Genomic DNA, 53,737 nt, shown 5'->3' with positions numbered 1-53,737 from the left:
TTCTTCCGTGACCGGCAGCCAGACGCGTCCCCAGGCGCCGAGCTGCGCCAGGATCGGCACCAGCGTGATCGCCATCTCGGTCAGGCTGTAGATCGCCTTCTGCTTGTGGCTGGGGTCGTCGGCCTTGGTCAGCAGGCCAAGCTCCATCAGCCGTTTCAGCCGGTCGGCCAGGATGTTGGAGGCGATGCCTTCCAGCGAGCCGTTGAGCAACTCGCGAAAATGGCGCCGGCCGCCAAAGATCATGTCGCGCAGGATGATCAGGCTCCAGCGGTCGCCAAAGACTTCGAGCGACAGATTGATCGGGCAGCCGGACCGACGGTCGATGCTCATGGCACTCTCCAGAAAAACCAGTTGCATTATGATATCGGTTTGATTATCGTGCAACTGATTGCAAATTGCAATCGGATAGGAGGAGCAGATGACCAACGCGGCGCAGCTTCCCGACATCATTTCGGAAAGCTTCGGCAGTCCGAAAAATCCGCCGATCCTTTTGATCATGGGCGCCATGGCTTCGATGCTGTGGTGGCCGGAAGCCTTCTGCCGGCAACTTGCCGAGCGCGGCCGCTTCGTCATCCGCTACGACAACCGCGACACGGGCCTATCGACCAAATTTCCGCCGGGCGCGCCGTCCTACACGTTCGAGGACATGGTGGACGACGCCATGCGCGTGCTCGACGACCATGGCGTCACCAGAGCGCATGTCGCCGGCATGTCGATGGGCGGCATGCTCGCGCAAAGCGTGGCGCTGAAATATCCCGAACGCGTCAGCGCGCTCACCGTGATCTCCTGTTCGCCGCTCGGCGTCGATACATCCGGCCTGCCCGGAACGACCGAAGCCTACAAGCAGCACTCGGCCGAAGGCGGCAATATCGACTGGTCAAAGCGGGAGCAGGTGATCGACTTGATGGTCAAGGACGCCTGTGCGATTGCCAGCACTCGCCATCCGTTCGATGAGGGGCGGACGCGCAAGATGATCGAGGAGGATTACGACCGCTCCGGCGGTCTGGCCAGCGCGACCAACCATTTCCTGCTCAAAGGCGGCGGCTCGCAGCGGACGGTGCGGGATCTTCGCGTGCCGTTGCTCGTCATCCACGGCACCGCCGATCCGCTCTTCCCGATCGAGCATGGCCAAGCTTTGGCCGAAGCCGTTCCTGGCGCGAGGCTGGTCAAGGTCGAAGGCGGTGGCCACGAACTGCATCGCAACGACTGGCCACAGATCGTCGAAGCCATCGCCGCACACCGCTAGCGCCGGCAAGACGCCGGCTTGACTCGAGCCGTCCGCGACAATAGTGAAGTAGTTACTTCAGTATCGATTATCCGAATGCGAAAGAGAGCCGGAATGTCCCTGACGCTGCATTTCCACCCGCTGGCCTCGTTCTGCTGGAAGCCGCTAATCGCGCTTTACGAGAACGACACGCCATTCGAGCCGGTCATTGTCGACCTCGGCGACGAGGCTTCCCGCGCCGCATTCCTGAAAGTGTCGCCGACCGGCAAGATGCCGGCGCTGCGTGACGATGCGCGGGACCGCACGATGCTGGAATCGACCATCGTCGTCGAATATCTCGCCGCGCATTACCCCGGGCCGGTCGAGCTCATTCCCGCCGATATCGATCTCGCCCTGCAGGTTCGCCAGGCAGACCGCTTCTACGATTTCTACGTGCAGCATCCGATGCAGAAGATCGTCGGCGACAGGCTGCGGCCGACGGACAAAACCGATCCGTTCGGGGTCGAGGAGGCCCGCGCGCAGCTGCGCAACTCCTACGCCATTGTCGACGAGGAGATGGCGGCAAGGACCTGGGCCGTAGGCGAAAGCTTCACCATGGCCGACTGCGCCGCCTCGCCGGCGCTGTTCTACGCCAACAAGGTCGAGCCCTTCGGCGAAAAATTCCCGGCCTTGAAACGCTACCACGACCGGCTGCTCGCGCGCCCGTCCTTCGCCCGGGTGATCGAGGAAGCGGGACCTTACTTCAAGCTCTTTCCGTACAATAACGGCTAGAGCGAGTGCTCCACGATCCCGCCCAGCTCGACCTGATGTTCCAGGCGCTCGCCGACCCGGCGCGGCGGCAGATGGTGGACCGTCTGTCGCGCGGGCCGGCTTCGGTCAGCCAGCTTGCTGAACCGTTAGCGATGTCGTTGTCGGCCGTCGTCCAGCATCTCAACGTGCTTGAGGCAAGCGGCCTGGTGCGGACCGAAAAGCTTGGCCGGGTGCGGACCTGCCGGATCGAGCCGCAGGCGCTTCGGGCCGCCGAGCACTGGATCAACGAGCGACGGCTTGCCTGGGAGCGTCGGCTCGACCGCCTCGGCGATTTCCTCGCTGAAACGAAAGATGAAACCTGAAGGGTCCCGTCATGAGCGAACGATCCGTCGTCCATTCCACCTTCGTCATCGAGCGCGTCTATCCGGCGGCGCCGGAGAAGGTCTATTTCGCGCTGAGCGATCCGACGGCGAAGAAGCGCTGGTTCTTTGACCCCGACAACCCCATGCCCAGCCGGCATGAGATGGATTTTCGGGTCGGCGGCAAGGAAGTGAATGCCGGCTGTCCCAGCGACGGACAGATGCATTTCTACAACGCGATCTATCACGATATCGTGCCCAACCGGCGCATCGTCTACAGCTATGAGCTTCTGTTCGGCGAAACCCGAGTCTCCGTGTCGCTTGCGACGATCGAGCTCATCGCCGAAGGCAAGGGAACGCGGCTCATCCTGACGGAACAGGGCGCCTTTTTCGACGGCATCGACTCACCGGCCACCCGCGAGCACGGCACCGGCGAATTGCTCGACGCGCTCGGGACGGCACTGGGAGCTGAGGACTCCGGCCAAAGCGCATCGCGCTTTGGGTCTTGACGCCTGTCGTTGTCTCAGAACCGCTGCACGCTTCTGAGCGACATGCATCAAACGCCAAAGACTATTCCCCAGGCGCCGTTTCCCAGAATTGGTCGAGCCAGATATTGAGCCTGAGGAAGCCGGCGCTGCTGACGGTATAGACGCGCCTCGTGCCTTCGGGCTTGGCGTTGACCAGGCCGGCGTCGAGCAGGACCTTCAGATGCTGGGAAACCGCCGGGCGTGAGACGGGCAGTCCGGCGGCCAATTCGTTCACCGTCTTTGGGCCGCGCCGGAGTTCTTCCAAGAGATAGCGCCGGTTGGGATCGGCTATCGCCATAAAGGCGTCAGAAAACATCATGCCTTTATTTGTGAGGCAAAGTCTCGCGAATCTCAACTATCGGTTTCAACCTTTCTGCGCGGATCGAGCCGCGTGGCCTCGGGCGTGACGGCGCGGTCCGCGGGCTGCGTCTTGAAGGCATCGCGGTCTTCGATCGGCACCGGCGCGCGGGCGCGGATGCGCAGCAGCGTGTAGCCGGCGAGGCTGAGATGCGCGAGCGCGGTTGCCAGGAAAAGCCCCTCCGGACGCACCGAGCCCATCAAGGCCGCGGCCAAAAGCGGGCCGATCATCGTGCCAAAGCCGTAGAGCAAGAGCAGACCGCCCGAAACCTTGACGAAGTCCTCGGAGCGGGCGTGGTCGTTGGCATGAGCGACGGCGATCGAATAGAGTGTATAAGCGAAGGCGCCGTAGGCGGCGGTCATCACGATGATGAAAACGCCCGAACGCGGCGCGATCAGGAAGATCAGCATCGCGACCAGGGCTGCGCCGAAGGCTGCGCCGGCCAGCACGAAGCGCCGGTCGGTTGTATCCGACAGCCGCCCGGCCGGTAGCTGCATGGCGGCACCGGAAATGACCACCAGGCTCATCATCAGCGCGATCTCGGCGGTCGATATGCCGACGCGCGCGCCATAGACGGCGCCCAGCGTGCCCCAGGCACCGTTGGCGATGCCGATCAGGAGGCAGGCCACCGCCGACACCGGCGAGTTGGCGTAAAGGCCTTTGACGTCGAGCTTGACGTCCTGCAGGGGCTTGGGATGCGACTGCGTCGACACGGCCGTCGGAATGAGCGACAGGCAAAACAGGATGCCGGTGATCATGAACAGCGAGGCCGACCGAACATCGCCGCCGGCGACGATCATCTGGCCGCCCATGATCGAGGCATAGGTGACCATCATATAGAGGCCGAAGACGGTGCCGCGGTTCTCGTTGGTGGCCTTCTCGTTCAGCCAGCTCTCGATCACCATGAAGGCCCCGGCCATGGTGAAGCCGGTGAAGGCGCGCAAAAGGATCCAGAAATATTCGTCGATGATGAGGCCGGTGAGCAGCGCGATGATCGCGCCCGACGCGGCGAAGGCGCCGAAAGCCCTGACATGGCCGGCGCGGCGCACGAGACGCGGCGCGAAGAAGCAGCCGGCGACGAAGCCGCCGGCCCAGGCCGTGCCCATCAGGCCGAGCGATGCGGTCGAAAAGCCTTCCACCTGGCCGCGCAGCGGCAGGAGCAGCCCGTGCAGGCCGGATGCGGCGAGCAGGAACGCGGTGCCGCGCAGCAGCGAGAGGATCGGTCTGTAGGTTGCAAACATCGCTTGATCCGGGTTCGAGACGCAGGGCCTGAAGACAGATGTATTCGGGCTTTTCGGCGGCGAGAGAGCACGCCGAACAATTTATCCGCGGCGGAACAGCGACTCGGCGGCGGATTTGGTGGCGCCCTTGGCGGTGCGCTCGGCTTCCAGCCTGGCGATCTCATCGCGCAGCAATGCGATGCGCTCGGACAATTCGTCGACGGACAACAAAGACAGGTCCTGGCCGATCTCGTGCGGGCGCTGCTTTTTCCTGGGTTCGTCGTCGAAGATCGCCATCCGTCGCTCCTCTCTTACTCGGCCATTTGCCTGATTTGGCAATCGGCATACATAGAGCAATTCCGGGAAAAATGCGTAGCGGTTTTCCGCCCGGAATAGCGTAGGAACAAAGAGTTGGAGCAAGTTGGCGCTTCTTCAAGCGCCGAACTGCTCCAGGCGGGGGCGCCGATGCAAACGGGCGGCGATAGACCGGGATACAGGGAGGACACGATATCATGGCAAACGGACAGAAGATTCCGGCGAAGATGACGGCCATCGCGATCTCGCAACCGGGTGGGCCAAAGGTGCTCAAGCCGGAAACGCGCGACGTGCCGGTGCCCGGCCCCGGCGAAGTGCTGATCCGGGTGCACGCGGCCGGCGTCAACCGGCCGGACGTCCAGCAGCGCAAGGGCGCCTATCCGCCGCCGCCCGGTGCATCCGACTTGCCGGGCCTCGAAGCGTCGGGCGAAATCGCGGCGCTCGGCGACGAGATATCGCGCTGGCGCATCGGCGACCGGGTCTGCGCGCTGACGCCGGGCGGCGGCTATGCCGAATATGTCAAGGTTCATACCGGCAGCGTGCTGCCGCTGCCGGCGGGTTTCACGCATTCGGAAGCCGCCGCGGTTCCGGAAAACTACTTCACCGTCTGGCACAATGTATTCGAGCGCGGCGGCCTCAAGAAAGGCGAGACGCTGCTTGTCCATGGCGGTTCGTCCGGCATTGGCACCACCGCCATCCAGCTCGCCTCGGCCTTCGGCGCCACTGTGATCACCACCGCCGGCAGCAAGGAGAAATGCGACGCCTGCCTGAAGCTCGGCGCCGACCGGGCAGTCAACTATCGCGAGGAGGATTTCGTCGCCGCCGTGAAGGATGCGACTGATGGCAAGGGCGCCGACGTCATCCTCGACATGGTCGGCGGCGATTATGTCGGGCGCAATTACGATGCCGCGGCCGTCGAAGGGCGCATCGTACAGATCGCGGTGCAGGCCGGGGCCGTGGCCAGCGCCGACTTCTCCAAGGTCATGGTGAAGCGGCTGACCCATACCGGCTCGACGCTTCGCCCGCGTACCGTCGAGTTCAAGGCGGCGATCGCAGCCGCGCTCGAGGCCCAGGTGTGGCCACTGCTCGGCACGCGCAAGGTGGCTCCTGTGATGGACATGATCTTTCCGCTGACCGAAGCCTGGCGGGCGCACGAGCGGATGGAAGAGGGCGAGCATATCGGCAAGATCGTCCTCGACGTGGAGTAGGATGGGTCGTTATTCAGGTGAGGCCGGCCTGCCAATGCCGGGCTTCTGCGCTTCCGGTGCTCACGTACTAAAGTACGCTCCGCTCCGGTTCTCGAAGTCCACCATTTTCGACTCCGCCCGACCTGAATCTCGACCCATCCTGGCGTCGGCGCGTGTCCGGTTCCAAGCTGAACGAAACCTTAATGCTGCATTGCACAAAACGCATTGCGGCCATGCAAAAGCGTCCGTTCAATTTGTGGGCAGGAGTGCCTATTTACGCGGCATCAAACGATTTGACCAAACGACTGGAGAACCATCATGAACCCGATCAGTGCTTTCCGTAAGTGGCGCATGTACAACGAGACCGTGCGCGAATTGAACAAGCTCAATGCCCGCCAGCTGAGCGACCTCGGCATCAACCGGGCCGACATCGAGCGTATCGCCCGCCAGGCGGTGTAATCAGACGCAGCCCGGCCTCGCGGTCGGGCTGCGACATGCAAGCCAGAGCCGTCGAGACGCTTGCTTTGTTTCCGGTTCCAAGCCCGCTGGACCTCGTCCAGCGGGTTTTGTCTTTTTAGGGCCTTGAATCGGCCCTTCCCAAAAACATTGCGAAAATTGGAGGGAGCGTTTATACAGGCCGCGAATTTCCCATTTTGGTGGCTCTAAAACCACCGCCCGCGCGGGAACGCGGGCGAACGAGAAGGATTTTTGACATGGCCAATTCGCTGCTGATGCCCAAGGCGACCGCCGTCTGGCTGGTCGACAACACCGCGCTTTCCTTCGAGCAGATCGCGCAGTTCTGCGGGCTGCATCCGCTCGAGGTCAAGGCGATCGCCGACGGCGAGTCGGCCCAGGGCATCAAGGGCATGGACCCGATCATCACCGGCCAGTTGACGCGCGACGAGATCGCGCGCGGCGAGAAGGACATCAACTACCGGCTGAAGCTGTCGGAGCCGAAGGTGCGGGTGCCGGAATCGAAGCGCAAAGGCCCGCGCTACACGCCGCTGTCGAAGCGCCAGGACCGGCCGAACGCCATCTTGTGGCTGGTGCGCAACCATCCCGAGCTCAAGGATGCGCAGATTGCTCGTCTCGTAGGCACCACCAAGTCGACGATCGAGCAGATCCGCGAACGCAAGCACTGGAACTCGGCCAATCTGCAGCCGATGGATCCGGTGACGCTCGGCCTCACCTCGCAGATCGACTTGGACCTCGAAGTCAACCGCGCCTCGCGCGGCCGCGAGCCGGCGCAGCCGGTCGGCGATACGCTGCTGCCCGCCGCGCTCACCGAACGGCTGGTGCCGGCGCCGGAGAAGCCGAAGGATGAGGACCAGGAGCTCGATGCCAACGCCGTCTTCGCCAAGCTTTCGGCGCTCAAGTCGAAGAACAAGGACGAAGACGAGGAATGAGCGCTCTTACCTTCTCCCCTTGTGGGAGAAGGTGGATCGGCGCGATAGCGCCGAGACGGATGAGGGGTGTTCCAGCGGAGTGAGACGTCGGCGTTCCCTGGAACACCCCTCATCCGGCCGCTTCGCGGCCACCTTCTCCCACAAGGGGAGAAGGAGAAAAGCGCAAGTCACGTCCGCGCGGCGCGGTCGGGGGCCATGCCGTAATCCTCTGAGCGCTCGACGGCGCGGTAGAAATCGGCGAGCTGCTTGCCCCGCTCCGGCTTGAAGATGCGGCCGGCAATGACGACCGAGGCGATGCGATCGATGCGGAAGGCGCGGAAATCGTCGCGCATCTCGCACCAGGCGACCAGTGTCCAGACCTTGCCCCAGAACCACAGCCCCAACGGCCTGATGTCGCGCGCGGTGCCGCGGCCGGCTTCGTCGGAATAGTCGATGGTCAGCACCTGGCGCTTCTCGATGGCGCGCTCGATCAGGTCGATCGCTTCCCGCGCGGCGTCGCTCACTACCCACATCGGCGTGTGGATCTCGGTGCGGGCGATGCGGTCCTTTTCGGTGTCGGGCAGCACGGCGCCGATCTTGACCAGCGCCTCGTCGGCGGCCCTCGCCATCGTAGCGCCGCCGAAGGCGCGCACCATGCGGGCGCCGGCAACCAGCGCCACGATTTCGTCACGTGTGAACATCAGCGGGGGAAGGTCGAATCCCTCCCGCATCATGTAGCCGACGCCCGCTTCGCCATCGATCGGCACGCCGGTCGACTGCAGGTCGGCTATGTCGCGGTAAATGGTGCGCTCGGAAACCTCGAGCCACGTGCCGAGTTTCTGCGCGGTGACCAGCCGGCCGCCCCGCAAATGCTGCACGATCTGGAAAAGCCTGTCGGCGCGGCGCATCGATTTCTCCCCCCGGGTTTATGGCTTCAGCCCTTCGCGCTTGCGCTGCGCGGCAACGAATTTCGTTCCGAAGGACAGTCGCGGCGACGGCTTGATGTGGTTGACGCCCGGTGCGTTCAGCTTGTCGTTCCAGCTTCTCACCATTGCGGATTACTCCGGATAGTCGAACCATGTTCGTTTTTGTCAGGATCGAAGCTGCTCCAATTACCGCATGCCTCCTGACAACATACTGTCAGGAGGCTGCGGCGAAGCTACCGGCAAACAAAGGCTTCTTTCCCTGAACTCAACATCGCTGGCCGCCATTACATCTGGGCGCGCTGCCGCCACAATCCAAGTCGCGGCAGCAAAATTTCAGTTTTCGCGCACGCGGCCCTGGTAAAGGTCCGGCCAGCCGATGTCCTTGCGGATGTCCGCCGGCAAGGTGTTCAGGAAACGCTGGGTGCGAATCTCGTTGCGCACGGTCCGGATTCTGCCGACATAATGCTGCACACTACGCAGAATTGTAAAACCGTTCATGACCTCACTCCTCTCTTTTTGATGAGAAGAGTATCTCACACCTCTCCTGACAGCAGTCTGTCAGGAGGTTGGCAGGGTGCGGAGCAAGACGGTGCGGTGCCGCCTCGCAGCGTTCGAATAGGCCCTATTTCTGTCAGGAATGCTCCCCCCGAGGGTGCGCTCGAGAACAGCTTTGACAGTCGCCATCGATGCTGATCAAAGGCGGCATGACGAAACTGCTCGCCCTTGTCATCTGCGGCATCATGCTGATCCAGGTCATCAAGCCGCTGGGCTGGCCGGGGCTGAAGCGGCGCGGCGATTTTTGGAAGCTGGCGCTGCTTGCGATGGCCGCTATCTCGCTGGCGGCGGTGCTTGGGCACTGGGCGTAGGCCTGTCCATGTTCGGGGGAGGACAGCTCGCGAGTGGTGCGTCCTGCCGTTCACGCGCAGCAGTCCGACCGGTCCTTGTCTTTGTCCCGATATTCGTCATGCAGGCGCACCCAGTCCATCAGGTTGTGATAGGGACCCGTCTCGCCGCGGCCCTTCGGCGTCATGTCGAGATAATGATAGGTGCCGATGAGCGCGTCGCCGCCGCGGGCGCGCGACATGAAGGTGAGAAAGATGTCGCCGCACTCGTTGCGATAGAAGATGCTGGTGCCGGGCAGGTCTTTCGAGCGCAACGGGCGCTTCTCGAAATTGTAGGTGGTTTCGCCCGCCGCGATCTGCCTGTCGGTGAAGGAGACCTGCAGGTCGAAGTTGAAATCGGACGCATAGGACGACACCCAGTCGAACTTCCAGCCCATGCGCTGCTTGTAAGGCAGGATTTCGGCCAGCGGCGCACGCGAGACGACGACCAGCGAGACGTCATGATGCTTCAGATGCTGGTCGGCGCCGTCGATATGGTCGGCGAGGAACGAGCAGCCCTCGCAGCGGTGGTCGGAACCCGGGGCCATCATGAAATGATAGACGATGAGCTGGCTCTTGCCGGCGAACAGTTCGGCAAGATGCTTCGGCCCCGCTTCGCTCTCGAAAACATAATCCTTGCGCAGTTTGAACCAGGGCAACTGCCGCCGCTCCGCGGCGATAAGCTCGCGGAATTTTGTCAGCTCCTTCTCGCGCTCGAGATGCTTGCGATGCGCTTCGAACCAGTCTTCGCGCGAAACCACGGCATTGCGATGCATGACCATCTCCTGTCCTCTCCTGCCAAGGACGTTCGACATCGGCGCGATCCGACATGGTCGATAGCGGTCGGCGCCTGACAAGTGGGAACGCGGCTCGCAAAAAGCAAAAACCCGGGCTGCCGGCCCGGGTTTTATGCACTGCTCAGAGATGGCGTCAGGCGGCCTTTTCCAGCGCCGGCTGCCATTTTCCGAGCGCCGCCAGATGGTTCATATGGGCCCGGTGAGTGAAGGCAGCCTGGCCGGCGGCAACATTCGAGGCCTTGCCACTCCACGCCTTCTGCGGCGCGGCCTGCAGCGCGCGGCCATAGGAGAAGGTCAGTTTCCAAGGGTGCGGGCCGATGGCGTTGATGGCATTGAGGTTGGCGGTCGCCTCCTCGTCCTCCTGGCCGCCGGAGAGGAAGGCAATGCCGGGCACTGCCGACGGCACCACTTCGCGGAACAGCTTTATCGTCTTTTCGGCGATTTCCTCCGGGCTGTCGGTCTTGCCGGACTTCTTGCCGGAGATGACCATGTTCGGCTTCAGGATCGACCCTTCCAGAATGACGCGCGCCGCGTAGAGCTCGTCATAGAGCTTGATCAGCGTCGCCTTGGAGACGTCGTAGCAGGTGTCGATCGAATGCGCCCCGTCCATCAGCACTTCCGGCTCGACGATCGGCACGATGCCGGCTTCCTGGCAGAGCGCGGCATAGCGGGCCAGCGCGTGGGTGTTCGAGGCGATCGAATTGGCCGAGGGTACGCCTTTGCCGGTGTCGATGTCGATCACGGCGCGCCATTTGGCGAAACGGGCGCCAAGCTTGTAGTAGTCGGCGAGCCGCTCGCGCAGCCCATCCAGGCCCTCGGTGATGGTGTCGCCGGGAAAGCCGGCGAGAGGCTTGGCGCCGAGATCGACTTTGATGCCGGGAATGGCGCCGGACGCCTTGATGATGTCGACCAGCGGTGTGCCGTCGGCGGCCTTCTGGCGAATGGTCTCATCGTAGAGAATGACGCCGGAGATGTATTTTGACATCGCCTCCTTGGACCGGAACATCATCTCGCGATAGTCGCGCCGGTTATCGGCCGTGGATTCGACGCCGATGACGTCAAAACGCTTCTTGATGGTGCCGGAGCTCTCATCGGCGGCCAACAGGCCCTTGCCGCCGCTCACCATCGCGGCGGCGATATCTTCGAGACGTTCGCTCATGGGTGCTCTCCTACGCTGCGTTTATTCCGCGCTAGCAGAACACTACCGCCAAAGGAATGACGCCGGAAAGCTAGAATCGATTGAAAGCCGCGCGGGCTTTGCCTGGTCTCGGACTGTTTACCGCTTCAGCACCTCGACGCCGGGCAGCGGCTTGCCTTCCATCCATTCGAGGAACGCGCCGCCGGCGGTCGAGACATAGGTGAAGTCGTCGGCGACGCCAGCATGGTTGAGCGCGGCCACCGTGTCGCCGCCGCCGGCTACCGAGACCAGCTTGCCTTCCTTGGTGCGTGCGGCGGCATGCTTTGCCGCGGCCACCGTGGCGCGGTCGAAGGGCTCGATCTCGAAGGCGCCGAGCGGCCCGTTCCAGACCAGCGTCGCGGCGCGGTCAATCCAGTCGTTGACGCTCTGCACGGTCTTTGCACCGACATCGAGGATCATGCCGTCGGACGGCACGTCCGAGATGGCGACGGTCTCGCTGGCGGCGCCCGCCTTGAATTCCTTAGCGACCACGCCGTCGGCGGGCAGGATGATGGCGCAGCCGGCTTCCGCCGCCTCGATCATGATCTGCTTGGCGGTGCCGGCGAGGTCATGCTCGCAGAGCGATTTGCCGACATCGGTGCCGCGCGCGGCAAGGAAGGTATTGGCCATGCCGCCGCCGATCACCAGCGCATCGACCTTCTTCACCAGGTTCATCAACAGGTCGATCTTGGTCGAGACCTTGGCGCCGCCGACGATGGCCACCACCGGCCGTACCGGATCGCCGAGGCCCTTTTCCAGCGCGTCGAGCTCGGCCTGCATGGTGCGGCCGGCATAGGCCGGCAAATGATGCGCCAGACCCTCGGTCGAAGCATGCGCGCGGTGCGCGGCCGAAAAGGCGTCGTTGACATAGATGTCGCCATTGGCGGCGAGCTGTTCGGTGAAGGCCGGTTCGTTCTTCTCCTCCGCCTTGTGGAAGCGAGTGTTCTCGAGCAGCAGGACGTCGCCGTCCTTCATCGCCGCGACGGCTTCGGCGGCCTTGGCGCCGATGCAGTCGGCGGCGAAACCGACCGGGCGGCCGAGAACGTCAGCCGTGGCCCTGGCGATCGGCTCCAGCGAGAATTCGTCCGACGGGCCGTCTTTGGGGCGGCCGAAATGCGCAAGCAGGATGACCTTGGCGCCCTTTTTCGAGAGCTCGGCGATGGTCGGCGCGATGCGCTCGATGCGAGTGGCGTCGGTCACCTTGCCGTCGGCGACGGGAACGTTGAGGTCAACGCGCACCAGGACGCGCTTGCCGCTGACGGCGCCGATATCATCGAGTGTCTTAAAGCCGGCCATGGTCGTTCCTTCCTGGTGCCTTGACGCAATCCGGACGGAAAACCGCCCACACTTTTCGTGAAATTGCTCTAGCGAAAACGCGGCGACCTTACTCGGCGCGAAGGACGATGCAAGGGCCGCGTCAATGGCGCGCGCGCAAAAATGATGTCGCCGTGAGACATCAGCCTTCGCCGGTTGCCTTCTGCCCGTCCGCTGCCGGCGCCACGGTGTCGACCGGCACGTCGTCGGCTGCCTGCTTCTCCGCCGGCCTGCGCCAGCTGCGGATCAGCGCCGCGATGCGGTCGCCGATCTCGCCGGCGCTCATGAACACCGGCACGCGCGCGACCGGCGCGGTCGGCTCGAAGGACAGGCCGAGGCCGGTGATTCTGCCTTTCTCATCGACATCGCGCACGATCAGTTCGATCGGTCCGATCATCACACGGTCGGCATATTCGGCACGGCCGCCAAGCCGCTCGGTAACGAGCGCTGCAACGGTGAGCTTCTGCTCGGCCTCGGACAGGCCGGGGGCATAGGCGGCTTCCAGCTCCGCGGCCGAGCGGGCCGGATCGACGGCAAAGGCGCCGAAGAAGTCGGCATCCTCCGGATCGACCACCGCGCGGCTGGCGAAGAGCTTGTCGAGCAGGCGCGGGTAGCGGTCCGGTACGAAGATGTAGACCTGATCGCCGGCCGCCAGCCGGCCCATGTCCTGGAAGCGCATCGAGCGGCCGTCGCGCAGCACCAGCGAGGGCCTCGCCCAGCGCGGGATGCGCTCGCCGCGCGCCACCGGACTGCCGGCTGCTACGCGATAGGCGAGCAGCTCATGATGTGCCGAGCCCGGCAATTCGAGCTCCACCTTGTCCAGCGGCCCAAGACGGGCCGGCACGATCAGGCCGAGGCGGCGCGCCAGCGGACCGACCGTCCAGCCCTGCACCACCAGCGACACCAGCACGATGATGAAGGCGGCGTTGAAGATCAGCCGGCCGTGCTCGAGCCCGCCGAGCAGCGGCGTGATGGCGAGCAGGATCGAGACCGCGCCGCGCAGGCCGACCCAGGAGACGAAGGCGACCTCGGGACGCGGCAGCCGGAACGGGACCAGGCAGAGCCAGACCGCGACCGGGCGGGCGACGAAGATCAGGAACAGGCCGAGCAGGATCGCCGGCACGAGGATCTCAGGGAACTGTGAGGGCGTGGCGAACAGCCCGAGGATCAGGAACATGATGATCTGCGCCAGCCACGACATGCCGTCCTGGAAGCGCTTCAGGATGGTGACGGCGCGTATGTCGGAATTGCCGGCGATCAGTCCGGCAAGATAGACGGCGAGGAAACCCGAGCCGCCGACGGCGCCGGCTGCCGCGAACACCATCAGCGACAGCGTCAGCACGAAGATGGGCAGCAGGCCGTGATCGAGATTCAACCGCTCGACCAGACGCACGATGGCAAAGCCGCCGAGCACGCCGATGATGGCGCCGAGCCCCATATTGGCGAGGAAGTCGAGCAAAAGGTTGGTGGCCAGCACATTGGCTTCCGGGTTGGCATGCGCGGCGATGATCTCGACCAGGGTGATGGTGAGGAAGATGGCGATCGGGTCGTTGGTGCCGGATTCCACTTCGAGCGTCGCGCGCACGCGCTCGCGCAGGTGGATCTCGCCGGCGCGCAGCAGGAAGAAGACGGCGGCCGCGTCGGTGGAGGCGACGGCAGCGCCAAGCAGGGAGGATTCCAGCCAGCTGAGCTTGAGAACATAGGAAGCGGCGGCGCTGAAGATGGCTGTGGTCAGGATAACGCCGATCGTGGCCAGCGACAGCGCCGGCCCGGCTGCTTGCCTGAGCGCGTTGAGCGGCGTGCCGAAACCGGAATCGAACAGGATCACGGCCAAAGCCAGTGAGCCGGCAAAATAAGCCAGCCGCGCATTGTCGAATTCGATGCCGAGGCCGTCGACGCCGGTGGCAAGCCCGATGCAGAGGAAGAGCAGCAGCAACGGAGCGCCGAAGCGGAAGGCGATCAGGCTCGAAAACGCGGCGGCGACAATGAGCGCCGTGCCGACCAGCGTCACGAGATAGATCGCATGCTCCATCCGCTGTTGCCCCTCCAAATCCCTCTGCTTGTGGCTTTACGGGAGAGTGGGGCGAAGACATGACCAGTGCAAGGCAACAGGATGTTTTTTGGGTGCAATGCTTCCAAACTTCGTCATTCCAGGGCGAAGCAGGAGCGAAGCTCAGCCGCGGATTCTGGAATGACGACGCGATTGGTGTTCCGGCTAGTCACCATGGTGCGCTGATCCGCCGAGACTTAAACGAAAACGCCCGGCCGAAGCCGGGCGTTTTGAACTGTAAATTGACGAGCGATCAGCCGATGGTCTTGCCGAAGGCGACGGCGGTGTCGCCCATGCGGTTCGAGAAGCCCCATTCGTTGTCGTACCAGGACAGCACCGAGACGAAGTTGCCGTCCATCACCTTGGTCTGGTCGAGTGCCACGATCGAGGAATGCGGGTCGTGGTTGAAGTCGATCGACACGTTCGGGTGATGGGTGACCGACAGAACGCCCTTCAGCTTGCCATTGGACGCGGCGATGACCGCTTCGTTGATCTCCTGCGCGGAGGTCGAGCGCCTGGCGATGAACTTGAAGTCGACAACCGAGACGTTCGGGGTCGGCACGCGGATCGAAATGCCGTCGAGCTTGCCCTTGAGCTCGGGCAGGACAAGGCCGATCGCCTTGGCGGCGCCCGTCGAGGTCGGGATCTGCGACAGCGCCGCGGCGCGGGCGCGGTAAAGATCCTTGTGCATGGTGTCCAGCGTCGGCTGGTCGCCAGTGTAGGAATGGATCGTCGTCATCATGCCCTTCTCGATGCCGACGGTCTCGTGCAGCACGGCCGCCAGCGGCGCCAGGCAGTTGGTGGTGCAGGACGCGTTCGAGATGACGATGTGGTCCTTGGTCAGCTTGTCGTGGTTGATGCCGTATACGACGGTGAGGTCGGCGCCTTCGGCCGGGGCCGAGACGAGCACGCGCTTGGCGCCGGCGGTGAGATGCGCGGCGGCCTTGTCGCGGGCGGTGAAGATGCCGGTACATTCGAGCGCGATGTCGACACCGAGCTCCTTCCAGGGCAGTTGGGTCGGATCCTTGATCGCGGTGACCTTGAACTTCTCCTTGCCGACCGAGATCTGGTCGCCGTCCACGGTCACTTCATGCGGGAAGCGGCCATGCACGCTATCATAGCGCAACAGGTGCGCGTTGGTCTCGACCGGGCCGAGGTCGTTGACGGCGACCACGTCGATGTCCTTGCGGCCGGATTCATGGATGGCGCGCAGGATGTTGCGGCCGATGCGGCCAAATCCGTTGATGGCAACTCTGACGGTCATTGTTCTCTCCCTTGGGGCGGATGGGTCCGCAGTGTCATAACGGCGGAAAGCGCAAGAATCCAGCCGCAGAAGGTCGCATTTAAATCGATTAGGTTGGTCCAGTCCGGCAAAACCGTTAATCGGCCTGCCGGGCCCGAGGCAATTCTCCTACTCGCCGTGTAGCCGGGCTTCGACCGCCTTGGCGGCAGCTTCGGCGGTGATGCCGAAATGCGGATAGAGCTGCTCGATCGAGCCGGAGGCGCCAAAACCGTGCATGCCGACGAAAATGCCGTCGGTGCCGATCAGGTGATCCCAGCCCTGGCGGATGCCGGCTTCGATCGCGACCTTCACCTTGGCGTTGCCGATAGTCTTCTTGCGGTAATCCTCGCTCTGCTGGTCGAACAGCTCGAAGCAGGGCACAGAGACGACGCGGGTCGGATGGCCGTGCTTTTCCAGCAGGTCGCGCGCGCCAAGCGCGATCTCGACCTCGGAGCCGGTGGCGAAGATCGTCACCACGGCCTCGCCGCCGGCGGCGGCCAGCTCATAGGCGCCCCGGCTGGAGAGGTTCGTCGCCGAGTGCTCCGTGCGCACGGTCGGCAGGTTCTGGCGGGTCAGCGCCAGCGTCGAGGGCGTCTTTTCGGATTCCAGCGCAATCTGCCAGCATTCGGCGGTTTCGACCGCGTCGGCCGGGCGGAAGACATTGTGGTTGGGAATGGCGCGAAGTGCGGCCAGATGCTCGACCGGCTGGTGGGTCGGGCCGTCCTCGCCGAGACCGATAGAATCATGCGTCATGACGAAGATCGAGCGGATGCCCATCAGCGAGGCAAGGCGCATCGACGGGCGGGCGTAGTCGGAGAAGCACAGGAAGGTGCCGCCATAGGCGATCAGGCCGCCATGCAAGGTCAGGCCGTTGATCGCCGCCGCCATGCCGTGCTCGCGAATGCCGTAGTGGACATAGCGCTGGCCGTAGTCGTCGGGGGTGATGTTCTTGGTCTGGCTGGTCTTGGTATTGTTGGAGCCGGTGAGGTCGGCCGAGCCGCCGATCGTTTCCGGCACCGCGCCGTTGATGACTTCCAGCGCCATCTCCGACGACTTGCGGGTGGCGACCTTCGGCTTGTCGGCCGACAGCTTCTTCTTGTAGTCGGCGATGACGGCGTCGAAGTTGGAGGGCAGCTTGCCGGCGAGGCGGCGCTCGAACTCGGCCTTTAGCTTCGGCTCGGCCTTCGCCAGGCGGCCTTCCCAATCGGCGCGGGCCTTGGCGCCACCCGTGCCGACGGCGCGCCATGCGTCGAGGATGTCGGCCGGAATCTCGAAGGGCGGCGAGTCCCAGTTGAAGAATTTGCGCGCGCCGGCGATTTCCTCGGCGCCCAGCGGCGAGCCATGCGCCTTGTTGGTGCCGGCCTTGGTCGGGGCGCCGAAGCCGATGGTGGTCTTGCAGGCGATCATCGTCGGCTTGTCGGAATGGCGCGCCGCCTCTATGGCATAGGCGATCGCTTCCGGATCGGTGCCGTCGATGTGGCTGGCGTTCCAACCGCTGGCCTGGAAGCGGGCGACCTGGTCGGTGTTGTCGGCGAGCGAGACCGGACCGTCGATCGAGATGTTGTTGTTGTCCCAGAAGACGATCAGCTTGTTGAGCTTCAGATGCCCGGCCAGCGCGATGGCTTCCTGGGAGACGCCTTCCATCAGGCAGCCGTCCCCGGCCAGCACATAGGTATAATGGTTGACGAGGTCGTTGCCGAAGGCGGCGTTCATGATGCGCTCGCCGAGCGCGAAGCCGACCGAATTGGCGAGGCCCTGGCCGAGCGGGCCGGTGGTGGTCTCGATGCCGGCGGCATGGCCGTATTCGGGATGGCCGGCGGTCTTGGAGCCGAGCTGGCGGAAATTCTTGATCTGTTCGATCGTCATGTCCTCATAGCCGGTGAGGTACAGCAGCGAGTAGAGCAGCATCGAGCCGTGGCCGGCCGACAGAATGAAGCGGTCGCGGTCGGCCCAGTGCGGTGCCTTGGCGTCGAATTTCAGGAAACGGCTGAACAGCACCGTGGCGATGTCGGCGCAGCCCATGGGCAGGCCTGGGTGACCGGAGTTCGCCTTCTCGACGGCGTCCATGGAAAGGAAACGGATCGCGTTGGCCATCCGATCATGTTGTTCACGCGAGGTCATGCTTCCTCCGGAAGTGAGTTGGAGCCTGGGGAGAACCCTTGGAAAAGGATGCCGCGACACATAGCAGGCGCGGTCTTTTAGTCAACAAATCGGGATGGATTTTGCCGGGCTTGTGATGGCACCCGGCGCCTACATTAGCGATAGCGGGGGACAGTCGCGAGAGCTTTGTTGACGTGCCCTTCACCCGGCGCCTAATCTTTCCTAGGTAACGCGTTCTGAACACGTGCGATTCGGTGATGGGCAGGGCATAGGACGAGGCCATGACCGGGGAAACGACCCTCAAGGAAGTCATCGCCAGGCTGGGCAAGGCCATGGAAGGGCTGGAAAACGCCGTGGCGGCGAAGCTCGAGCATGAGCGCGATTATTCGGAAGCCGAGGCCGAGGTGCAGCGCATGAACGCCGACCGCTCGCGCCTGGCGCAGGAGCTCGACAATTCGGAAGCGCGCGCCGAACGGCTGGAGGACGCCAACAAGGAAGTGTCGCGGCGGCTGGTGACCGCCATGGAAACCATCCGCGCGGTCCTGGACAGGTAAGGCAATGGCACAGGTCACGGTTTCCATCGACGGCAAACAGTATCGCATGGCCTGCGACGAAGGCCAGGAAGAGCATCTGATCGACCTTGCCGAGCGCTTCGACCGCTATGTCTCGCACCTGAAGGATTCCTTCGGCGAGATCGGCGATCAGCGGCTCACCGTCATGGCCGGCATCATGGTGATGGACGAGCTCTCGGAGCTCACCAAGCGTGTCAAAGGCATGGAGAGCGAAGTGCTGACCTTGCGCAAGACGCGCGACGAGGCGCTGACCAAGGCCGACAAGAGCGACAGCGTGCTCACGACCGCGCTCGGCGCGCTCGCGCAGCGCATGGAAGACCTCACGGCGACGCTCGCGATAAGGAAAGCCTGAGCGGCCCACCCTCTCGCAAAAGCGGAAAAATCCTGCCGAACGTCGCCGTGCTCGCCAAAAAAATATTTGGCTGCAGCGGGCTAGGTTACGGCTCCTGGCGTTTGACCGATGCCGCGATGGTGGTAGCTTAGAATGCTTGCCGGCCGCGCCGGCCATCGTTTCACAAAAGGGTAGGGATAGGTCATGAGTCTTCGTATCAACGATGTCGCGCCGGATTTCACGGCCGAAACCACGCAGGGCACCATCAAATTCCACGACTGGATCGGCGACGGCTGGGCGGTGCTGTTCAGCCATCCGAAGAATTTCACGCCGGTCTGCACCACCGAGCTCGGCACCATGGCCGGCCTCGAAGGCGAGTTCAAAAAGCGCAACGTCAAGATCATCGGCATCTCGGTCGATCCGGTATCGAGTCACGAGAAGTGGCAGGCCGACATCAAGACCGCCACCGGCCAGACGGTGAACTATCCGCTGATCGGCGATAAGGATCTCAAGGTCGCCAAGCTTTATGAAATGTTGCCGGCAGGCGCCGGCGAGACCTCCGAGGGCCGCACGCCGGCCGACAACGCCACCGTGCGCTCGGTCTATGTCATCGGCCCGGACAAGAAGATCAAGCTGGCGCTGACCTATCCGATGACCACGGGCCGCAACTTCGACGAGATCCTGCGCGTCATCGATTCCATCCAGCTGACGGCCAAGCACCAGGTGGCGACGCCGGCCAACTGGAAGCAGGGCGACGACGTCATCATCACCGCCGCCGTCTCCAACGAGGACGCGATCAAGCGTTTCGGCGCGTATGAGACGGTGCTGCCGTACCTCAGGAAGACCAAGCAGCCGACGGCCTGAGCCTTTCCTTCTCCCCGTTCACGGGGAGAAGGTGCCCGAAGGGCGGATGAGGGGCGGCGCCGCGGTCGAGGATCAGCGCGCCGGCCCTTTGAAGCGATTGTTGCCCTGAACGATAACCTCGCAGCGTCGGCGCTGCCCCTCATTGTCCTACCGGTCCCCGTATAGTGACGGGGAAAAAGGGGCGCGCGACCGCTTTCGCTAAAAAAACGGCGGCGCCAGAATCTGGCGTCGCCGTTTTGTTGTTGCTCGGTGCGCGGGTAGCTTTACGCCGCCGGCTGCGCCTCGATGGTCCGCAGCGCCTGGGTCTGGCGCTTGGCGGCGGCCTTGACCGCGTCCTGCACCTTCTCGAAGGCACGCACCTCGATCTGGCGCACGCGCTCGCGGCTGATGTCGAACTCGGCCGAGAGTTCTTCCAGCGTCAGCGGCTCTTCGGCCAGGCGACGCGCCTCGAAGATGCGCCGCTCGCGGTCGTTGAGCACCGACAGGGCGCCCGACAGCATGGTGCGCCGGTTTTCCAGCTCGTCCTGCTCGATGAGCATTTCTTCCTGGCTCTCGTGATCGTCGACCAGCCAGTCCTGCCATTCGCCGGACTCGCCTTCGCTCGCCCGGATCGGAGCGTTGAGCGAAGCGTCGCCCGAAAGGCGGCGGTTCATCGACACCACTTCGGCCTCGGAAACGTTGAGGCGAGTGGCGATCTCGGCGATCTGCTCGGGCTTCAAGTCGCCATCGTCGAGCGCCTGGATCTTGCCCTTCACCTTGCGCAGGTTGAAGAACAGACGCTTCTGATTGGCGGTGGTGCCCATCTTGACCAGGCTCCACGAGCGCAGGATGTATTCCTGGATCGAGGCCTTGATCCACCACATGGCATAGGTGGCGAGCCGGAAACCACGCTCCGGTTCGAATTTCTTCACGGCCTGCATGAGGCCGACATTGCCTTCCGAGATCACCTCGCCGATCGGCAGGCCGTAGCCGCGATAGCCCATGGCGATCTTGGCGACGAGCCGCAAATGGCTGGTGACGAGCTTGTGCGCAGCCGTGGTGTCCTGATGCTCGGCATAACGCTTTGCGAGCATGTACTCTTCCTGCGGCTGAAGCATCGGAAAGCGGCGGATTTCTTCCAGGTAACGGGCGAGACCGCCTTCACCGGAAACGATACTGGGTAATGATTGGGCCATGATAGCGCCCCTCTCTCTTTGGAGTGGATGCCCCCGAAACGCGGCGGGCGTTCGTCACGGATGCCAAAGGCTCATCCGCGACAACCTGTGTATATAGGAACAAAACCAGAAAAGACAGGCATTTGTTCAACGCTAAACAGTCTGTCACGCTAAAGTGAACAACGCCGGTCAGGTTTTTTGATGGCTGGTTTGCAGCTTGTTCGTGGCGGGTCGGTTCAGAGTTTTCGGAAGTCGCCGACGAGTTCCTCCATGTCTCCCGGTATCGGCGCTTCGAACCTCATCGTTAGATGGGTGGTCGGATGCCGGAATTCAAGGAGCCACGCGTGCAGGGCCTGCCGGGGAAAGGCTTTGACCTTGGCCTTCAAGGGTCCGGGCAGCCGGTTGGCCTTGGTGCGGAAAGCCTGCCCGTAATCCGGATCGCCGATCACGGGGTGCCCGATATGGGCCATGTGGACGCGGATCTGGTGGGTCCGGCCGGTCTCCAGCCGGCATTCGACCAGGCTTGCCGTGGCGAAAGCCTGCTGTCCTTCGCCGAAACGTTCGACAATGCTGAAATGGGTGACGGCATGGCGGGCGTCGTCGCGACTTTCCGACACCACCGCGCGGCGGACGCGGTCGGCGGCGCGACCCAAGGCAGCCTCGATGGTGCCGGTCGGCCGTTGCGGGATGCCCCAGACCAGCGCCAGATAGGCGCGCTCGAGGTCGCCGGTGCGGCCATGATCGGCAAAGGCTTCCGACAGCGCCTTGTGGGCGCGATCGGTCTTGGCCACGACCATAACGCCGCTGGTTTCCTTGTCGAGGCGATGGACGATGCCAGGACGCCTGACGCCGCCAATGCCGGACAGGCTGTCGCCGCAGTGATGGATCAGCGCGTTGACCAGCGTGCCGGTCCAGTTGCCGGCGCCGGGGTGGACGACCAGTCCCGCCGGCTTGTTGATGACGATCAGCTCGTCGTCCTCGTAAAGAATGTCGAGGGGAATGTCCTCGCCCTGCGGCTCTGCCAGCTCCGGAGCGGGCACCAGGATCTCGATCGTCTCACCGACCGTCAGCTTGCGCTTGGCTTCCAGCACCTTCCTGCCGGCGATGGAGACCGCGCCTTGCTTGATTAGCGCCTGCACGCGGCTGCGCGAGAGCTCCGGACCGAGCTTGGCGGCAAGCCACTGGTCGAGGCGCTGGCCGGCGGCATCGGCGCCGGCTTCCAGCACGGTGGCTTCGCCTGCGGCCAACTCATCGTCCGTCGGTTCCTCCCCTATCAATGTCGAACTCTCTTCGTTATGAGCGCTCATCGAAACCCGTTGCGGATTGTTTAGCCATGGCCCGGCCGATCGCCGAAGAAGATGAGGAAAAGCCGCTCGACCCCGCGGCCGAGAATGTGCGCCGCAAGCTCGTCCGCTTCATGATCGTCAATCTCGGCCTTCTGTTCCTCGCCCTTATGGTGGTGATCGGGGCGCTTGTCTACAAAGCCCGCAACGCGCCGGTGGCCGGATCGGCGCCCGCCGGCGATGTTCAGGCTCCGGCCGGTGCGCCGCTCTCGGGCGACATCGTGTTGCCCGTCGGCGCCAAGGTGATCAGCCAGTCGCTCTCCGGCAACCGCCTGTCGATCGACGCCGAGCTTGCCGATGGCGGCCGTTCGATCTTCGTCTACGACATCTCCGAGCGCCGCATCATCGGCCAATTCGCGGTTCGCAACAAATGAGCGGCTTTGCCGAGCAGCGCAGCATTGCGACCGTCGCGCTCGTCGTCGGCAATTACGACGAGGCGATCGCCTGGTATGTCGAGCGGCTCGGTTTCGTGCTGAGCCAGGATGTCGATCTCGGCGGCGGCAAGCGCTGGGTCACCGTCGCGCCGGCGAAGGGCAAGGGGGCGAGGCTGCTCCTGGCGGAAGCATCCGGCGAAGAGCAGGCAAGCCGCATCGGCAACCAGACCGGCGGCCGCGTCTTCCTGTTTCTCGAAACCGACGATTTTTCCCGCGATCACCAGGCGATGCTCGCCAAGGGCGTCGAGTTCCGCGAAGCGCCGCGCCACGAAGCCTATGGCACGGTGGCCGTTTTCGCCGATCTCTACGGCAATCTCTGGGACCTGATCGAGCCGAAACGGCAGCGCTGACCAGCAGCTTTGGGCAAAGCACGCAAAGTGCCGGAAACCCCAGTTGCTTTTTCCCAGCCGCCAGCCTATGTAGCCGGTTCTTGAGCGCGCCCATCGTCTAGCGGTCAGGACACCGCCCTCTCACGGCGGGAACAGGGGTTCGATTCCCCTTGGGCGTACCAAGCAACTCTCCTGTAGACCGAAAGACCAATCCCTGCTGGGTCCAATCTGGCGTTCGCGCGTTCGTCCGTTCTGGCGCAGCGCTTGCAGTTGCTTTAGCATTCTCTGCACAAAGCCTGCCGCAAGTGCGGGCGGGAGGAGTCCAATGCGGAAGCTGCAGTCGCAAGGCGTTCATCACATCACGCTGGTCGGCGCCGGGCGCCAGACCTCGATCGACTTCTGGGAGGGCGTGCTCGGCATGCCTTTCATCTTCGAGCAGCCCAATCTCGACAAGGCGAGCGAAAGCCACCTCTACTTCGATCCGGGCGACGGGCGGCTGATCACCGTCTTCACCGACGAAACCCGGGTCCCGGTCAAGCGGCGGACACCGACCGATATAGGCTGCGTCCATCACATCGCGTTCTCGGTATCGCGGGTCACCTTCCTGCAGGCAGTCGCGCGGCTCGACGAGCGCGGCATCAAGCACAGCGGCGTCAAGGATCGCGGCTTCATGGATTCGATCTATTTCGAAGATCCGCTCGGGCTGTTGATCGAGCTCGCGTCCTACCGCTTCGACCCGCCGGCCGGCTTCACCCATGCCGACGTGCTGATGGAGGCGCACAAGATCCGCGTGGCGCGCGGCGACTACAATATCGCCGAATTGCACCTTGCCGACGCCATCCAGGCGCTGGTCGAGCGGTCACGCGAAACCCTGTCGGAAAACAGGGTGCCGAAGAATCCGTACTGAGCAAGCAAGGGAGGGACATGAAATGGCAAAAGCCGCAACAAAGAGCGCGAAGAAACCCGCTGCCAAGGCCGCGCCGAAAGCCGCGGTAAAAGCCGCCGCGAAATCGGGCGCCAAGGCATCGGCGAAGGCGGCGGCCAAAACGGCCGCGACCTCGAAAGTGCCGAAGCCAGCTAAGAAGCCGGGCATAAAACTCAGCATGCTGAGGCCGAGCGTCAACAACATGACGGTGCGGGTGTTCGCGCGCGCGGCCGGGCTCGATCCGGCGGAGACCGATGCCTGGGGCCTTACGCGTTCGCCCGAATTCCTGGCGCGCAATCCGGCGCATCTGACGCCGATGATCGAGGACAAGGGCCTGCCGCGCGGCGTGCTGTGGGAAAGCTGCGCTATCATGCAGTATCTCGCCAACAAGCACGGGCTGGACAAGTTCTATCCGAAGGCGCCGGCCAAGCGGGCGATGATCGATAGCGCCATGTTCTACCTTGTCGGCACGCTTTATCCCTATGTCGCGCGCGCGACGTATCCGGCGCTCGGCTTTCCGCAATATGCCGGCGAGGTCGGCCACAGCGACGCCCATCCCGACAAGAAATCGGAAGCGCAGAAGGCGGCGATGGCTGCGATCGCCGAGCCGCTCGAGGTGTTTCACTCCTTCTTTCGCAACGGCAAACCATTCATCGGCGGCAACAACCCGTCGATCGCCGATATAAGGCTGGCGGCAACGCTCGAATTCCTGGCGGTCATCGACTACGCGCTGCCCAGCTGGGCGAAGGAATACATGGCGGCCATGGAGAAGAAGCTCGGCAAGGCCTATGCGGAGCCGGCAGGCGACGTGCGCGGCTACATCGCGCATGTGAAATCGCAGGCCAGGGCCTAACAGCCGGCTCAGGTTAAGGTTTCATTTACCCAACGCCTGTCTACTGGTCACAGTCCTCGCCGCGACCACGGATGTACTGGCGCGAAGCGGAGGCGAAGGGAAAGGTCGGCCCAGCGCCGGCCTTTTGCTTTTCCGGCGGTTGTATCGCCTCCCATCGGCAATCGCGACATACGACTTATCCGGTGCCAGACCGGTTGAAATCCTATTGTCATCGGCGTGATTGATCCTACCATTACCTAGGGTTGACAGGTGCGAGCCGGGCAAAAAGCGATGAGGACTGCGATGAAAAGAATGGTGAAACTTTCCGCGGTCGCGAGCGCGCTCCTGGCGAGCGCCGCCATCACGGCCGAAGCCGCGCCGCTCAACGGTATGAACGAGGTTGGCGCCGCCCTGCTCGCCTGCTGGACGCCGCCGGCCAATTCCGACAATTCCTCGGTGACGCTCAGCTTCAGCTTCAAACGCGACGGCACGCTGATCGGACCGCCGAAAACAACCGCTATCCATGTCAGCGGCGACGACAAGGCGCGTAAGGCGTATATCGACGCTGCGACCAAGGCCCTGAACGATTGTCTACCGCTCAGCCTTTCGCCCTCGCTGGCGCAAGGCATCGCCGGAAACGTCTTCACGCTGCAGTTCAACTCGCCGAAGAAGTAGGCGGAGGCCTGACCATTTGTTTTTGACGCAATTCCAGGCGGAACGCTAAGGCGAGCGCTGAAGCGCGTCGCGATCTTTCAGATTCGCCCCATGCGCTTTGGTTTTTTGATCTTACGCATGTCTTTATCCCGAAATTGGTTCCCACTTTCGGGATACACGTTCTAACCGTGTCGCACTTTCCTGGAATTGCTTTCAGGTCAAACCGCGTGCGCGCCTGATCTGGGCGTGCTTTTCTAACTCCGGCATCTCGAAGACATAATCGTTCCAGGCGGAGTCCGGAATCTGCCCGGCAAGGTAGCAATCCAGCAGAAGGCTTTGTTCGGGGGTAAGGGCTCTCGGCGCATGCTCATGATCCAGCCCAAGCGAATGGATCAGGTTTCTGGTCAGGCCAGAGACGGTGAAGTGAATGGACATCTTCAGTCTCCCTCTGCGCAGCGCGCGTCACATCAACGCCAACAACGTCCGTCACCGGGCAAAGGTTTCATCAGCGATCCGTGATCGCGCCGCGGTCGCGGCCGGGCTGAATCTGTCGGGCTGTCTTTCTTCACGGGCAGTGGATCCAGCCGGCATCGACCGGCGGATCAAGGCAAAGCTACTCGCAGATGACGCGGTAGCGCTTGCCGGTTTCGCCGACATTCCTGCAGGTAAGAGCGGTCTGCTCGTCCGAAGACTGATCAGCCAGATTCTGGTTATATGAAGGCCTTGCCGGAGACCCGGAATAGCGCCGGACCGACGGGCCTTGCGGCGCGCCCGGCGGCGGCAAAGGAAACACGTCCGACGCGATCTGCCGCGACGCGGTCGTTCCCGGCGGCGCCTTGTCCCAGACACGTCTGACGTCCATCCGGCTCGGGACGATCACCGTGCCGTCGTCGCTGCGCGCGCAGCCGCCCGCCGCAAGCAGCGCCGGGCACAGGATGAAAGCCGCGATTCGACCAAACATTAGCAACACCTCAGGCACCTTATAATGCGTTGTTGCCATGATCGCCAACGGGCGGATTACCGCAGCCGGCGCCAGGGCCGGAAGCTGGCTCAACGGCACCGGGGCAGGCGGTTGCAATCATTATGGTTAGCGGATCGTTAATGCTTGTCGGGCACATTCCCCCGACGGACCGGCACAGTTCGGCCTTGGGGGTAGGAATGGCGGATACGGACGGGACTGTCGAGGCGGACAACAAGGCGGACAGACGCGGCAACGAGGCCTTTCTCGGCGACGTCCACGATATGGCCGGGACCTCGGAGGCGCTTGCCAATCTCAGGCTGATGGTCGATTCGATGCCGATCGGCGTCATCGTTCTCGATGCCGAATTGCGGGCGGAGGTGGTCAACCGGGCATTTTACGACTTCTGGCAGATCGATCCGCGGCGCGCTCCGGCCGGCAGTCGCTTTCGCGACCTCATGGAAGCTAGTCGTGATGCCGATCCGTTCGGCGCCGAGGAACAGGCCTGGCAAAGACATGTGGCCGAACGGGAGGCCGAAATCCGGGCTGGAAGCGCAGGGTCCAGGCAGTTGCCGCGCAAGGACGGCCGCACGCTGATAGCCTCGCTGGCGCCTCTTCCAGGCGGCAAGCGGCTGATCTCCTATGTCGACATCACCGACATGAAACAGCGCGAGACCGAGACGGAGGACGCGCGCAAGAACCTCGTCACCGTGCTGGAGTCGCTGCCGGCGGGGGTCATCATCTACGATCGCGACGACCGCTTCGTCTTCGCCAACCGCAAGCTGCAGGATACGCTGCCGGCGCTGAAGCCGGCCTGGCAGCCTGGCCGCACGTTCCGCGAGGCGTTGGCGCTTGGCCACTCCGTCGGCTACTTCCGCTCGAGCGGCGACCCCGGAATCGACAGCCTGTATGGCGTCGACACCGAGCGTTGGCTTGACGCCATGCTCAAGCGGTACCGTTTGCCGAGCTCGGCCTACGAACGCCTCAACGCCGACGGGCGCTGGTACCAGGTCTATGACATGCGTACCGACGACGGCACATTCATCGGCGTGCGTGTCGATATCACCGACATCAAGGCGCGCGAGAAGGCGTTGCGCGATTCCATGCGCCAGATCGACCTTTACCGGCATGTGATGGACGAATTGCCCGTGGCAGCCTTCATCAAGGCCGACGATCTCACCATAGAATTCGTCAACAAGGCCTGGTGCGCGCTGACCGGACTGCCCAAGGACGAGGTGCTCGGCAAGACTGATCGCGAGCTTTTCGCGGCCGAAGAGGCGGACGGTTTCAGCAATGACGACAACGAAGTTGTGGCGACCGGCGCGGGACGCGAGATCGAGGAAGCCGTCACCCACCGCGACGGCACGGTGCGCCAGCTGATGACGCGCAAGAGTCGGCTGGTGGCGATCGACGGGTCGGTGCATCTGGTCGGCTCCAGCACCGACATCACCGACGTCAAGGCGCGCGAGCAGGCGCTGCGGCAGAGCATGAGCGAGAACGAGGTGTTCCGCAGCCTCATCGACAATGTGCCGGTGTCGATCTACGCCAAGCGCTCGGACCTCAGGCAATTCTACGTCAACAAGGGCTGGTGTGATCTCACCGGCTTCAGCAGGGAAGAAGCGATCGGCAAGACCGACGTCGAGATTTTCGGCGCGGACGGCGAAGCCTTCGTCGCCGGCGACCTTGCTGTGCTTCGCACCGGCGAGACGCAGGAGATCGAAGAGACGGTGACGATGCCGGACGGCAGCGTCAGGCATCAATTCGCGCGCAAGGGCGCGATGATCGCCTCGGACGGCTCGCTCTATCTCATCGGCTCCACCACGGACATCACCGAGCTCAAGCAGCGCGAGGCGGAGCTCAGCGAGGCACGCCGGCGCGCCGTGCTCGCCGACCGGGCCAAGTCGGAATTCCTCGCCAATATGAGCCACGAGATCCGCACGCCGATGAATGGGGTTCTTGGTATGGCAGAGCTGCTGGCAAAGTCGGACCTCGATCCGAAACAGAAGACGTTCACCGATATCATCGTCAAATCCGGCAATGCGCTGCTCACCATCATCAACGACATCCTCGACTTCTCGAAGATCGATGCCGGCCAGCTGGTGCTCGACCCGGCGCCCTTCAATCTCGCCGAGGCGATCGAGGATGTGGCGACGCTGGTCTCGACGCGCGCCAAGGAGAAGGACCTCGAGCTCATCGTTCGCATTCAGCCGGGCCTCGACGGCCAGTTCGTCGGCGATGTCGGCCGTGTCAGGCAGATCGTCACCAACCTGCTCGGCAACGCGGTGAAATTCACCGACAAGGGTCATGTCCTGGTCGACGTGACGGGTGAGCGGGTTCCGGCGGGAACGAGGCTCACCATTTCCGTGACCGATACCGGCATCGGCATTCCGGAAGACAAGCTGAAGCAGGTTTTCGAAAAATTCAGCCAGGTCGACACCTCCTCGACCAGGCGGCATGAGGGCACCGGGCTTGGCCTTGCCATCACCTCACGTCTGGTCGAGATGATGGCCGGCGAGATCGGTGTCGACAGCGCCGAAGGCAAGGGTTCGACCTTCTGGTTCACGATCACGCTGCCCAAGGCCGAGCAGGGCGGGCAGCGCATCATGCCGGTCGACGTCACCGGCGCGCGCGTGCTCATCGTCGACGACAATGCCGTCAACCGCTCGATCCTCAGCGAGCAGATGGCGTCGTGGACGTTCGATTCCTGCGCGGCCGAAAGCGGCGCCGAGGGGTTGAAGGTGCTGATTGCCGCCGCCGCCTACGGCGTGCCGGTCGACTGCGTCGTGCTTGATTATCAGATGCCGGGCATGACCGGCGCCGAGATGGCGCGCATCGTGCGCAATACGGCGGGCCTGGCGCATACGCCCATCATCATGCTGACCTCGGTCGACCAGTCGCTTGCCGGCACGGCCTATCGCGACCTCGGCATCGATGCGCAGCTGATCAAGCCGGCGCGCTCCTCCATTCTCCTGGAAACGCTGGTCTCGACCATCCAGCGCCACCGCCACAGCAGCGCGGCGGCGCAACCCGCCATTGGCACCGCCAGCCCCCCGCGAGCCGCTCCGGCGCAGACGGCGGCATCGGAGCGCGCCATGCTGCAACCGCCCCCGGCGCGGGCGCGTCCGCGCCCCGCCGATGCCGAGCGCGAGCTCGACATCCTCGTCGCCGAGGACAATGAGGTGAACCAGATGGTGTTCACCCAGATTCTTGGCGAGACCGGTTACCGCTTCGAGATCGTCGGCAACGGCCGCAAGGCGCTCGACGCCTTCGGCAGGCTCAATCCGCGCATGATCCTGATGGATGTATCGATGCCGGAAATGAACGGGCTGGAGGCGACGGGCGCGATCCGCCGGCTCGAGGAGGACATGGGCACGCATGTGCCGATCGTCGGCGTCACCGCGCATGCACTGAAGGGCGATCGCGAACGCTGCCTGGAAGCCGGCATGGACGATTACCTGCCGAAGCCGATCAGTCCGCGGGCGCTGCTCGAAAAGCTCGAGCGCTGGCTGGGTTCGGACGTCGAGACCCGGCGCAACGCCGGTTAAAACGAATTTGGCGGGCAGGACGGCGGCAAGGGGCTGACGCATGCGTATGGTGCGATCGCACCATACCAAAGCAAGCGCCAAGCTCGGACAATCATGACATTGATTCCGCTCTTCGGTTACGGGCGGGAGCAGCGACCGCCGACAAGAAACAGCGTCGACTCTACCCCAACGGACCCTGTTTTCGGCGATGGCCAGGCCATGATCCGCTCTGGCTTACAGGCAACGCACTCTCGTCCGGATTTTATTTCCCGGCGGCCGTCATCCGGCCGCCGGGATAAATTTTGTTTCAAAAGTCAGACAAGTTGCTGATTTCCGCGGCAAACTCCGTCCGGCCCTTCGAGGCCGCTGCGGAACCCTTCCGAGCATCCTCGTCCAGACGTTACCGGGCTGACACGAAACTGTCATGCGACTGTAATAATCGAGGGCTATTGCGCTGACCGGGCGCCGATACAACGGGTGCCGAAAGACCATCTTCCGAACAGGAGCAGGCCACATGAGACATTTCATCCGCTCTGCGGCCGTTGCAATTGCAATGGCTGCGGCATCAACCCTTAGCATGGCCGCCGCGATGGCAGCCGACATTTCCGGCGCTGGCGCCACCTTCCCCTATCCGATCTACGCGAAGTGGGCCGACGCCTACAAGAAGGAGACCGGCATCGGTCTCAACTACCAGTCGATCGGCTCCGGCGGCGGCATCAAGCAGATCAAGGCCAAGACCGTCACCTTCGGCGCTTCCGACGCGCCGCTGAAGGGCGAGGATCTCACCTCCACCGGCCTCGCGCAGTTCCCGATGGTGATGGGCGGCATCGTGCCGGTCGTCAACCTCGAAGGCATCAAGCCGGGCGAGCTGGTGCTCGACGGTCCGACGCTCGCCGACATCTTCGCCGGCAAGATCACCAACTGGAACGACGCGGCGATCAAGAAGCTCAACCCCAAGATCAAGCTGCCCGACCAGGCGATTGCCGTCGTCCACCGTTCGGACGGCTCGGGCACCACCTTCAACTTCAGCTACTACCTGGCCGACGTCAGCGCCGACTGGAAATCGAAGGTCGGCGTCAACACCGCGCTTGAATGGCCGGTGGGCATCGGCGCCAAGGGCAATGAAGGCGTCGCCAACAACGTGTCGCAGACCGGCGGCGCGATCGGCTATGTCGAATACGCCTATGCCAAGCAGAACAAGCTGACCTACACCGACCTGATCAACAAGGACGGCAAGAAGGTCGAGCCGACCGCCGCCGCGTTCTCGGCCGCTGCGGCCAATGCCGACTGGAGCTCGCAGCCGGGCTACGGCGTCATCCTGGCCAACCAGGCCGGCGCCGAATCCTGGCCGATGACCTCCGCCACCTGGATCCTCGTCTACAAGAAGCCCGACGACGCCGCGGCGACGACCGAAGCGCTCAAATTCTTCGCCTGGTCCTATGCCAAGGGCGATGAGCTGGCCGCCGGCCTGGACTATGTTCCGATGCCCGACGCGGTCGTGAAGAGCGTCGAGGAAATGTGGAGCAAGGACATCGTCGACGCGAACGGCAAGCCGCTCTACTCCGGCATGTAATTCCCGCAAAATAAGGAGGGCGTCTACGGCGCCCTCCTGTCTCTTTCGAAATGCGAGGGGCTAAATGACAGCCGTTTCCGAAGCCGCGACATCGTCCGCCCTGCGGACCAGAGAAGCGACGGTGCGCCGCTTCGCCGTCACCGACATGGTTTTCCGGACGGCGACGCGCCTTTCCGCCATCCTCGTGCTCGTTCTGCTCGGCGGGGTCGCGATCTCGCTGGTCGCCGGATCGTGGGAGGCCCTGTCGAAGTTCGGCTTCTCCTTCCTGACCACCGAATCCTGGAACCCGGTCACCGAGAATTTCGGCGCGCTCGCGCCCATCTACGGCACCATCGTCACCTCGGCCATCGCCATTCTTATCGCCGTGCCGATCGGCATCGGCATCGCCGTCTTCCTGACCGAGCTTTGTCCGCGCCCGCTCAGGCGTCCGATTGGCATCGCCGTCGAGCTGCTCGCCGGCATTCCCTCGATCATCTACGGCATCTGGGGCCTGTTCGTCTTCGCGCCGTTCCTGCAGACGACGGTCCAGCCCTTCATCATCTGGCTGTTCAAAGGCATCCCCGGCCTCGACAGCCTGTTTGCCGGTCCGCCCTACGGCATCGGCCTGCTGACCTCGTCGCTGATCCTCGCCATCATGGTGCTGCCTTTCATCACCTCGATCACCAAGGACGTGTTCGACACGGTGCCGGCGGTGCTGAAGGAATCGGCCTACGGCATCGGCTGCACGACCTGGGAAGTGACCCGGCGCGTGACCATCCCCTATACCCGCATCGGCATCATGGGCGGCGTCATGCTCGGCCTCGGCCGCGCGCTCGGCGAGACGATGGCCGTCACCTTCGTCATCGGCAACGCGCACCGCATCAGCGCCTCGCTGTTTGCGCCGGGCACGACGATCTCGGCGACCATCGCCAACGAATTCACCGAAGCCGACGGCAACCTCTATACATCCTCGCTGGTGTCGCTCGGCCTGATCCTGTTCATCATCACCTTCATCATCCTCGCGCTCGCACGCTACATGCTGCTGCGCATCGATAGCCGCACGGGAGCCTGACCGATGTCGACTGCCGCATCGCTTCACCAAAGCCGCAAGCGCAAGAATGCCGTGATGATGACGCTGTGCGTCGTCGCGGCGGGCATCGGGCTGGCCTGGCTGGCGCTGATTCTCGGCGCCCTGCTCTACAAGGGGCTCTCCGGGGTGTCGCTCTCCGTGTTCACGGAAATGACGCCGCCGCCCGGCGATGCCGGCGGCCTGCTCAATGCCATCTACGGCAGCATCGTCATGACGATCATCGGTATCGTCGTCGGCACGCCGATCGGCGTGCTGGCCGGCACCTACATGGCCGAATACGGACGCTTCTCGAAGCTTACGACGGTGGTGCGCTTCATCAACGACATCCTCTTGTCGGCGCCTTCCATCATCATCGGCCTGTTCGTCTACGAGCTGATGGTGCGGCCGATGGGGCACTTCTCGGCGATTGCCGGCGCGGTCGCGCTGTCGATCCTGGTGATCCCCGTCGTGGTGCGCACCACCGAGGACATGCTGAACCTTGTGCCCAACGCGCTGCGCGAAGCAGGCACCGCCATCGGAGCACCGCGCTGGGTAGTGATCCGCTCGGTTGCCTATCGCGCGGCGCTCTCCGGCATCGTCACCGGCATCCTTTTGGCGATCGCCCGCATCTCCGGCGAGACGGCGCCGCTTCTCTTCACCGCGCTCAACAACCAGTTCTGGTCGAGCAATCTCAATGCGCCGATGGCCAGCCTGCCGGTAACCATCTTCCAGTTCGCTCTCAGCCCCTACGAGGAATGGCAGCAACTGGCCTGGACGGGCGCACTCATAATCACCCTGACGGTTCTCGGGCTGAGCATCATCGCCCGCAGCCTAACCGGACGCAGAGAGGACAGATGAAACCGATGTTGTCCACCGACCTGAACGCAGCCGATACGACCGTCGAGAAGGCCAAGATCGAGGTCAAGAACCTCAATTTCTACTATGGCCAGTCGAAGGCGCTGAAGGACATCAACCTGTCCCTGCCCGAGCGCAGCGTGACCGCCTTCATCGGCCCGTCGGGCTGCGGGAAGTCGACGCTGCTGCGCGTGCTCAACCGCATCTACGAGCTCTATCCGAAACAGAGCGCCGAGGGCCAGGTGCTGCTCGACGGCAAGAACATCCTCGACCGCTCGCAGGACCTCAACCTGCTGCGCACCAAGATCGGCATGGTGTTCCAGAAGCCGACGCCGTTCCCGATGTCGATCTACGAGAACATCGCTTTCGGCGTCAGGCTCTATGAGAAGATCAGCAAGGCCGAGATGGACAGCCGCGTCGAGCAGGCGCTGAAGCGCGCAGCACTCTGGAACGAGGTCAAGGACAAGCTCAACGCCAGCGGCCTCAGCCTCTCGGGCGGCCAGCAGCAGCGCCTGTGCATCGCCCGTACCGTTGCGGTGAAGCCCGAGGTCATCCTGCTCGACGAGCCGGCCTCGGCGCTCGATCCGCTGTCGACCGCCAAGATCGAGGAACTGATCGACGAGCTGCAGGCCGACTACACGATCGTCATCGTCACCCACAACATGCAGCAGGCGGCGCGCGTGTCGCGGCAGACCGCGTTCATGTATCTGGGCGAGCTGGTGGAGTTCGACCGGACCGAGAAGATCTTCACCTCGCCCCGCGAAAAGCGCACGCAGGACTACATCACCGGCCGCTTCGGCTGAGCTCATACGAGGACATCATCATGGCCGAACATACCGTCGCTTCCTTCGACGAGGATCTGAGGCAGATCAGCCGGCTCATCAACGACATGGGCGATCTCGCAGCCTCCATGGTCGGCGCTTCGACCAAGGCCCTGCTCGAGACCGACAATGCCATGGCGCAGCGCGTCGTTTCCGACGATGCCATCATGGACGCGCGCCAGCGCGAGCTCGACGACCGTGCCATCACGCTGATCGCCAAGCGCCAGCCGATGGCCGACGACCTGCGCAACGTGGTCGGCTCGATCCGCATGGCGGGCGACCTCGAGCGCATCGGCGACCTCGCCAAGAACATCGCCAAGCGCGTCGGCTCGGTCGGCGTCAGCGCCGCGCCGCGCGACCTCACGCATTCGATCGATTCCATGGCGCAGCTGGTGCTGATCCAGGTCCAGGCCGTGATCCAGGAATATACGGTGGGCGACGCCACGGCGCTGGCCAAGCTTCGCAACGACGACGAGCGCATCGACGTCAAATACACATCCGTCTTCCGGGAGCTCCTGACCTACATGATGGAAGACCCGCGCAACATCACCGCCTGCACGCATCTTCTGTTCTGCGCCAAGAATCTCGAGCGCATCGGCGACCATGTGACCAACATTGCCGAGAACGCCTATTATGTGCTGACCGGCACGCAATTGCCCGCGAATCGTCCCAAGCAGGACGAGACGACAATGTCGGCGCCGGCGGCCTGACGAAGGGTATCTGCCAATGATCGCGCCACGCATCATGGTGGTGGAGGACGAGGAGCCGCTTGGGGTGCTGCTCCGCTACAATCTCGAATCCGAGGGTTACCAGGTCGAAGTGGTGACCCGCGGCGACGAGGCCGAAATCCGCCTTCAGGAAAACGTTCCCGACCTGCTCGTGCTCGACTGGATGGTGCCGGCGGTTTCCGGCATCGAGCTCTGCCGGCGCCTCAGGATGCGGCCCGAGACCGAGCGGCTGCCGATCATCATGCTGACGGCGCGGGGCGAGGAAAGCGACCGCGTGCGCGGCCTTTCGACCGGCGCCGACGACTATCTGGTCAAGCCGTTCTCGACGCCGGAGTTCATGGCGCGCGTCAAGGCACTGCTGCGCCGCGCCAAGCCGGAGGTGCTGTCCAGCGTGCTCAAGGTCGGCGACATCGTGCTCGACCGCGAGTCGCACCGTGTCTACCGCAAGAAGAGCGAGATCAGGCTCGGCCCGACCGAGTTCCGGCTGCTGGAATTCATGATGCGTCATCCCGGCCGGGTGTTCTCGCGCAGCCAGCTGCTCGACAATGTGTGGGGCGAGACGATCTATATCGACGAACGCACCGTCGACGTCCATGTCGGCCGCCTGCGCAAGGCGGTCAACAACGGCCGCATGCCGGATGTCATCCGCACCATCCGTGGGGCTGGTTACGCGATCAGGGAAGATTAGGAGTAAGGCGCCGAGCCGCTGACGGATTCTGTCTCCAGCATCGGATCGCGTGCATTGGCGATTAGTCGAGACGCTTGTGCTTCGTCATCCACGGGCGGAGCAAGGAGCGCAGCGACGCAGCGCAGACCCGAGGATCCATTCCGTGATGTCGATGCGTTGCGACAGTCCAGAATTCTGTGCCGCTGCGCTCGACGCGTGAGGTAGCGGCATGGATTCCAGGGTCTCCGCGACGGAGCTTCGCTCCTGCTCCGCCCTGGAATGACGAAGCTGCGGGGCCTTCCCTTCGCTAATTTCAAGCGTCTGCTGCTGTCCCCGGACCTCTTCAAGGCTGCCTCAGGCCACGTTCTTTCCCGTCCCCGCTCTTGCCTGGCCTCCCGGCGCGAAAATCTCCTGGTCGACGAAGGTCAGCGCGCGCATGGCGCAGCCTTCGCGGATCAGCGGCAACTCGTTCGGCTCGGTGTCGAAGGAGATCGATTCGGAGTGCTGGCCGCCGGCCGTCTGGGCGATCGCCTCGCGCAGCGCCGGCTCGATCAGGTCGAAGGCGGCCGCGCTGACGCCGACCATTGCGACGGGCGCCGGGTCGATGAGGGCGAACAGGCTGCCGAGACTGAAACCAAGCGCTTCGCCGGCCCGGCGGTAAGCCTTCCGTTCGGGGCCGTCCCTCTCGCGCGCCTTCGCGGCAAGGGCCCGCATGTCGGCGTCGCCGACGTCGACCGGCTCGGCGTCCTCGCTCATTTTCATGGCGCTGCGCCAGATCGCGTAATTGCCGGCATATGCCTCGACGCAGCCGCGGCGGCCGCAGCGGCAAAGCGCCCCGCCCGGGCGGTGGATCATGTGGCCGAACTCGCCGCCGGAGGAATGCGTGCCGGTGAACAGCGCACCTTTGAGCACGAGACCCATGCCGATGCCGTGCGACAACAGGATGGCGATGAAGTCGTCACGATAGCGCTCCGGGTCGCGCCATTGCAGCGCCACCGCCATCATGTTGCAGTCGTTCTCCATGGTGGCGGAGATGCCGAACTCCTTCTCTAGGATGTCGGCGAAAGGAATGTCGGTCAGCGGCGTTATCGGCGACCAGAGCATGGCGCGTGCATTAGAATCGGTGATGCCCTGAATGCCCATGGCGATGCGGGCGACGCTGCCAACGTCGAGGTCGGGATCCTGCAGCCGGCGCCGCACGATCGCCACGCATTCGCCGATCAGCTCGTCGCGGGGCATGACAAGCGTGTCCAGGCGCTGCTGCTCCTCGGCAACAACCTGACCGGCATAATCGATCACGGCGACCGACAGGAAGTTCAGCGACAACACCACGGTCAGCACCGCGGCGGCTTCAGGGTTCAGCGCCAGGCCGATCTGCGGCCGGCCGCGCTTCAACGCCGTCGGCTCGCTGGCCTTGCTTTCGGTGAGAATGCCCTCCTGGATCAGGTCGGCGGAGATCGCCGAAATGGTCGAGTGGCTGAGCCCGGTGGTGGCGGCAATTTCGGTCCGTGATGGCTGACCGGCGCGGCGTACCGCCGAAATCACCATGGCGCGGTTGCGCCGGCGCAAATCGTCGTGGCGGATTCCGACCGACATCGTTTCGCACGTCCTCCCCGGTCATCGCGGCCTTGTGATAATGCCATGGCCTGTCGCTGACACGCTAGGGATTGTGGCAGAAGCCAGGGGCCATGTCATTATTTATTGCGGATACCGAAAAAAATGCCTGAGCCCGTCAAAACCCATCAGAATCTCGGTTGACAGCGCTGTTGTGCTGGACCACTATTTTTTTGAGGCTCGAAAAAAAGCCTCTGTGCCGGCCTTCGGGCCAGTCTGGGTCGCGCCGCACGGGCGCAGGGAGGATATCATGAAGAAATTTGCAGCCGCCATTCTGGCGGGCGTTGCCATGTCGCTGACGCTGGCGTCTGTCGCCGAGGCGAAGGACAAGGTGATCGGCGTGTCGTGGTCGAATTTCCAGGAAGAGCGCTGGAAGACCGACGAAGCAGCGATGAAGGCCGCCATCGAGGCCGCCGGCGACAAGTATATTTCGGCCGACGCGCAGTCCAATCCGGGCAAGCAGCTGACCGACGTCGAAAGCCTGATCTCGCAGGGCGCCAACGCGCTGATCATCCTGGCGCAGGATGCCTCGGCAATCGGCCCGGCGGTGCAGAAGGCGCTCGATGAAGGAATCCCGGTCGTCGGCTATGACCGCCTGATTGAGAACAAGGACGTGTTCTACCTGACCTTCGACAACAAGGAAGTCGGGCGCATGCAGGCCCGCGAGGTGTTCAAGGCCAAGCCGGAAGGCAACTATGTCTTCATCAAGGGCTCGGGCTCCGATCCGAACGCCGACTTCCTGTTCGCGGGCTCCATGGAAGTCCTGAAGGACGCCATCGACAGCGGCAAGATCAAGAATGTCGGCGAGGCCTACACGGACGGCTGGCTGCCTGCCAACGCGCAGAAGAACATGGAGCAGTTCCTGACCGCCAACGACAACAAGGTCGACGCGGTCGTGGCTGCCAATGACGGCACCGCCGGCGGCGTTGTCGCGGCGCTGACGGCGCAGGGGCTGGCCGGCACCGTGCCGGTCTCGGGCCAGGACGGCGACCACGCGGCGCTCAACCGCATCGCGCTCGGCACGCAGACCGTGTCGGTGTGGAAAGACGCGCGCGAGCTCGGCAAGAACGCCGCCGAGATCGCCTCGCAGCTCGCCGACGGCAAGAAGATGGGCGACATCGCCGGCGCCAAGGACTTCACGACGCCCGGCGGCAACACCGTCAAGTCGCTGTTCCTGACGCCGGTCGCGATCACCAAGGACAACCTCAACGTCGTCATCGACGCCGGCTGGATCAAGAAGGACGAGGTCTGCGCGGGCGTGCCCGCCGGCAGCGTCCAGGTCTGCAACTGAGCCTTGCCGACGTTCGATCAAAAACACCTGCGCCGCGGCCAGGAGCGGTTCAATGAACCGCTCCTGGTTTTTGTTGCCGCAATCCCGGACGGAAAACCGCTACGCACTTTCCTGGGATTGCCTTAAAGCCGCGGCGTTTTCAAAAAAGCCGCGGCGTTTTCAAAAGATTTTGCCGTTCTGCCTCAGGCGGATAGCTTCCAGCTGAGTTCCGGCATCCGCGCCAGACGGCAAGCCCGTGGGAGGAAATCATGACCGACACGACGTCTACCCAACCGGCGGACACCGCGCGCGCGTCGGAACTCGGCACTGTTGCCCGGTTCCTGAAGGCGACCGAGCTCGACACCCGCATGCTGGGCATGATCGGCGCGCTGCTCCTCATCTGGATCGGGCTGCATGTGATTTCCAGCCTGCGGCTTGGCGTCAACCCGCTCGACTTCGACAGCCGCACGTTCCTGACGCCGCGCAATCTCTGGAACCTGTCGGTTCAGTCTTCGGCCGTGGCGATCATGGCCTCCGGCATGGTGCTCGTCATCGTCATGCGCAACATCGACCTGTCGGTCGGGTCGGCCGAAGGGCTGATCGGCATGGTCATGGGCTTTGCCCAGGCGCATTTCCTGGTTCGCTTCGTCGGGCTTGAACTGGGAAACCCCTGGATCTGGGTTCTGGCGTTGCTGATCGGCCTGGCGCTCGGCCTCATCATCGGCGCCTTCCAGGGCTTCGTTATCGCCTATCTCGAAGTGCCGGCCTTCATCGTCACGCTCGGCGGATTGCTGGTATGGCGGGGCGCTGCCTGGTGGGTCACCAGCGGTCAGACCGTTGCGCCGCTCGACGCCACGTTCCAGTTGATGGGCGGCGGCCCGGCGGGCTCGATCGGCGCCAAATGGAGCTGGGCCGTCGGCATCGTCGCCTGCCTGGCGGTTATCTTCATGCATTTCAACGGCCGCGTGCAGCGCAAGCGCTTCCGCTTCCCGCTGCGTCCGGTCTGGGCCGAGACGCTGCTTGCCACGGTCACCTGCGCGGTCATCCTGGGCGCGGTGTGGCTCGCCAACTCCTATCCGTGGCCGGTCGGCATCGTGAACCGCTACGCCGCGGCCAACAACATCACCGTGCCCGAAGGCGGGCTGTTCATCGCGCACGGCATCGCCATTCCGGTGCTGATGGCGGTCGCCGTCGGCCTGATCATGACCTTCGTCACCAAGCGCACTAGATTCGGCCGCTACGTCTTTGCCATCGGCGGCAATCCGGAAGCCGCCAATCTTGCCGGCATCAACACGCGCTGGATCACCATGAAGGTGTTCATGATCATGGGCGTGCTGGCGACGATCGCGGCGGCGATCTCGTCGGCCAGGCAGAACTCCTCGACAAACGCGCTGGGGACGCTGGATGAACTGCTGGTCATCGCCGCGGCGGTCATCGGCGGCACGTCGCTCGCAGGCGGTTCCGGAACGGTGCTCGGCGCCATGCTGGGCGCATTGCTGATGCAGTCGCTGCAATCCGGCATGGTGCTGCTCGGCGTCGATTCACCGCTGCAGAGCATCGTCGTGGGCGCCGTGCTCGTCGTCGCGGTGTGGCTCGACACCCTCTATCGCAAGCGCGTCTGAGCAAGGACTATAGGGAGGAAAGGGATCATGGCTGACAAGACCGCTCCCGCCGGCGTTCCGCTGGTCGACATGCGCAACGTTTCGATCGCCTTCGGCGGCATCCGCGCCGTCGACGACGCATCCGTCGATCTTTTCCCCGGCGAAGTGATGGCGCTGCTCGGTCACAATGGCGCCGGCAAATCGACGCTGATCAAGATCCTGTCCGGCGCCTATAAGCGCGACAGCGGGCAGATATTCATCAATGGCGAGGAGGCTTCGATCTCCAATCCGCGCGACGCCAAGAAATACGGCGTCGAGACGATCTATCAGACGCTGGCGCTGGCCGACAATGTCGATGCCGCGGCCAATCTCTTCCTCGGCCGCGAGCTGATGACGGGTTGGGGCACGCTCGACGACGTCGCCATGGAAGCCGAGGCGCGCAAGGTGATGGGCCGGCTCAATCCGCGTTTCCAGCGCTTCAAGGAGCCGGTTATCAAGCTGTCGGGCGGACAGCGGCAGTCGGTGGCGATCGCGCGCGCGATCCTGTTCAACGCCCGTATCCTGATCATGGACGAGCCGACGGCGGCGCTCGGCCCGCAAGAGACGGCGCAGGTCGGCGAACTGGTCAAGCAGCTCAAGGCCGACGGCATCGGCATCTTCCTGATCAGCCACGACATCCACGACGTGTTCGAGCTCGCCGACCGCGTCTGCGTGATGAAGAACGGCCAGGTGGTTGGCACCGCGCGCACCACCGATCTTACCCAAGACGAGGTGCTCGGCATGATCATTTTGGGCAAATGCCCGCCGGGCGCCATTCCGGGCCCGGGGGCGCTGAAAATCGCGGCATGAAGTCGAACTGGTAGCCGACTAATTAACGGCTGCGTGATGTACCAAGCGCGGTGATGGTTTGACCGCGCCATTGTGTTGGCGCCGAGACTTGCCCATAAAGATCGTCGACCGTCCACGGGCCGCATCCTTGATTTGAAGAAGCTCTTTCCGATCCTTGCCTTTGTCGCCGTCGCGCTGGTCAGCCTGACCATGGCAGGGTTCGCCTATTTCGCGACGCAGGAGGCGGCGCGGATCAAGTTCGAGGGCACGGCAGACGACGCGCTCAACCGCATCGAGAGCCGCGTCGACCTGCATCTGTCGCTGCTGCGTTCGACGCAGGCGCTGTTCGATGCCCGCAACGGCGACATCTCGCGCGGCGAATTCAACGCCTTCTTCACCGCCCTCGACATCGACGACAATTTCGCCGGGCTGCGCGGCATCGGCTTCCTGAGGCTCGCCAAGACCGGCGACGAGGCGGCGGTGGAACGCGACATCCTGCACGATCATGGGTCGGCGCATCCGATCTATCCCGCCACGACGCAGCAATGGCGCACGCCCATCGTGCTGTTCGAGCCGCTCGCTGCCTCCAACCAGTCGATCATCGGCTTCGATATGTTCACCGAGCCGGTCCGGCGCGCGGCGATCGAAAAGGCGATGGCAGACGACCGGCAGCATGCGAGCGGTTTGGTCCAGCTCGGCCAGGGCGCCGGCGTGGCGCAGACCTTCACCGGGTTCCTGGTTTTCGTGCGTCTGAACGTCGAGACCGCGCCAGACGTCATCAATGCAAGCCGCTCCTCGACGGCCGGCTTTCTTTACGCCGCGTTCCGCGCGCAGGACCTGTTCCAGGTCGCGCTCAGCCGTTCTCCGCTGCTGCCGGTCAATGTCGAGGTCTATGACGGCAAGCCCGAGGACGGCAATCTTCTGTTCCGTTCGGAGGCGCCGCCGGCAGAACGCATCGGGGCGACGCTTCTGGCGCGTCGCGATATCGTTGTCGCGGGCCGGCCCTGGACCGTGCTGTTCAGGCCGACAAGCGCCTTCGAACCGCCGTCCTCGCGCGCCATTCCGGTGATGCTCGGACTGTTCGGCCTTTTGCTTGCCGGCGCCATCGCGCTGGTGGCGCGCTACCAGGAGCGCGCCTATGAGGCGAAATCGGCGCTGCACGAGGCGACCGAAAAGAGCCTTCTGGAAAAGGATCTGATCCTGCAGGAGATGAAGCACCGCATCAAGAATTCGATCACCCGCGTGCTGGCGATCGCGCGACAGACGGCGTCGCAAGCCACCGACGTGAAGGAGTTTTCGGCTTCGTTCTCGGCGCGCCTGCAGGCCATGGCTGCATCGCAGGACATGCTGACCCGCTCGCGCTGGCAGAAGGCCGATCTTGGCGACCTGCTGCGCATCGAGCTCGGGCAGGTGTTCGGCAAGGACCTTCCCGACGGCGTGTTGTCAGGGCCGGAGGTGCTGCTGGACGAGACGACGACCCAAGCGCTCGGGCTGACCTTCCACGAACTTGCCACCAACGCGCTGAAATATGGCGAGGCCGGCAGTTCGGTGGGCGCCCTCAAGGTCGACTGGAGCGTCAACGGCCGCGGTCGCGAGCGGACGCTGGTTCTGAACTGGCGCGAGGCGGGTCAGAAGGAACTGGAAGCGCCAGTCAAGACCGGCTTCGGCACCAAATTAATAGATCTCAACGTCACGCGCGAATTGCGCGGCACGATCGCGCGCGACTACCACGCCGACGGATTGAAGGTGGAAATCAGGATCCCGCTGGGCGCGTAAGGCAAGACAGCGATTTGAATTTGAGTTTAGAGCAAACCGGAGGCCGGCTGCCGGCCCCCGGTCTTTCCCGTGCTGAACTAGTTGCAGCGAGCCGTGTAGATCCGGCCGCGATGATCGCGATACTGGCAATAGCCGTTGCGCAGATTGCGAACCAGAAGGCCCGACCCGGCGCCGACGGCCGCGCCGATCAGCGCACCCTTGCTGCCGCCGACCAAGCCGCCCACGCCGGCGCCGATCAGGCCGCCGCCGACGACGTCCTGCTCGGTCGTTGTGCAGCCGCTGACAGCGACCACGGCAACCATGGCAATCATCATCTTCCGCATAGAATTGCTCCTCACTTTTGTCCTCACTTTCGGCAGTGCCAGCAACCATTTAGCATGAAAAAAGGTGCTTTGCCTGCCCGATTTTACTGTTGCCTAACGTAGTGTTTTCGGAACGCTTGCCGTTCGACGCGACAAGCATGCCGGGCACCTCCAGCGTTGCGAATTGCGTGCCGTCGGGCCGCACATTCCCGACGATCTGATCGCAGTCGTCCAGCGCGGAATCCATAGTGGCCGACAGTCAAAGTCGCGTGCGGGGTCAGAACAATTGCCAGGCCGCGGTCAAGGCCACGGCGGCCAGAAGCGCGATCGCGCCCAGGCGGAGCGAAAGGTGCGACGACCGCGGCGCCCGCGGCAGCTCGGCATCCTGGAAGCCGCTCATCGAGACGCGGGCGGCCTGCTCCAGCCTGTTCATGTCGGCAACCATCATTTCAGTCTCCCCAGGTCGCGCCGGGGCGCGGGTGGGTTTCCGGCGCATCGTCAGCCGGGAGCACAGGATCGGACTTTATGGTGAACAGCCGGTTAAAGCGCCTCCGCCGCCAAAGCGCTCCCGTCTCCGTCTGACGCAATTGCGGACGGATGGCTACGGCTAAGCCGCCTGACCGTCGCGCACTTTGCCTGGAATGTTCCTACGCCATCGACCGCGCTATCAATCCGTCTCGAAATTCCCGTGCGGGACTGTAAGACGGTATTCCATCCGGTCTTTGCCGATTTCCAGCGTCGCGGAGCCATTTAGCGACATCGGCACGACGCGTTCCAGCGCAACGCTGCCGAAACGCTTCTCATTGCGCTGCGCGTCGCCGACCGCCTCCGTCCAGGTCAGCAAGAGGTTGGGCGAGGTTCCATCTTCGGCCTCGAGCTTGGCGCGCACCTCGACATGGCCGTCCGGCCGCGACAGTGCTCCGTAGCTTACGGAGTTGACGGCCAGCTCATGCATGGCGAGACCGATATGCAGGGCAGCGTTGGGGTTGAGGTAAGGATTTTCGCCCGCGAACCGCAGGCTTTGAGCCAGATCGCTGCTGTAGCGGCCGACCTGGCCGGATACGAGCTCGTGCAGCGCTGCTCCTCGCCAGTTGGAGGATGTGACGAGATCCTGCGAAGACGCGAGCGATTGCAGCCGGCCGCGAAACCGCGCCAGGAACTCGCCGAGCGTCTCCGTATACCGCCCGGTCTGAGTGGCGACGCTCTGGATGATGGCGAGGAGATTTTTCGATCGATGGCTGACTTCGCGCAGCAATGTCTTCAGGGTCTGCTCGCGGCGTTTCTGCTCCGTCGTCTCCACCATCGTCGTAACGACGCCGAGGACATCGCCGGCCTCCCCGCGGTCTGCATCGATCCAAAGCTGGAACCAGCGTACCCCCTGGTGCCCCGGAATGCTGAGCTCGAGCTGGTCCGGGTTGCCGGATTCGATAACCTTGAGTTTGGCGGCCCTTATGCGTTCGGCCTGCGCCGGCGAGAGCAAGTCCTTGCCGTCGGCTGTATCGGCGGCCCAGGGCGCGTTCATGTTGCGCGCCCACACCGTTTCCATCTGCCGATCCTGGTAGAGAACCGAAATCCCTGCATTGTGCAGGGCGTGAAGCAAGGCCCGCCCCACCTGCATCCCGCTTTCCGAGGGATGCATTGCGATCACTTCGCGCTTTTCAAACCTGTCTTGTGTGGGACCTTGGGAAGGCATCGGAAATCCCCCACTCGGCCCTTGAACGGCCCAATCCGCAACTTGTTCCGCACGAGTCGTCACCCTGAAATTGGGCTTTCCAAAAACGGTCCGCCGGACGGTGCTCTTTCGAGGCGCCGTCCGGCGGTGGCTGGAAACCGTTTGAGGGGTGCGGCTTCCAGTGTTGCGGTCAGGCTCTTCTGAAGAGGCCTGCGATGAGCGAAATCACCAGGAAGGCGAGAAAGATGAAGAACAGGATTTGCGCGATGCCTGCCGAAGTGCCGGCGATGCCGCCGAACCCAAGCGCGCCGGCGATGATCGCAACTACGAGAAATACGAGCGCCCAGTACAGCATGATGCGTCTCCTTCTTATGTCGGGAAAAGAACGTGGCCAGATGCCGTTTGTTCCACCATTTGCTGAAAAAGACGATCCCCCAAAGCGAGCTTTTCAGACCGCATACAGCCAAGCGTCACGCATGGCGCGAAGCCCTCGCATGACACTCGAGATCCAGCTTCGGAAGGGATCAGGCGGCGGCCTTGGCCTGACGGTCGAAGAACAGGGCCTGGCTGATCAAAGCCTTGACCATGTCGGGATTGAACGGCTTGGTGACCAGGAAGGCCGGCTCGGGCCGTTCGCCGGTAAGCAGGCGTTCAGGGAAGGCGGTGATGAAGATCACCGGCACAGGCGTCGAGGATAAAATCTCGTTGACAGCTTCGATGCCCGAGCTCCCATCGGCGAGCTGGATGTCGGCCAGAACCATTTTCGGCCGCGTCCTGCCGAACAAGGCCACGGCCTCGGCATGCGTGCGCGCCGTGCCGACGACGCGGTGGCCGAGGCTCTCGACCATCTCCTCGATATCCATGGCGATCAGCGGCTCGTCCTCGATGATCAGCACGTCGGTCGCAACTTGCCGGGAAATCTCGTTGCTCGCCTGGGCAAGCAGCTCCGAGAATTCATCCTCGTCGACGTCGAGGATCTCCGCCGCCTCGTCCTCGCTGAAGCCCTCGACGGCAACCAGAAGGAAAGCCTGCCTCGGCAGGGGCGCGATCGCATTCAGATTGGCCGCGGCCCGTTGCTCCCAGGCGGTCTGCGCCTGTTCCTGCGGCACGCGGATGGCCACGGAGGTGAACAGCCTGGCGAAAACCTTGTACAGCGCAATACGGTCGCTCGAGGCTTCGGGGAAGATATTGGTATCGGCGATAATGGCTTCCAGCATCGCGGCGACCAGCGCGTCACCGCTCTCCTGCGATCCCGACACCGCGCGCGAGAAGCGGCGAAGGAACGGGAGATGCGGAGCGATGGTTGCGGACAGACTCATTATTGACGTCTCCCTCAGATGACGTTTCATGTTCAAGGCCGCATTGGTTGCAAGCCCCTCTGCATCAAACGCCGGCTTCCGGAAAAAGTTCCGCCCGGCCGCGGAACTAAATTAGCAGGCAAGCGTTTCGGATCCAGGGATGGGCAACCAGACGAGGGTTCCGCTTGCGTTGTGGTTTGAAATCGAAGAGCGGCTCGGGTGCTGGAAATTAGGGCGATTATGAAGGAAATGTCAAAAAAACAGATGGCTGATGCAGCAAGCAGGCATCGGAACGGGGATGGTAATCCGCTTGGTGCAAACTCCGAAATCGCTCGCAAGCTCAAGCAGTATTATGACGAACTGGTCTCGGATCATGTGCCGGACCGTTTCGCTCAGCTGCTCAGCCAGCTGGAACAGACCGAACCTGCCCAGAAAAAGGACTGAGGCATGGCGGCGGTATCCCAGAGCTTCAAGACCGAGCTGCTCGGCGCGATCCCGAGCCTGCGGGCTTTCGCCGTGTCGCTCACACAGAATGCCGACCGGGCCGACGACCTCGTCCAGGAAACGCTGGTCAAGGCATGGGACAAGCATGAGAGCTTCCAGCCGGGCACCAATTTGAAGGCCTGGCTGTTCACCATCCTGCGCAACGAATTCTATTCGCAGATGCGCAAGCGTGGCCGCGAAGTGCAGGACAGCGACGGCATCATGACGGCCAGGCTTGCCGTTCATCCGGCTCAGCATGGCCAGCTCGATCTCAAGGATTTCCGCGGCGCGCTCGAGCAACTGCCCGAGGACCAGCGCGAAGCCATCATCCTGATCGGCGCTTCCGGCTTCTCCTATGAAGAAGCCGCCGAGATCTGCGGCTGCGCGGTCGGCACGATCAAAAGCCGCGTCAGCCGGGCGCGCGCCAGGCTGCAGGAGATCCTCAAGATTTCCGGAGAGGACGAGTTCGGGCCCGACGCGATCTCGGCGCAGGTCACAGGCTCGAACGCGGCTTAACTTTCGGGACGCGAAGGCGACAAGTACCTGCTCGCGCCATTCGGCGTCATCATTCGGCGCGCTTGACGTATCCGGCATTTCCTTGGGGAACCCGGGTTCGTACCCGGCCACGATGTGAGCGCGCAAAGCGGCCTGAGATCGCCTCGGCGGCGACCGTCAGGCCGCCGGAGCGGCCCGTCCGCAGGCGATCGCCACGGCTTCGACGAGATCGTCGCCCGAGTAAGGCTTGGTCACCAGTCGAACGTCGGGGAACGAGTTCTTGACTTCGTCGGAATCCGAATAGCCGGAGGCGAATACGAACGGCACGCCCTCTGCGCGCAACCGCGCGGCGAAATCCAGGGTCGACACCCCGCCAAGCATCAGATCGACAACTGCCGCGTCGAAGCTCGAAGGCAGCGCCTGCCCGTCGATGTCGGCGATCTCGCGCGCGATCGTCACATCCGCGGCGCCGTGATCACGGCAAAGCTGCTCGACATCCATCGCTATCAGGAACTCGTCTTCGAGGACAAGAATGCGCAATCCGTCAAGCAATGCTGTCACTTATGGGGTGTCTCCTTGGCAGCCGCACTCATGCGCGGAATCCGTCACGATGTCATTTAAAAAAGACATGGACATGACCCAGCGGAACCGCTGCCCCCCTCAAACGTTTCCTTGCGCCTCTAGGGCAGGGATTTCGAAGAGGGGTCGAATGTCCGCACGTTTGGTTGCCACTCGCCAATATCCTTGCGAAAAATGCCCGCTGCGGCCGCTGCCGGCCTTCCGCGAATTCGACGAGCAGGAATTGTCATTTATCGACACCTTCAAGCGTGGCGAATTGGCTGTCGACAGAGGTGCGACCGTGCTGGTCGAAGGCAGCCACAGCGCGCATCTTTACACGGTGCTGTCGGGTTGGGCGTTCCGCTACAAGCTTCTGCCCGACGGGCGCCGGCAGATCCTCAATTTTTCCATGCCTGGCGACCTGATCGGCCTGCAGGGAAGTCTGATGGGCGAAATGCAGCATTCCGTCGAAGCCCTGTCGCCGATGCTGCTTTGCGTTTTCGAACGCGATCAGCTGCAGGAACTCTACCGCAACCATCCCGGCCTTGCCTATGACATCACCTGGATCGCGTCGCGCGAGGAGCGCATGCTGGATGAGAACCTGCTCAGCATCGGCCGCCGCACCGCGCTTGAACGCGCCGCCTATCTTATCGCCTTCATCGCCCGCCGGGCTCGCGGCGCCGGCCTCAACGGCAAGACACCGGTGCAGATCCCGATCACACAACAGCACATCGCCGACACGCTCGGCCTCTCGCTGGTCCATACCAACAAGACGATCCGCAAGCTGATGGACCGCAAGCTCATCATGTGGCGGGACGGCGGCTGCGAAGTGATCGACTATGACGGGCTGAAGAAGCTTGCCCGCTGGGAGGGGCTAGGCGAGGAATGCAGGCCGCTGATCTAGGTTTGGCTTGCGACGACCGGAACCATGGCGCCGAACGGGCGTTGAAACCAACGCAAACACAAGGAGTTAGAGAATGGCAACCGCCGCAGGCAAATCCGCAGACGAAGCAACCGCCGCCGATCTGGAGGCCGATATCGAGCAACTGAAAGCGGACATCCAGCGACTCACCGAGCAGCTCGCCACGACTGGTCAACACGGCTACGGCGCGGCCCGTCGCGCCGCCGCGGACGGCGTCGAGCAATTGCGCGCGCAGGGCGAAGCCGCGTTCGAGAGCATGCGGGGAAGCGCCGAGGATATCGAAGCGCAGCTGATCGCCAAGGTGCGCGAGAAGCCGGTGACCTCGCTGGCCATCGCGGCTGGCGTCGGTTACCTGTTCGCCCTGCTTTCCCGCCGCTAACCGCAGATGGGGGCGCTTGTCTCGCTGATCTCGGCCCTCGCCTCGGGCGAGGCGATGGCCGCTTTGCATAGGGCGCGGACCGCGGCAATCCTTTACGGGCTTGCCGCCATTTTCGCCTTGTGCGGTGTCGGCTTCCTCATCGGCGCCGCCTACATCTGGCTGGCGGCCCGCTACGGACCGATGGCGACCAGTCTCGGCTTCGGCATCGGCTTCCTGGTGGTTGCCGGGCTCATCCTCGTCATTCACAAGCTGATGGCCGGCATGCGCAGCAAGCGCCGCGCGCGGCGACGCCAGGCCGATATGACGGCGGCGGGCGTTACCGCAGCACTTGCCTTGCTTCCGGCCCTCGCCAAAAGCAAAGGCGGGCTTGGAGCCGTTGTCGCGCCTGCCCTAGCGGTCGTCGCGTATGCTATCTATCGCGAGAACACCAAGTCCAGGCCGTCGAAGCCGGACCCGGAAAACTTGCCTTGAGCAGTGCCGGAGCGCTCATTTCAAGGACGGCTCGAGCGGCATCGATATTTCGGCGAAGACGCCATCCGGGCGAAATTCGTGGATCACCTCGCTGTCGATGACCTTGGCGAGGCTGCGGCGGATCAGGATCGAGCCAAAACCCTGGCGATCCGGAGGCTCGACCCGCGGCCCACCGCTCTCGCGCCAGGTCAGCACCAGGCGGCGCGCGCCTTTGCGGCCTTGCGTCTTCCAGTCGAGATCGACTTTTCCCGACGGCGCGGAGAGTGAGCCGTATTTCATCGCGTTGCTGGCGAGCTCATGCAGGATCAGGCCGAGCCCGACCGCTTGATCGGGCGAGAGCAGAAGCTCGGGACCCGAAATCGCGATACGCGGCTGGCGGCCCGTGTCGAAAGCCCTGACCTCGATGCGTGCCAATTCGCCGATGCCAATGCCGCGCCATTCGCGGTCGGACAGCAGATTATGGGCGGCGCCGAGCGCCTGCAGCCTGGCACCGAAGGCCTCCAGGAACACACTCGGCTGGCGAGCATGGCGGACGGTCTGCGTCGCCAGCGCCTGCACGGTCGCCAATGTGTTCTTGACGCGGTGGTTGAGCTCACGCAGCAAGAGGCGCTGCCGCTCGTCGCCGAGCTTGCGCTCGGTGATGTCGTAGTTGACGCCGAAGATCAGCGTCGGCTTGCCCTCGCCGTCGCGTTCGATCACGCGTCCGCGCGTGGCGATCCAGCGGGGTGGATGGACCCCCTTGACCCGGTACTCGCCAAAATAGTCGTCGCTGCCGCTCAGCGCGTCGCGGAAACGCGTCTCGGTCTGGTAGACGTCGCGCGGGTCGATGGCGCGCAGGATGTCGCGCGCCTTCAGCCGGTTCGAAGGCGGCAGGTTGAAAAGCTTGGCCAGAAGCGTGTCGCATTCGATCATGTCGGTGCGTATGTCCCACGCCCAGCTCGCCAGTGAGGCGGCGTCGAGCGCGATGGCGCGGCGCTTTTCCTCGCGCGCCAGTTCCGCCTTGGCGATGGCGCCGTCGCGGGTGGCGTCCTTCAGCGCGAACAGGCTGGCCGCGAGGTCGGCCAGCATTCTCAGCTTCGCCAGCTTGTCCTCGGCCGGAAACGGTCTCGGCTGGCGATCGAGCACGCAGAGCGTCCCGATCCTGGCACCGGCCACCACCATCGGCACGCCGACAAAGAAACGGATGTGCTGCTTGCCCGTGACCAGCGGATTGTCGGCGAAACGCGGATCGAGCGTGGCGTCGGTCACCACCATGGGATCGTCGCCGGCGGCGATGGCGTGGGCGCAGAAGGAAGTGCTGGCCGGCGTCTCCTTCTCATCGAGGCCGATGCGCGCCTTTAACCGTCGGCGACTGCTGCCGATCAGGCTCACCAACGCGACAGGCGCTTCGGCGATTGCCGCAGCGAGACCGGTGATACGGTCCAAGTCCGGATCGGTTGCCGTATCCATGGCGCCCAGGCCCTGAAGCAGGGTGAGCCGCTCCGCATCGATCACGACGCGGCTGACGTCCGCTGGCAAACTATCCGCCTTGCTGCTCACCATTCCCTCAAAACGCCACGCAATCGGCCATCATATACACGCAATCGGTTGCCGCATGCTTGCGGGGCGTCTTTCCGACACGGAACCTTCCCGAACAGGATCCGTTACCGACCATGTCGTGCCTGAAGCGCCCGCCGCCGCGCAGCATGGAGGCCAATCGTGACCAAGATCGTACCTGAAGACAAAGCTCGCCAGGGGCATTGGGGCTGGCACGCCCTCAGAATCCTCATCGCCGGGCTGCTGCTCGCCTTCATCGCGTGGGGCGCGGTCGAGATCTACGGCGAGCTGATCAAGTCGCCGACGACCCAGCAGAACGTGCCGACGGCGCCGCCCGCCGAGCAGAAATCCACTCAAGGCAGCTGATCTTTCCATCACGCCGCCTTCGCCTGCGCATTGCGGGACGGGACAAGCACGTTCAGGGCGCCGGGGTGAATCTCGACCGTGGTTTCCCTCTCCAGCCTGATCAATTCGCCGTCCAGCACCGCGCTGAACTTCCTGGTGGGCGAACGGATTTTCAGCACGACCTTGCCAGCCTGATGCACTTCGACATGTGCGCTCTGGCGCAACCTGCCGCGCAGCATGTCCAGCAGCAGCTTCGCCAGATGATGACGCCGGCGCGCGACGCTGACATAGATGCCGAGCACGCCGCCAGCCGGGTTGTCGGCATAGGGCAGGTGGCCTTCGCCGAACAGATTGTTGGAGATGCCGATGCCGGTCGTGCGGGCGACGATCTCGGTCTTGCCGATGCTCAGGCTCACCTTGAGCGCCGGCGGGTTCTTGATAGCCGCCCACGCCGCGCGCACGGACGCCTGCATCTTTCCAAGGCGCGAGCCGAAATCCATTTTCTCGCGCAACTGGACCATCTTGGCGTGCATGCCGACGGAGAACTGATGCACGAAAGGCTGGCCGTTGGCGCTCGCCATATCGACGGCGATCACCTCGCCGTCGGCAAAGGACTGCAACGCCGCTTCCAATGTCTGCGGGATGCCCAGGCCGCGCGCAAACAGGTTCATCGTGCCGGCCGGCAAGATGGCCAGGGCCTTCTTCTTGTTCATGAGGAGGGATGCCGCGGTGGAAATCGTGCCGTCGCCGCCTCCGGCGAGAACAACGTCGATATTTCGCCTGGCGATGGCCTTTTCCAGCGCCGTGGCGACGTCGCGACCGGCAACGATGTCGATCTCGACCGAATGCCCCGCCGCTTCGAGTGTCTGACGCAGCTTTTCGGAAAATGCTTCCATGTCGATGGTACGGAGGGTGCCGCCGTCCTGGTTCAGCACCGCAGCAAACCGCATATCGCGCTCCGTGTTCGGGTCACTTTGAGCCGGCAGACCCTCAGCCGCAGGCTGAAACGAGGAGGCCGCCGCAAAGGTTCCGCCGGGAGGTCAGCAATCCACGGACGCGTGAACGCGTTGCGGTTGGAACAACCCTCCGGTCACAACGTTGTGAACCTGTAGACATTGCCGCTTCCGACCTGCCGTCAAGAGGCTGGCCAAGGAGCGTCATGCACAGATCAGGCACGAGGAGAGACCATCATGATGATCCGCACTCTTTTTGCGACGACCGCGATCGCAACCCTTCTAGCAACCGGCGCTTTCGCGCAGACGACGCCCGCCCCGGCTCCCCAGCCCCCAGCAGCAGCCGAGAATCCGGCGCCGGTCCCGCGCGCCGATGGCGCCCTGATGAGCAATATTATCGGCGAGTCCGTCTATAACGGCACGGGAGACGATGCACAGAATATCGGCAAGGTTGACGATGTCGTCTTCGATGCCAGCGGCAATGCCAAGTCGGCCATTATCGGGGTCGGCGGGTTCCTTGGCGTCGGCAAGAAGGACGTCGCTTTCGACTACGGCAAGCTGGAATGGGCAGAGAAGAACGGCGACCGCTGGCTGGTCGCCAAGTCGACGAAAGAGGAGCTGAACGCTCTGCCGTCATTCGACCGCAAGCCTTACGACCCGGCACCGGCGCAGTCGACCGACGCTACGCAGCCCGCCAATAACACGACGACAGCCCAGGCTCCCGCGGCCGCACCGGCCGAGCCGGTGAAGAAGGCGGAGGGCAACATCGCCACCAACATCATGGGCGAGTCGGTTTATAATGGCACTGCGGACGATGCCCAGAAGATCGGCGACGTGAAGGACATCGTGCTTGCCAAGGACGGCAAGGCCGAGTCGCTGGTGATCGGCGTCGGCGGCTTCCTCGGCATCGGCACGAAGAACGTCACTTTCGACTTCGACAAGGCGAAATGGGCGGAGAAGAACGGCGACCGCTGGCTGGTAGCCGAGACGACGAAGGAGCAGCTGCAGGCCCAGCCGGAGTTCGACCGCAAGCCCTATGATCCGGCGCCTGGCACGACGACGGCCGCGAACAACGCGCCGGCAACGACCACGCCTGCGGTGGTCGCTTCGGGCACGACGTCCGATAAGGGAGCCAAGCCGGCAGAGCCCGCCAAGCCGACGGCCGAGAACAAGCCTGCGACGCCGCCGGCCCAGAGCACGGCTGAGAACAAGCCTGCCGATAATAGCGGCGCTGCCACCGACCAGACCAAGACCGCTTCCATCGACAAGTCGACACTGACCGAGATGCCGATGGGCAACATGCGCGTCGACGATCTCAAGGGCACGACGGTCTATGGCGCCAACGACGAGAAGATCGGTTCAATCGGCGACGTCGTGCTGACGCCCGACAACAAGCCGGACGCGGTCATCGTCGATGTCGGCGGCTTCCTCGGCATCGGCGCCAAGGAAGTGGCGATCGGCATGGATAAGCTCAAATTCATGACCGACAAGAACGGCAAGAAGTATCTCTACACCAACTTCACCAAGGAGCAGCTGCAGGCGCAAACGGCCTATGACAAGAGCAGTTATGCCGCCAACCGCGACCAGCAGCGGATGATTCTGAAGTGACGATCAGGCAGTAGGCAGTAGGAATTAGGCAGTAGGGTATAGGGAAAGAGGCTATTGCCTCCGGCCATTCAAGGCGGACTATCTCCTACTGCCTACTGCCTACTGCCTACTGCCTACTGCCTACTGCCTACTGCCTACTGCCTACTGCCTACTGCCTACTG

Annotated in this window: 61 protein-coding genes and 1 tRNA gene (1 of these 62 cut by a window edge); 36 read left to right on the top strand and 26 right to left on the bottom strand. The window is 63.6% G+C overall.

The annotated features are described in order from the left end of the window. Nucleotides 1-330, bottom strand: the 5' portion of a protein-coding gene (locus tag LB526_RS12305; protein WP_224627819.1) for a winged helix-turn-helix transcriptional regulator. The gene continues 189 nt to the left of window position 1, outside the view; the window shows 330 of its 519 coding nt (coding positions 1-330); the start codon lies at nt 328-330; the stop codon falls past the left edge of the window. Between the two features lie 88 nt (nt 331-418). Here LB526_RS12305 and LB526_RS12300 point away from each other — a divergent pair, with 88 nt between their 5' ends. The 4 genes from LB526_RS12300 to LB526_RS12285 all read left to right on the top strand — a co-directional run bounded on the left by LB526_RS12300 (nt 419) and on the right by LB526_RS12285 (nt 2,843). Next, nucleotides 419-1,246 (top strand): alpha/beta fold hydrolase, encoded by an 828-nt coding sequence (locus LB526_RS12300; protein ID WP_224627818.1) that lies wholly within the window; start codon nt 419-421, stop codon nt 1,244-1,246. 93 nt (nt 1,247-1,339) lie between these two features. Further along, complete coding sequence (locus tag LB526_RS12295; RefSeq protein ID WP_224611144.1) at nt 1,340-1,996, top strand: glutathione S-transferase family protein; 657 nt, start codon at nt 1,340-1,342, stop codon at nt 1,994-1,996. 5 nt (nt 1,997-2,001) lie between these two features. Beyond that, nucleotides 2,002-2,337: an ArsR/SmtB family transcription factor gene (locus LB526_RS12290; protein WP_095767344.1), complete on the top strand. Its 336-nt coding sequence runs from the start codon at nt 2,002-2,004 to the stop codon at nt 2,335-2,337. An 11-nt stretch (nt 2,338-2,348) separates the two neighbouring features. Then, nucleotides 2,349-2,843, top strand: coding sequence for an SRPBCC family protein (locus LB526_RS12285; protein ID WP_224627817.1), 495 nt, complete (start codon nt 2,349-2,351; stop codon nt 2,841-2,843). Nucleotides 2,844-2,904: 61 nt separating this feature from the next. Here the strand turns inward: LB526_RS12285 and LB526_RS12280 are convergent, their stop codons facing one another. From LB526_RS12280 to LB526_RS12270, 3 genes are all read right to left on the bottom strand, one after another. Beyond that, nucleotides 2,905-3,180, bottom strand: a complete 276-nt coding sequence (locus LB526_RS12280) for an ArsR/SmtB family transcription factor (RefSeq protein ID WP_140841513.1) — start codon at nt 3,178-3,180, stop codon at nt 2,905-2,907. Nucleotides 3,181-3,212: 32 nt separating this feature from the next. Further along, complete coding sequence (locus LB526_RS12275) at nt 3,213-4,460, bottom strand: MFS transporter (protein ID WP_140841511.1); 1,248 nt, start codon at nt 4,458-4,460, stop codon at nt 3,213-3,215. An 81-nt stretch (nt 4,461-4,541) separates the two neighbouring features. Further along, nucleotides 4,542-4,736 (bottom strand): DUF1192 domain-containing protein, encoded by a 195-nt coding sequence (locus LB526_RS12270; RefSeq protein ID WP_095767348.1) that lies wholly within the window; start codon nt 4,734-4,736, stop codon nt 4,542-4,544. Between the two features lie 215 nt (nt 4,737-4,951). Here LB526_RS12270 and LB526_RS12265 point away from each other — a divergent pair, with 215 nt between their 5' ends. From LB526_RS12265 to LB526_RS12255, 3 genes are all read left to right on the top strand, one after another. Next, on the top strand, nt 4,952-5,962 hold the full coding sequence (locus LB526_RS12265) for an NAD(P)H-quinone oxidoreductase (protein WP_224611139.1): 1,011 nt from the start codon (nt 4,952-4,954) through the stop codon (nt 5,960-5,962). A gap of 297 nt (nt 5,963-6,259) precedes the next feature. Further along, nucleotides 6,260-6,400, top strand: a complete 141-nt coding sequence (locus LB526_RS12260) for a DUF1127 domain-containing protein (RefSeq protein ID WP_095767350.1) — start codon at nt 6,260-6,262, stop codon at nt 6,398-6,400. A 254-nt stretch (nt 6,401-6,654) separates the two neighbouring features. After that, the gene (locus LB526_RS12255) at nt 6,655-7,347 is read left to right on the top strand and encodes a DUF1013 domain-containing protein (RefSeq protein WP_224545579.1); all 693 of its coding nucleotides are present in this window, start codon (nt 6,655-6,657) and stop codon (nt 7,345-7,347) included. Between the two features lie 167 nt (nt 7,348-7,514). Here LB526_RS12255 and LB526_RS12250 read toward each other — a convergent pair whose 3' ends face one another. The 3 genes from LB526_RS12250 to LB526_RS12245 form a co-directional block, all read right to left on the bottom strand. After that, a complete protein-coding gene (locus LB526_RS12250) occupies nt 7,515-8,234 on the bottom strand; it encodes a helix-turn-helix transcriptional regulator (RefSeq protein ID WP_040998805.1) in 720 nt (239 codons plus the stop codon). Between the two features lie 18 nt (nt 8,235-8,252). After that, a complete protein-coding gene (locus LB526_RS29600; protein ID WP_263483246.1) occupies nt 8,253-8,378 on the bottom strand; it encodes a hypothetical protein in 126 nt (41 codons plus the stop codon). A 207-nt stretch (nt 8,379-8,585) separates the two neighbouring features. Next, complete coding sequence (locus LB526_RS12245; RefSeq protein WP_095767353.1) at nt 8,586-8,750, bottom strand: hypothetical protein; 165 nt, start codon at nt 8,748-8,750, stop codon at nt 8,586-8,588. 188 nt (nt 8,751-8,938) lie between these two features. Between LB526_RS12245 and LB526_RS12240 the strand changes: the two genes are divergently transcribed. Continuing rightward, a complete protein-coding gene (locus tag LB526_RS12240; RefSeq protein ID WP_224628003.1) occupies nt 8,939-9,118 on the top strand; it encodes a hypothetical protein in 180 nt (59 codons plus the stop codon). Nucleotides 9,119-9,168: 50 nt separating this feature from the next. Here the strand turns inward: LB526_RS12240 and LB526_RS12235 are convergent, their stop codons facing one another. From LB526_RS12235 to tkt, 6 genes are all read right to left on the bottom strand, one after another. After that, nucleotides 9,169-9,909 carry a DUF899 domain-containing protein gene (locus LB526_RS12235; RefSeq protein WP_095767547.1) on the bottom strand — a complete coding sequence of 247 codons (741 nt, stop codon included), beginning with the start codon at nt 9,907-9,909 and terminating at the stop codon, nt 9,169-9,171. A gap of 154 nt (nt 9,910-10,063) precedes the next feature. Continuing rightward, nucleotides 10,064-11,089: a class I fructose-bisphosphate aldolase gene (locus LB526_RS12230; RefSeq protein WP_224627815.1), complete on the bottom strand. Its 1,026-nt coding sequence runs from the start codon at nt 11,087-11,089 to the stop codon at nt 10,064-10,066. Nucleotides 11,090-11,206: 117 nt separating this feature from the next. Then, complete coding sequence (locus LB526_RS12225) at nt 11,207-12,403, bottom strand: phosphoglycerate kinase (protein ID WP_224627814.1); 1,197 nt, start codon at nt 12,401-12,403, stop codon at nt 11,207-11,209. A 160-nt stretch (nt 12,404-12,563) separates the two neighbouring features. Further along, a complete protein-coding gene (locus LB526_RS12220; RefSeq protein ID WP_224627812.1) occupies nt 12,564-14,453 on the bottom strand; it encodes a potassium/proton antiporter in 1,890 nt (629 codons plus the stop codon). A gap of 271 nt (nt 14,454-14,724) precedes the next feature. Continuing rightward, on the bottom strand, nt 14,725-15,735 hold the full coding sequence (gene gap, locus LB526_RS12215) for a type I glyceraldehyde-3-phosphate dehydrogenase (protein ID WP_224627810.1): 1,011 nt from the start codon (nt 15,733-15,735) through the stop codon (nt 14,725-14,727). A 147-nt stretch (nt 15,736-15,882) separates the two neighbouring features. Beyond that, nucleotides 15,883-17,874, bottom strand: a complete 1,992-nt coding sequence (gene tkt / locus LB526_RS12210) for a transketolase (protein WP_224627809.1) — start codon at nt 17,872-17,874, stop codon at nt 15,883-15,885. 260 nt (nt 17,875-18,134) lie between these two features. Here tkt and LB526_RS12205 point away from each other — a divergent pair, with 260 nt between their 5' ends. The 3 genes from LB526_RS12205 (at nt 18,135) to LB526_RS12195 (ending at nt 19,620) form a co-directional block, all read left to right on the top strand. Then, nucleotides 18,135-18,407 (top strand): DUF4164 domain-containing protein, encoded by a 273-nt coding sequence (locus tag LB526_RS12205; RefSeq protein WP_023763725.1) that lies wholly within the window; start codon nt 18,135-18,137, stop codon nt 18,405-18,407. A 4-nt stretch (nt 18,408-18,411) separates the two neighbouring features. Further along, complete coding sequence (locus LB526_RS12200; RefSeq protein WP_095767358.1) at nt 18,412-18,777, top strand: cell division protein ZapA; 366 nt, start codon at nt 18,412-18,414, stop codon at nt 18,775-18,777. Nucleotides 18,778-18,960: 183 nt separating this feature from the next. Then, nucleotides 18,961-19,620 (top strand): peroxiredoxin, encoded by a 660-nt coding sequence (locus tag LB526_RS12195; RefSeq protein WP_140847021.1) that lies wholly within the window; start codon nt 18,961-18,963, stop codon nt 19,618-19,620. Nucleotides 19,621-19,883: 263 nt separating this feature from the next. Here the strand turns inward: LB526_RS12195 and rpoH are convergent, their stop codons facing one another. Both rpoH and LB526_RS12185 read right to left on the bottom strand, forming a co-directional pair. Further along, nucleotides 19,884-20,795 (bottom strand): RNA polymerase sigma factor RpoH, encoded by a 912-nt coding sequence (gene rpoH, locus LB526_RS12190; protein WP_095767360.1) that lies wholly within the window; start codon nt 20,793-20,795, stop codon nt 19,884-19,886. 215 nt (nt 20,796-21,010) lie between these two features. Then, nucleotides 21,011-22,081 (bottom strand): RluA family pseudouridine synthase, encoded by a 1,071-nt coding sequence (locus tag LB526_RS12185; RefSeq protein WP_224627807.1) that lies wholly within the window; start codon nt 22,079-22,081, stop codon nt 21,011-21,013. 26 nt (nt 22,082-22,107) lie between these two features. Here LB526_RS12185 and LB526_RS12180 point away from each other — a divergent pair, with 26 nt between their 5' ends. The 6 genes from LB526_RS12180 to LB526_RS12155 all read left to right on the top strand — a co-directional run bounded on the left by LB526_RS12180 (nt 22,108) and on the right by LB526_RS12155 (nt 25,312). Further along, a complete protein-coding gene (locus LB526_RS12180) occupies nt 22,108-22,491 on the top strand; it encodes a fimbrial protein (RefSeq protein WP_095767362.1) in 384 nt (127 codons plus the stop codon). Beyond that, nucleotides 22,488-22,901, top strand: a complete 414-nt coding sequence (locus tag LB526_RS12175; RefSeq protein ID WP_095767363.1) for a VOC family protein — start codon at nt 22,488-22,490, stop codon at nt 22,899-22,901. Before LB526_RS12180 ends, LB526_RS12175 begins: the two co-directional genes overlap by 4 nt. 86 nt (nt 22,902-22,987) lie before the next feature. After that, nucleotides 22,988-23,062 (top strand) — tRNA-Glu (locus LB526_RS12170). A 143-nt stretch (nt 23,063-23,205) separates the two neighbouring features. Beyond that, nucleotides 23,206-23,787, top strand: a complete 582-nt coding sequence (locus tag LB526_RS12165) for a VOC family protein (RefSeq protein WP_224527141.1) — start codon at nt 23,206-23,208, stop codon at nt 23,785-23,787. Nucleotides 23,788-23,809: 22 nt separating this feature from the next. Then, on the top strand, nt 23,810-24,658 hold the full coding sequence (locus LB526_RS12160; RefSeq protein ID WP_224627805.1) for a glutathione S-transferase family protein: 849 nt from the start codon (nt 23,810-23,812) through the stop codon (nt 24,656-24,658). A 291-nt stretch (nt 24,659-24,949) separates the two neighbouring features. Next, the gene (locus LB526_RS12155) at nt 24,950-25,312 is read left to right on the top strand and encodes a hypothetical protein (protein WP_411967478.1); all 363 of its coding nucleotides are present in this window, start codon (nt 24,950-24,952) and stop codon (nt 25,310-25,312) included. Between the two features lie 192 nt (nt 25,313-25,504). Here the strand turns inward: LB526_RS12155 and LB526_RS12150 are convergent, their stop codons facing one another. Continuing rightward, nucleotides 25,505-25,726, bottom strand: a complete 222-nt coding sequence (locus LB526_RS12150; RefSeq protein ID WP_140545139.1) for a hypothetical protein — start codon at nt 25,724-25,726, stop codon at nt 25,505-25,507. Between the two features lie 178 nt (nt 25,727-25,904). After that, nucleotides 25,905-26,252: a hypothetical protein gene (locus LB526_RS12145; protein ID WP_224627802.1), complete on the bottom strand. Its 348-nt coding sequence runs from the start codon at nt 26,250-26,252 to the stop codon at nt 25,905-25,907. 197 nt (nt 26,253-26,449) lie between these two features. On the opposite strand from LB526_RS12145, the gene LB526_RS12140 reads away from it, so the two are divergent. The 7 genes from LB526_RS12140 (at nt 26,450) to phoB (ending at nt 35,486) form a co-directional block, all read left to right on the top strand. Further along, on the top strand, nt 26,450-29,794 hold the full coding sequence (locus LB526_RS12140) for a response regulator (RefSeq protein ID WP_224627800.1): 3,345 nt from the start codon (nt 26,450-26,452) through the stop codon (nt 29,792-29,794). Nucleotides 29,795-30,287: 493 nt separating this feature from the next. Then, complete coding sequence (pstS, locus tag LB526_RS12135) at nt 30,288-31,346, top strand: phosphate ABC transporter substrate-binding protein PstS (protein ID WP_224627799.1); 1,059 nt, start codon at nt 30,288-30,290, stop codon at nt 31,344-31,346. Between the two features lie 64 nt (nt 31,347-31,410). After that, a complete protein-coding gene (gene pstC, locus LB526_RS12130) occupies nt 31,411-32,397 on the top strand; it encodes a phosphate ABC transporter permease subunit PstC (RefSeq protein WP_224545608.1) in 987 nt (328 codons plus the stop codon). Nucleotides 32,398-32,400: 3 nt separating this feature from the next. Then, complete coding sequence (gene pstA / locus LB526_RS12125) at nt 32,401-33,252, top strand: phosphate ABC transporter permease PstA (RefSeq protein ID WP_095767368.1); 852 nt, start codon at nt 32,401-32,403, stop codon at nt 33,250-33,252. Then, complete coding sequence (gene pstB, locus LB526_RS12120) at nt 33,249-34,052, top strand: phosphate ABC transporter ATP-binding protein PstB (protein ID WP_095767369.1); 804 nt, start codon at nt 33,249-33,251, stop codon at nt 34,050-34,052. Before pstA ends, pstB begins: the two co-directional genes overlap by 4 nt. Before the next feature lie 20 nt (nt 34,053-34,072). After that, nucleotides 34,073-34,780 (top strand): phosphate signaling complex protein PhoU, encoded by a 708-nt coding sequence (phoU, locus tag LB526_RS12115; RefSeq protein WP_095767370.1) that lies wholly within the window; start codon nt 34,073-34,075, stop codon nt 34,778-34,780. Nucleotides 34,781-34,796: 16 nt separating this feature from the next. Next, nucleotides 34,797-35,486 (top strand): phosphate regulon transcriptional regulator PhoB, encoded by a 690-nt coding sequence (gene phoB / locus LB526_RS12110; protein WP_010911896.1) that lies wholly within the window; start codon nt 34,797-34,799, stop codon nt 35,484-35,486. A 333-nt stretch (nt 35,487-35,819) separates the two neighbouring features. On the opposite strand, the gene LB526_RS12105 is transcribed toward phoB, so the two are convergent. Further along, on the bottom strand, nt 35,820-37,061 hold the full coding sequence (locus LB526_RS12105; protein WP_224627798.1) for an ROK family protein: 1,242 nt from the start codon (nt 37,059-37,061) through the stop codon (nt 35,820-35,822). Between the two features lie 268 nt (nt 37,062-37,329). Between LB526_RS12105 and xylF the strand changes: the two genes are divergently transcribed. The 5 genes from xylF (at nt 37,330) to LB526_RS12080 (ending at nt 42,554) form a co-directional block, all read left to right on the top strand. After that, nucleotides 37,330-38,370: a D-xylose ABC transporter substrate-binding protein gene (xylF, locus tag LB526_RS12100; protein ID WP_095767551.1), complete on the top strand. Its 1,041-nt coding sequence runs from the start codon at nt 37,330-37,332 to the stop codon at nt 38,368-38,370. Nucleotides 38,371-38,422: 52 nt separating this feature from the next. Then, nucleotides 38,423-38,575: a hypothetical protein gene (locus LB526_RS12095; RefSeq protein ID WP_224627797.1), complete on the top strand. Its 153-nt coding sequence runs from the start codon at nt 38,423-38,425 to the stop codon at nt 38,573-38,575. Nucleotides 38,576-38,618: 43 nt separating this feature from the next. Continuing rightward, nucleotides 38,619-39,971, top strand: coding sequence for a sugar ABC transporter permease (locus LB526_RS12090; protein ID WP_140545901.1), 1,353 nt, complete (start codon nt 38,619-38,621; stop codon nt 39,969-39,971). Between the two features lie 27 nt (nt 39,972-39,998). Then, nucleotides 39,999-40,799 carry an ATP-binding cassette domain-containing protein gene (locus tag LB526_RS12085; RefSeq protein WP_224627796.1) on the top strand — a complete coding sequence of 267 codons (801 nt, stop codon included), beginning with the start codon at nt 39,999-40,001 and terminating at the stop codon, nt 40,797-40,799. Between the two features lie 132 nt (nt 40,800-40,931). After that, on the top strand, nt 40,932-42,554 hold the full coding sequence (locus LB526_RS12080) for a CHASE domain-containing protein (protein ID WP_224627795.1): 1,623 nt from the start codon (nt 40,932-40,934) through the stop codon (nt 42,552-42,554). A 77-nt stretch (nt 42,555-42,631) separates the two neighbouring features. Here the strand turns inward: LB526_RS12080 and LB526_RS12075 are convergent, their stop codons facing one another. The 5 genes from LB526_RS12075 to LB526_RS12055 all read right to left on the bottom strand — a co-directional run bounded on the left by LB526_RS12075 (nt 42,632) and on the right by LB526_RS12055 (nt 45,847). Next, a complete protein-coding gene (locus LB526_RS12075) occupies nt 42,632-42,877 on the bottom strand; it encodes a YMGG-like glycine zipper-containing protein (RefSeq protein WP_095767375.1) in 246 nt (81 codons plus the stop codon). Nucleotides 42,878-43,133: 256 nt separating this feature from the next. Further along, nucleotides 43,134-43,304 carry a hypothetical protein gene (locus tag LB526_RS12070; RefSeq protein ID WP_176477012.1) on the bottom strand — a complete coding sequence of 57 codons (171 nt, stop codon included), beginning with the start codon at nt 43,302-43,304 and terminating at the stop codon, nt 43,134-43,136. 219 nt (nt 43,305-43,523) lie between these two features. Further along, nucleotides 43,524-44,549 (bottom strand): sensor histidine kinase, encoded by a 1,026-nt coding sequence (locus LB526_RS12065; RefSeq protein ID WP_224627994.1) that lies wholly within the window; start codon nt 44,547-44,549, stop codon nt 43,524-43,526. A 169-nt stretch (nt 44,550-44,718) separates the two neighbouring features. Then, the gene (locus LB526_RS12060) at nt 44,719-44,883 is read right to left on the bottom strand and encodes a DUF1328 domain-containing protein (protein ID WP_018429836.1); all 165 of its coding nucleotides are present in this window, start codon (nt 44,881-44,883) and stop codon (nt 44,719-44,721) included. 169 nt (nt 44,884-45,052) lie between these two features. Next, nucleotides 45,053-45,847, bottom strand: a complete 795-nt coding sequence (locus tag LB526_RS12055; RefSeq protein ID WP_095767378.1) for a response regulator — start codon at nt 45,845-45,847, stop codon at nt 45,053-45,055. A gap of 219 nt (nt 45,848-46,066) precedes the next feature. Here LB526_RS12055 and LB526_RS12050 point away from each other — a divergent pair, with 219 nt between their 5' ends. Next, complete coding sequence (locus LB526_RS12050) at nt 46,067-46,270, top strand: NepR family anti-sigma factor (protein ID WP_095767379.1); 204 nt, start codon at nt 46,067-46,069, stop codon at nt 46,268-46,270. Between the two features lie 3 nt (nt 46,271-46,273). Continuing rightward, nucleotides 46,274-46,825, top strand: a complete 552-nt coding sequence (locus tag LB526_RS12045) for an RNA polymerase sigma factor (RefSeq protein ID WP_040985057.1) — start codon at nt 46,274-46,276, stop codon at nt 46,823-46,825. A gap of 156 nt (nt 46,826-46,981) precedes the next feature. Here the strand turns inward: LB526_RS12045 and LB526_RS12040 are convergent, their stop codons facing one another. Further along, nucleotides 46,982-47,365 carry a response regulator gene (locus tag LB526_RS12040; RefSeq protein WP_095767380.1) on the bottom strand — a complete coding sequence of 128 codons (384 nt, stop codon included), beginning with the start codon at nt 47,363-47,365 and terminating at the stop codon, nt 46,982-46,984. Between the two features lie 148 nt (nt 47,366-47,513). Between LB526_RS12040 and LB526_RS12035 the strand changes: the two genes are divergently transcribed. The 3 genes from LB526_RS12035 to LB526_RS12025 all read left to right on the top strand — a co-directional run bounded on the left by LB526_RS12035 (nt 47,514) and on the right by LB526_RS12025 (nt 49,134). Beyond that, nucleotides 47,514-48,266: a Crp/Fnr family transcriptional regulator gene (locus LB526_RS12035; RefSeq protein ID WP_224527177.1), complete on the top strand. Its 753-nt coding sequence runs from the start codon at nt 47,514-47,516 to the stop codon at nt 48,264-48,266. 73 nt (nt 48,267-48,339) lie between these two features. After that, complete coding sequence (locus LB526_RS12030) at nt 48,340-48,663, top strand: YqjD family protein (protein WP_224627794.1); 324 nt, start codon at nt 48,340-48,342, stop codon at nt 48,661-48,663. Between the two features lie 6 nt (nt 48,664-48,669). Beyond that, entirely contained in the window at nt 48,670-49,134 is a 465-nt protein-coding gene (locus LB526_RS12025) for a phage holin family protein (protein WP_224627793.1), read from the top strand. 15 nt (nt 49,135-49,149) lie between these two features. Here LB526_RS12025 and LB526_RS12020 read toward each other — a convergent pair whose 3' ends face one another. Further along, a complete protein-coding gene (locus LB526_RS12020) occupies nt 49,150-50,676 on the bottom strand; it encodes a sensor histidine kinase (RefSeq protein WP_224627792.1) in 1,527 nt (508 codons plus the stop codon). Between the two features lie 156 nt (nt 50,677-50,832). Between LB526_RS12020 and LB526_RS12015 the strand changes: the two genes are divergently transcribed. After that, nucleotides 50,833-51,036 (top strand): hypothetical protein, encoded by a 204-nt coding sequence (locus LB526_RS12015; RefSeq protein WP_095767385.1) that lies wholly within the window; start codon nt 50,833-50,835, stop codon nt 51,034-51,036. A gap of 8 nt (nt 51,037-51,044) precedes the next feature. Here the strand turns inward: LB526_RS12015 and LB526_RS12010 are convergent, their stop codons facing one another. Continuing rightward, a complete protein-coding gene (locus LB526_RS12010) occupies nt 51,045-51,965 on the bottom strand; it encodes a diacylglycerol/lipid kinase family protein (protein WP_224627790.1) in 921 nt (306 codons plus the stop codon). Nucleotides 51,966-52,208: 243 nt separating this feature from the next. On the opposite strand from LB526_RS12010, the gene LB526_RS12005 reads away from it, so the two are divergent. Then, nucleotides 52,209-53,576, top strand: a complete 1,368-nt coding sequence (locus LB526_RS12005; protein ID WP_224627993.1) for a PRC-barrel domain-containing protein — start codon at nt 52,209-52,211, stop codon at nt 53,574-53,576. Nucleotides 53,577-53,737 lie beyond the last annotated feature (161 nt).

It is taken from the genome of Mesorhizobium sp. CA6, assembly GCF_020165035.1.
GTDB lineage: Bacteria > Pseudomonadota > Alphaproteobacteria > Rhizobiales > Rhizobiaceae > Mesorhizobium.
The sequence above is the reverse complement of the archived record's forward strand: the minus strand, read 5'-3'. Positions and strand labels throughout refer to the sequence as shown.

What these genes read in the sequence shown, in the direction of transcription:
- LB526_RS12300 (WP_224627818.1), top strand. Translation starts at nt 419, where the DNA reads ATGACCAACGCGGCGCAGCTTCCCGACATCATTTCGGAAAGCTTCGGC.
- LB526_RS12295 (WP_224611144.1), top strand. Translation starts at nt 1,340, where the DNA reads ATGTCCCTGACGCTGCATTTCCACCCGCTGGCCTCGTTCTGCTGGAAG.
- LB526_RS12285 (WP_224627817.1), top strand. Translation starts at nt 2,349, where the DNA reads ATGAGCGAACGATCCGTCGTCCATTCCACCTTCGTCATCGAGCGCGTC.
- LB526_RS12280 (WP_140841513.1), bottom strand. Translation starts at nt 3,180, where the DNA reads ATGATGTTTTCTGACGCCTTTATGGCGATAGCCGATCCCAACCGGCGC.
- LB526_RS12275 (WP_140841511.1), bottom strand. Translation starts at nt 4,460, where the DNA reads ATGTTTGCAACCTACAGACCGATCCTCTCGCTGCTGCGCGGCACCGCG.
- LB526_RS12270 (WP_095767348.1), bottom strand. Translation starts at nt 4,736, where the DNA reads ATGGCGATCTTCGACGACGAACCCAGGAAAAAGCAGCGCCCGCACGAG.
- LB526_RS12265 (WP_224611139.1), top strand. Translation starts at nt 4,952, where the DNA reads ATGGCAAACGGACAGAAGATTCCGGCGAAGATGACGGCCATCGCGATC.
- LB526_RS12260 (WP_095767350.1), top strand. Translation starts at nt 6,260, where the DNA reads ATGAACCCGATCAGTGCTTTCCGTAAGTGGCGCATGTACAACGAGACC.
- LB526_RS12255 (WP_224545579.1), top strand. Translation starts at nt 6,655, where the DNA reads ATGGCCAATTCGCTGCTGATGCCCAAGGCGACCGCCGTCTGGCTGGTC.
- LB526_RS12250 (WP_040998805.1), bottom strand. Translation starts at nt 8,234, where the DNA reads ATGCGCCGCGCCGACAGGCTTTTCCAGATCGTGCAGCATTTGCGGGGC.
- LB526_RS29600 (WP_263483246.1), bottom strand. Translation starts at nt 8,378, where the DNA reads ATGGTGAGAAGCTGGAACGACAAGCTGAACGCACCGGGCGTCAACCAC.
- LB526_RS12245 (WP_095767353.1), bottom strand. Translation starts at nt 8,750, where the DNA reads ATGAACGGTTTTACAATTCTGCGTAGTGTGCAGCATTATGTCGGCAGA.
- LB526_RS12240 (WP_224628003.1), top strand. Translation starts at nt 8,939, where the DNA reads ATGCTGATCAAAGGCGGCATGACGAAACTGCTCGCCCTTGTCATCTGC.
- LB526_RS12235 (WP_095767547.1), bottom strand. Translation starts at nt 9,909, where the DNA reads ATGCATCGCAATGCCGTGGTTTCGCGCGAAGACTGGTTCGAAGCGCAT.
- LB526_RS12230 (WP_224627815.1), bottom strand. Translation starts at nt 11,089, where the DNA reads ATGAGCGAACGTCTCGAAGATATCGCCGCCGCGATGGTGAGCGGCGGC.
- LB526_RS12225 (WP_224627814.1), bottom strand. Translation starts at nt 12,403, where the DNA reads ATGGCCGGCTTTAAGACACTCGATGATATCGGCGCCGTCAGCGGCAAG.
- LB526_RS12220 (WP_224627812.1), bottom strand. Translation starts at nt 14,453, where the DNA reads ATGGAGCATGCGATCTATCTCGTGACGCTGGTCGGCACGGCGCTCATT.
- gap (WP_224627810.1), bottom strand. Translation starts at nt 15,735, where the DNA reads ATGACCGTCAGAGTTGCCATCAACGGATTTGGCCGCATCGGCCGCAAC.
- tkt (WP_224627809.1), bottom strand. Translation starts at nt 17,874, where the DNA reads ATGACCTCGCGTGAACAACATGATCGGATGGCCAACGCGATCCGTTTC.
- LB526_RS12205 (WP_023763725.1), top strand. Translation starts at nt 18,135, where the DNA reads ATGACCGGGGAAACGACCCTCAAGGAAGTCATCGCCAGGCTGGGCAAG.
- LB526_RS12200 (WP_095767358.1), top strand. Translation starts at nt 18,412, where the DNA reads ATGGCACAGGTCACGGTTTCCATCGACGGCAAACAGTATCGCATGGCC.
- LB526_RS12195 (WP_140847021.1), top strand. Translation starts at nt 18,961, where the DNA reads ATGAGTCTTCGTATCAACGATGTCGCGCCGGATTTCACGGCCGAAACC.
- rpoH (WP_095767360.1), bottom strand. Translation starts at nt 20,795, where the DNA reads ATGGCCCAATCATTACCCAGTATCGTTTCCGGTGAAGGCGGTCTCGCC.
- LB526_RS12185 (WP_224627807.1), bottom strand. Translation starts at nt 22,081, where the DNA reads ATGAGCGCTCATAACGAAGAGAGTTCGACATTGATAGGGGAGGAACCG.
- LB526_RS12180 (WP_095767362.1), top strand. Translation starts at nt 22,108, where the DNA reads ATGGCCCGGCCGATCGCCGAAGAAGATGAGGAAAAGCCGCTCGACCCC.
- LB526_RS12175 (WP_095767363.1), top strand. Translation starts at nt 22,488, where the DNA reads ATGAGCGGCTTTGCCGAGCAGCGCAGCATTGCGACCGTCGCGCTCGTC.
- LB526_RS12165 (WP_224527141.1), top strand. Translation starts at nt 23,206, where the DNA reads ATGCGGAAGCTGCAGTCGCAAGGCGTTCATCACATCACGCTGGTCGGC.
- LB526_RS12160 (WP_224627805.1), top strand. Translation starts at nt 23,810, where the DNA reads ATGGCAAAAGCCGCAACAAAGAGCGCGAAGAAACCCGCTGCCAAGGCC.
- LB526_RS12155 (WP_411967478.1), top strand. Translation starts at nt 24,950, where the DNA reads ATGGTGAAACTTTCCGCGGTCGCGAGCGCGCTCCTGGCGAGCGCCGCC.
- LB526_RS12150 (WP_140545139.1), bottom strand. Translation starts at nt 25,726, where the DNA reads ATGTCCATTCACTTCACCGTCTCTGGCCTGACCAGAAACCTGATCCAT.
- LB526_RS12145 (WP_224627802.1), bottom strand. Translation starts at nt 26,252, where the DNA reads ATGTTTGGTCGAATCGCGGCTTTCATCCTGTGCCCGGCGCTGCTTGCG.
- LB526_RS12140 (WP_224627800.1), top strand. Translation starts at nt 26,450, where the DNA reads ATGGCGGATACGGACGGGACTGTCGAGGCGGACAACAAGGCGGACAGA.
- pstS (WP_224627799.1), top strand. Translation starts at nt 30,288, where the DNA reads ATGAGACATTTCATCCGCTCTGCGGCCGTTGCAATTGCAATGGCTGCG.
- pstC (WP_224545608.1), top strand. Translation starts at nt 31,411, where the DNA reads ATGACAGCCGTTTCCGAAGCCGCGACATCGTCCGCCCTGCGGACCAGA.
- pstA (WP_095767368.1), top strand. Translation starts at nt 32,401, where the DNA reads ATGTCGACTGCCGCATCGCTTCACCAAAGCCGCAAGCGCAAGAATGCC.
- pstB (WP_095767369.1), top strand. Translation starts at nt 33,249, where the DNA reads ATGAAACCGATGTTGTCCACCGACCTGAACGCAGCCGATACGACCGTC.
- phoU (WP_095767370.1), top strand. Translation starts at nt 34,073, where the DNA reads ATGGCCGAACATACCGTCGCTTCCTTCGACGAGGATCTGAGGCAGATC.
- phoB (WP_010911896.1), top strand. Translation starts at nt 34,797, where the DNA reads ATGATCGCGCCACGCATCATGGTGGTGGAGGACGAGGAGCCGCTTGGG.
- LB526_RS12105 (WP_224627798.1), bottom strand. Translation starts at nt 37,061, where the DNA reads ATGTCGGTCGGAATCCGCCACGACGATTTGCGCCGGCGCAACCGCGCC.
- xylF (WP_095767551.1), top strand. Translation starts at nt 37,330, where the DNA reads ATGAAGAAATTTGCAGCCGCCATTCTGGCGGGCGTTGCCATGTCGCTG.
- LB526_RS12095 (WP_224627797.1), top strand. Translation starts at nt 38,423, where the DNA reads ATGAACCGCTCCTGGTTTTTGTTGCCGCAATCCCGGACGGAAAACCGC.
- LB526_RS12090 (WP_140545901.1), top strand. Translation starts at nt 38,619, where the DNA reads ATGACCGACACGACGTCTACCCAACCGGCGGACACCGCGCGCGCGTCG.
- LB526_RS12085 (WP_224627796.1), top strand. Translation starts at nt 39,999, where the DNA reads ATGGCTGACAAGACCGCTCCCGCCGGCGTTCCGCTGGTCGACATGCGC.
- LB526_RS12075 (WP_095767375.1), bottom strand. Translation starts at nt 42,877, where the DNA reads ATGCGGAAGATGATGATTGCCATGGTTGCCGTGGTCGCTGTCAGCGGC.
- LB526_RS12070 (WP_176477012.1), bottom strand. Translation starts at nt 43,304, where the DNA reads ATGATGGTTGCCGACATGAACAGGCTGGAGCAGGCCGCCCGCGTCTCG.
- LB526_RS12065 (WP_224627994.1), bottom strand. Translation starts at nt 44,549, where the DNA reads ATGCCTTCCCAAGGTCCCACACAAGACAGGTTTGAAAAGCGCGAAGTG.
- LB526_RS12060 (WP_018429836.1), bottom strand. Translation starts at nt 44,883, where the DNA reads ATGCTGTACTGGGCGCTCGTATTTCTCGTAGTTGCGATCATCGCCGGC.
- LB526_RS12055 (WP_095767378.1), bottom strand. Translation starts at nt 45,847, where the DNA reads ATGAGTCTGTCCGCAACCATCGCTCCGCATCTCCCGTTCCTTCGCCGC.
- LB526_RS12050 (WP_095767379.1), top strand. Translation starts at nt 46,067, where the DNA reads ATGAAGGAAATGTCAAAAAAACAGATGGCTGATGCAGCAAGCAGGCAT.
- LB526_RS12045 (WP_040985057.1), top strand. Translation starts at nt 46,274, where the DNA reads ATGGCGGCGGTATCCCAGAGCTTCAAGACCGAGCTGCTCGGCGCGATC.
- LB526_RS12035 (WP_224527177.1), top strand. Translation starts at nt 47,514, where the DNA reads ATGTCCGCACGTTTGGTTGCCACTCGCCAATATCCTTGCGAAAAATGC.
- LB526_RS12030 (WP_224627794.1), top strand. Translation starts at nt 48,340, where the DNA reads ATGGCAACCGCCGCAGGCAAATCCGCAGACGAAGCAACCGCCGCCGAT.
- LB526_RS12025 (WP_224627793.1), top strand. Translation starts at nt 48,670, where the DNA reads ATGGGGGCGCTTGTCTCGCTGATCTCGGCCCTCGCCTCGGGCGAGGCG.
- LB526_RS12020 (WP_224627792.1), bottom strand. Translation starts at nt 50,676, where the DNA reads ATGGTGAGCAGCAAGGCGGATAGTTTGCCAGCGGACGTCAGCCGCGTC.
- LB526_RS12010 (WP_224627790.1), bottom strand. Translation starts at nt 51,965, where the DNA reads ATGCGGTTTGCTGCGGTGCTGAACCAGGACGGCGGCACCCTCCGTACC.
- LB526_RS12005 (WP_224627993.1), top strand. Translation starts at nt 52,209, where the DNA reads ATGATCCGCACTCTTTTTGCGACGACCGCGATCGCAACCCTTCTAGCA.